Source organism: Nonomuraea basaltis (assembly GCF_005893125.1).
Lineage (GTDB): Bacteria > Actinomycetota > Actinomycetes > Streptosporangiales > Streptosporangiaceae > Nonomuraea > Nonomuraea basaltis.
Genome location: NZ_VCJS01000106.1, coordinates 1 through 43,479 on the forward strand (window position 1 = coordinate 1; position 43,479 = coordinate 43,479).

Below are 43,479 nucleotides of genomic sequence, written 5' to 3' on the forward strand. Positions count from 1 at the left end.
CCATTGGCGCTGGGTCAACTGGGTCCCCGCCGTCTGGTGACCAGGACGACAAGAGCCGTGTAACGAGAGATCGTTACGCACGGTTCTGTGGGAGCCCCGGGGTGCGATTCCCCGGGGCTACCCGACCGGAAACCCGAGGTGTTCGTGCGGCCGTTGTCGATGGACGAGGGCCGGCAGTTCACGGTCGTCCTGGACGGTCGCCCGGACCGCATGGTCGATCAACACGACGCCACCCCGCGCTCGACGATGTCCCGGGAGACGTCCGGTACCACCGAATTGCCGTCGTCGAGCGCGGTCGCCGCTGGAGAAGCGTCGGCTAGTTGTTCGTCAGGAGTCCGTCCGGGATGCCGTCGAGCTGTACCTCGACCCACATGGGGCGCCAGTTCTTGATTTCGTGGTAGCGGCGCAGTTCCACCAGGCCGGCGAGCGCACCCAGCCAGCCGTCGTACGGCGGCTGGGTCTCGTCGAATCCACTGTGGACGAACGTCAGCCGGGTGCGCCCGTCCGAGTCGGCCAGCTCCCAGGACTGGACCATGTCGCCCCATTCGACCGACATCGAACGCCCCGGCTGGATGTCGATGATGTGCGCGGGTTCGGGGTTCGCCTCGAAACCGCCCATCGCCCAACGGCCGCCCGGGTGGAGCTCGGCCTCGACCTTCACACCGGACCACCGGGAGAACTGCTCCGGCTCGGTCAGCGACTCGTAGACCGCGAGCCGGTCGGCGTCGATCAGTATCTCGCCGCGCAGCACCGCACTGGTGAAGTCGCACCGCGCGATGGGTTCCCGCCCTTCGGCGTAGTCAGCCAGGTTGGCCAGGACCAGCGCCCAATAGGTGTGCATCAGACTGCGGTCGCCGGGTTCCGTCAGTAGCTCAGGCCAGCCGGGTACCTCGGTCTGGGCGAGCGTCAGCAGGGTCGACCCGCTGTCCCCGTCCGGTCCTGACTCGGCGGTCAGTCCAATGTCGACGGTGGTAGGAATGCCGTCGAGCTCCCATTCGAAGCGCAGCGAGCTGTCGTCGACGTGCAGCAGGCGCTGGTGCGGCGCTTCGCCGTCCGGGGTGAAGCGCCCCCAGAACAGGTACCGGTCGGGCAGGTCCACCTCGGCGTGTTCGGCGAGCCAGACCTGCAACGCTGCCGGGTCGGTGAGAGCACGGTGCACCGCGCTCGGCGGGGCGGCGATCCGGAGGCTCTTCTTCAACGTGGCCATCGGTCTTCTCCTCGTCGACTTCTGTCGTCTTCGTCGTGGGGTCGGTCGGGGTAGCAGGCGACGGCGAGTTTGAACGCGTCACCTTCTGCCCCGCCGTATTTGGTGAAAAGGTCCTGCAGGGCGGCCTTCAGGTCGGCCATGAACTCGGGCCGCCGGTCCGGTCGCACCCGGATCTCGCCGGAGACGCCAAGCGACGGCAGGTCCGGCTCGTCGTCCGGCTCGCCGACAGCTCGGCGAGGCGCTTGTTGGTGGTCCGCTTCGCGGTGCTGGGCCGCTCGGCGGGCCGCTTGGGTGTGGAGGGCGGCGACGTCGGACTGGACCTCCTCCATGAGGTCGAGGAGGTAGCCGAGGCTCGCCTCGTCGCGTTGCTGCCGTTGGCCGATCCGGCCGACGAGCCGAGGGGAGAGCCAGTAGGCACGCGCGGTGGCCTGGTAGAGGCCCTCGTTGATGCCGCGCACCCGGCGCTCGGCGACCTGGTTGACGAGGCCATGCTCGACGAGCCGCTTGACGTGGTAATAGACGCGCTGCTGGGTCTGGTCCAGCCGGGCAGCGACCTCGGTACACGAGCGCGGCTCAGCCAATTGCCGCAGCACCTCAATGCGCTGTGGTTTAAGCAGCGTCTCGGCCTGCTCGACACGCTCCAGATACAGGAGGTCTCTCATCACAAAAATCATCCTGTACGTACAAATATTTTTTGTCAATGGTTGGCGGTGGTTCGGGATCAGAATCGGCCGGTTCCTGGTGGACCCGCTCGATGGGGTGCCGACCGAGGTGCTCGATTATCTGGCCGAGCAGATGGGATCGCGGATGTGTCGTGTCTGAAGCTGTATGCGCAACGGGAGCCGACGCACCGTGAGCATGCCGGGCAGATCCAGGCGAAACTGGGGCTGAAGGACTTCAGCCAGGCCGAGGCCGGGCTGGAGACGACCTTGGCCGCGCACGCGTGGAACTCTGGGGACGGGCCGATCGCGATCTTCCAGTACGCGGTGCGCTGGCTGCGGGAGAACGACGTGCTGCTACCGGGCATCACGACGCTGACCCGGATGGTGGCCCAGGTCCGGGAGGAGCAGACCGAGCGGATCTATGCACCCTGGCCGCAATGCCGACCTTTGCGCAGGTCGAATCTGTTCGTCCTGGTGACGGCTTTGCTGAACGCGTTGGCTTTCGCGGCGGATGTGGAAGGCCCAATACTGATCGACGTCTCCGTTGGAGATGAGCGCGCGGAGTTTCAGGATGGCCTCGGCGCCGGCCAGTCCCCATCGGGCTCCGGTGATGTCCAGGCGGCCGCCGATCAGGTAGCGGGCGGTTCCCTCCACGACGCCGGTGGCGATCGGGGGTCCCGAGTACGCCTGGATCCGCGGGGGCCGTGGGGAGCCGCGCGAGAACTTGCCGATCAACGCCGTGCTCGCGCGCCTGGGAGCGGTCAGAGCGGGCGCGTTGGACCTCTTCGACACGGTCGGCTTCGGGCAGGAACGCGACTTGGAGGGGTGGCGGTGGGCGGGCCTGCGTGCCCTGGATACCGCCGACTACGACGCGTGGGAGGCCGCGTGCCGTGCGCAGGAAGAGGCCGATGCCCGCGCCGCCGCCGAATGTGACAGGTACGTCAGGCGTGACGACGTCCCGTCGTACTCGATGGCAGAACGGTGATAGCCTGTCTCTTTTGAATCACCATTCACAGCGCTAATTACCATGTCCGGTGATGTGCAGAATGTCTCCAAACTTCGCTCGACTACCCTGTCCCCGCTATCGCCGAGTTCGGATCGGACATACGGAAGGTTCACCCGAAGAACCTCCCGCGCGAATTTAAATGGGGGACGATGGCAACGGCCTTGATCGAATTCGATAAGCCCGAGACAGAGAAAAGCCTCGGCCTTGAGGCTGATCGGGTGTGCCGCCGAAGCGGAGATCATCAAGAGCTGATCGCGCTTCTCCCCTTGATTCCAGGAGGGCTGATCCGGCAGAGTCGGCTAGTGTCTGCGGACTGATTGTCAACCGCGAACCGATTGGGAGAGCACATGGTCGCAGCAGGGTGGCGGATCGGGGGTTTACTGGTGGCGCTCTTGGCCATTGTCGCCCTGGCCGGGTGCACCACAGGCACAACACCTCCGCAAATCCCACGGTCGCAGCCATCATGGCATGTCCTGGCCGATGACAACTCATCTGCCGCAGCCGACAAGCTTTGCCCAAAGGGCAAGGGGCCGAGGGGGCTAGATTGCCGGTCGGTAGCTCCAGGATATGACACCTGTGCGAAGCATCATCAGGTGAAAAACTCAGCCACGTTGTGCCAACAAGCCTTGATCGTCCGAATTGAATGTCGATTTGGAGAGCGAGCCATCTTTCATAGCGAAGAGGACTGTGCCGCGTCGGTCGAATCTTATTTATCGTGCCGGACGGTAAATCCCAGTAGGTCTGACGAAGTATGCGCTGCGGGCGAAAAGGAGTTCTCGCGGTGTCCGGGTTATTTCGATCCGGCCAGCAACTTCAACTGTGTGAAGGCGCGGGACGCCTACTATAAGTGCCGCGACGACACTCGAGGCGACCACGCATTTTGCTCAACATACATCGTGGTTCTCGGTTTGTGTCGTACGATGAGGGTCGACTGCTCCGACCTCCTCGACAAGTATCTTGTGTGCGCAAGCGAAGGTCTTTCCCCCAATGAGTGCGCGTTCGGGCTCAACATGAGAATAAATTGCTTGCGGGATCTCGGGGACGGCATCTTTCAGCAGGTCGCGACATGTGACTCTATCTGGCATAATGCCATTAGAGACTGCAGCGGCATGCAAGGACTTGATGTAGACGGTCCTACGCCTTGTACGGGTGGTGCCAATTGGGATACAGCGAGCTACTCGATCTGCGAAAAACAGGGCAAACCTGCCGAAACGGTCGGTGTGGCTTATCTATTGGACGGAGGCATCGACCAAATACCTGTCTGCTGGGCATCTGGGGATGAGAGGCGCGCAATGTCCGAGGCGGCCATGGACGTCTCCAGCGAACGGGGTGTTCGCGCCGTATACCGCCATGGAGAAACTCGCTATGAACCCCTGTGATCACCAGGGATCGACTTGCTGCCCCGGGGACGCATTCTCCTCCGCCGTACCTGCCGCGCACACCATCGCACTTTTCTGCCGGATGACCATGGGTCAGGTGGTGCGAGAGTCGACGACAACGGTGACGACAACGTCGGCCACCACGAGCGCACGACGGCAGCTTCACGCCACCGCTGACCTCGGCCTAGAGTGTCGGAACCAGGGCAGTCGGTCCGTCTGAAAAGCGGACGCTCGCTGGTCGTTCTATGACGCCTGCACTACCAAGCGAACACAGGTGGGGCATGCCCGAGTTGCCTCGGGCGAGAATGGTATTGACCGGCCGATGGTGCTCCCAGCCGGCGTCATGGCAGGTTCTCTCGCAGGGGGGAGGTCGCGAGCGCGGTGGGCGGCGTCGCGCTCGTCGCGGGTGTGGCGGGGCTGATCACAGCCGGTGAGCTCGCCTTGGCGGTGCTGTTCTACGCCGCCATCGCGTTGTGGCTCATGGCCACCGTGCGGCACGCGTTCGCCCCGTTCAACGCGGAGGCGCTTAAATGAAAGGCCAGGCCGAAGGTCTTCTAGCGAAGCCTTCGGCCGGCGTACGCAAGGCGCTCGGCTGGGCTTCACAGGCTGTGAATGCGCCGTCCGGTGACCTCGTGCGGCACGATGCGGACGTAGAGATGCCGGTCGCCGCCTGCCCACGGGGTGACAGCGGCATCGGGCACCTTGTCCTCCCGCAGGTGGTGGGCGGGGCCCTGGATGAGAACGCTCCAGCCCTCATGCCGAGCCTCGTCGATCAGGTCCACTTCGAACGCGATCTTGATGTCTACGCCTTCCACCCCGGTACTCAGGTCCTCGTCCATGGGACCGCCGTGAGCGGTGCGGAAAACGATGGCGCCGTCGTGCATCGTGTAGTTGACGGGCAGCACGGTGGGCCCGTGAGAGCCGTTGAAGGCCACCCGGCCGATGCCGCCTGGGGCGATCAGGCGCAGGCATTCGTCGGGTTCGAGCGTCCTCAGGGCCGTGGCGGGGCCTGAGCTAGATGGCTGGTCGCGGTGGTGGCTGATACCAGGTCCGAAGTCGCGGTTATTTGTCATGATCATGTCCTTCGCGTCGTAATCACGCGGCTGAACGGCCGCCCCTTGATCACGCTACGTACCGGCTCGCGTGCCCGGCAGGGTCCTTCGGCCCTTGGCCGACCGACCTCCGGCCCTGCCAGTGGCAGGCCCGAGGAGGGTCCCCTGGAGGTGTGACGAAGGAGGTCACCTCGTGATCATCGTAGGAGTGGATGGCTCGCTGCCCTCGCGAGCCGCTGTGGAGTGGGCGGCCAACGACGCCTTCCGCATGCGGGTGCCGCTGCGGATCGTGTATGCCGTGGACCGTACCCCACACCAGGTCGACCGCTATTCCAGCACCGTCTCACCCGATGCGCTGCTGCGCGACGGGCGTAAGGCCCTGCGCGAAGCGGAGGCGCTGGTCCGCGAGCGCCAGCCCGCCGTCGAGGTCACCACGCTCGCTGCCGAGGGTGCGCCCGCCGTGGCGCTGTGCGAGCAGGCCAAGGACGCCACCGAGATCGTGGTCGGCAGCCGCGGGCTCGGCGGCTTCGCCGGGGCGCTGCTCGGCTCGGTCAGCAGCCACGTGGCCGGCCAGGCGCACTGTCCCGTCGTGGTGGTGCTCGGCAAGCACCGCCCGGTGCACGGGGAGGTCGTGGCCGGGGTGGACGACTCGCCGGAGTGCGAGCCCGCGCTGGCCTACGCCTTCGAGCAGGCCAGGCTGCGCGGCAGCGCATTGCGGGTGGTGCACACCTGGCAACTGCCGGTGCATGCCTTCGCCCCGGAAACCGCGTACGCCATGGACGAAGTACGGGCGACACAGCACCAGGTCGTCCGAGACCGGCTGGAAGCCTTCACCCAGCGCTACCCGGAGGTGACGGTCGTCGAGGACGTCCCATCCGCGCATCCGGTGGATGCGCTCACCGAGGCGTCCGAACGCGCGGACCTGCTGGTGGTGGGCTCTCATGGACGCGGCGCGCTGGGTTCGATGCTGCTCGGCTCAGTCAGCAGAGGCGTGCTGCGCCACGCCCACTGCCCGGTGGCGGTGGTCCGTGCCAAGGAATGACCCAAGGACCCGTCATCCGGGACCGGACACCGTCGGGTCAAGATGAGGCCAGGGCGGGAGGTGGTCTGATGAGGCGACCTGGACGCTGGCACCGGTGGCTGTACCGCGGCGGGCGGCCCAACCGCGTGGCCCGCGCCATGAACCGGGCCTGGGCTGTGGTGCATTCGTCGGGACTGGTCGGCCGGCTGGTGACGCTGGAGGTCGCCGGTCGGCGCACCGGCCGCGTCATCTCCTTCCCGCTGGTGGCCGCCGATTATGAGGGAGAGCGCTACCTGGTGGCGATGGTGGGACAGAACGCCAACTGGGTGCTCAACGTACGCGCGGCCGGCGGCCGGGCCGTGCTTCGCCATGGCCGCCGCCGGCACGTTCGTCTCGAGGAGGTCGCGCCCGCGCTGCGTGCGCCCATCCTGCGCCGCTACCTGGCCCTCGCGCCGGGCGGCTGAGTCCGGGCCACGATGGCGGGCGCGGCCATTGCCTGGATCGTCGGTGCATTGCCGACCGTTCCCGGGGAAAGTGCTGCGGTGGCCACGGCCGTGCTCGTTCTGCTCCGGGTGGTCCTGCTGGCGGGCATGGGCCTGTTCCAATGGCAGGTGCTGCGCGGGCACGTGCGCGCGGCGTCTCGGTGGGTGGCCGCGACCGCGGAATCCTGGCTGGTGGCGCTCCGCTGGCCGAGTGCCCGGGCCGGCACCACGACGTCGGCCAGGCTCGTCGGGCCGCCTGCCTCCCCGCTCTAGATGGTGCTGAGCCCTTGGTCGCGGAACTGGGCGCGGACGCGGTTCAGCAGCGTGTCGTCCGGTGGCGCCACGTCGGCGAGCGGGAAGCGCAGGCCGAGCCGCTCGTACTTGCCGGTGGCCATGCGGTGGAAGGGCAGCACGTCGACCCGCTCGACGTTGCCGAGACCGGCGACGAAGCGGGCCAGCCCTGCCACGTTCTCGACGGCGTCCGTCAGTCCTGGGACCAGCACGAACCGCACCCACGTGGGCCGCCCCAGCTCCGCGAGCCGTCGCGCGAAACGCAGCGTCGGCTCCACAGGGCCGCCCGTGACCCGCCGGTAGGTGTTCGGGTCGAAGGACTTGATGTCGAGCAGCACCAGGTCGGTGTCGGCCAGCATGGCGTCGTTGGCGCGGACGCCGAGAAGCCCCGAAGTGTCCAGCGCGGTGTGCAGGCCGCTGTCGTGGCAACGGCTCAGCAACTCGGCGGTGAAGCGGGGCTGGAGCAGCGGCTCGCCGCCGCTGATCGTCACCCCGCCGCCCGCGACGGAGATGAAGCGCCGGAACTTGCCGATCTCGGCCATCACCTCGTCGGCGCTGACCTGGCGACCGTCGCGCATCCGCCAGGTCTCCGGGTTCTGGCAGTAGAGGCAGCGCAGCGGGCAGCCGCAGGTGAACACGACGAATCTGGTGCCGGGGCCGTCCACCCCGATCGACAGATCCCAGGAGCTGATGACGCCGTTCATGGTCAGCCGTTCACAGGGAACCGTGGAAGGTGCGGTTGATCACGTCGCGCTGCTGCTCCGGGGTGAGGCGGACGAAGTTGACCGCGTACCCGGAGACGCGAACGGTCAGCAGCGGGTAGCGGTCGGGGTGTTCCATGGCGTCCAGGAGGACGGCGCGGGTGAGCACGTTGACGTTCATGTGGAAGCCGCTGGCGTCAAAGTAGCCGTCGAGCACCCCGACCAGGTTGCATGCCCGCTCTTCGGGCGTGCGGCCGAGGCCGTCGGGGGTGACGGTGTTGGTCTGGGAGATGCCGTCGAGCGCCTGGTCGTAGGGAAGTTTGGCGACCGACAGGGCGGAGGCGATCACGCCGCGGCGATCGCGGCCGTTCATCGGGTTGGCACCTGGGGCGAATGGCTCGCCGGCGCGGCGGCCGTCCGGGGTGTTGCCGGTGTGCTTGCCGTACACGACATTGGAGGTGATGGTGAGCACCGACTGGGTGTGCTCGGCGTCGCGGTAGGCGGGGTGGCGGCGGATCTTGTCCATGAAAGAGCGCACCAGCTCGACCGCTATGGCGTCGGCGCGGTCGTCGTTGTTGCCGTACGCCGGATAGTCCCCCTCGACCTCGTAGTCCACGGCCAGGCCGGTGGCGTCGCGGATCACCTTGACGCGGGAGTGCCTGATGGCCGACAGGCTGTCGGCAGCGACGGACAGGCCGGCGATGCCGCAGGCCAGGGTGCGCTTGACCGGGTAGTCGTGAAGGGCCATCTCGATGCGTTCGTAGGCGTACTTGTCGTGCATGTAGTGGATGATGTTGAGCGCATTGACGTAGGTCCGCGCGAGCCAGTCCATCATCCGATCGAAGGCGGCCATGACCTCCTCGTAGTCGAGAACGTCGCCGGTCAGCGCGGGGTGAGCCGGGCCGATCTGGATACCGGTGATCTCGTCGCGGCCGCCGTTGATCGCGTACAGCAGGGTCTTGGCGAGGTTGACGCGGGCGCCGAAGAACTGCATCTGCTTGCCCACCGGGGCCGCCGAGACGCAGCAGGCGATGGCGGTGTCGTCGCCGAAGCGGGGCCGCATGAGCTCATCGCTTTCGTACTGGATGGCGCTGGTCTCGATCGACAGGGTGGCGCAGAATCTCTTGAACGGCTCCGGCAGGCCGGGCGACCACAGGACAGTGAGGTTGGGTTCGGGGGCGGGGCCGAGGTTGCGCAGCGTCTGCAGGTAGCGGAAGCTCGTACGGGTGACGAGTGTGCGACCGTCGTCGCCCATGCCGCCGATCGACTCCGTCACCCAGGTGGGGTCGCCGGAGAAGAGCTGGTCGTACTCAGGCGTGCGCAGGAAGCGGACGATGCGCAGCTTGATGACGAAGTCGTCGACGAGCTCCTGCGCCCGTTCCTCGGTGATGCGGCCTTCGGCGAGGTCGCGCTCCAGGTAGATGTCCACGAAGGTAGAGGTGCGGCCGAGGGACATGGCGGCGCCGTTCTGCTCCTTGATGGCGGCCAGGTAGCCGAAGTAAAGCCATTGAACGGCCTCGTGGGCGGTGGCGGCCGAGCGGGAGATGTCGTGGCCATAGGAGGCGGCCATGCGCTTCAGCTCGTCCAGGGCTCTAAGCTGCTCGGACAGCTCCTCGCGGTCGCGGATCACCGCGTCGGTGGCCGGGCAGGCGTCCAGGGAGCGCAAGTCGGCGTGCTTGTGCGCGATCAGGTGGTCCACGCCGTACAGGGCGACGCGGCGGTAGTCGCCGATGATGCGGCCGCGGCCGTAGGCGTCGGGCAAGCCGGTGATGATGCCGGAGCGGCGGGGGGCCAGGATCTCGGGGGTGTAGGCGTCGAATACGCCGTCGTTGTGAGTCTTGCGGTATTTGGTGAAGATCTCCTTCACATGAGGGTCGAGGGGGTGGCCGTAGGCGGCCAGGCCGTTCTCGACTATGCGCAGCCCGCCGGCGGGCATGATGGCCCGCTTCAGCGGCGCGTCGGTCTGCAGGCCGACGATCAGCTCACGGCCGAGGTCGATGTAGCCCGGCCCGTGTGAGGTGATCGACGACGGAGTTGTGGCGTCGACGTCGTAGATCCCGCGCGCGCGCTCCTCGGGGAACAGCGCCGACACCTCCGTCCACACGGCTCGCGTGCGCTTCGTCGGTCCCGCCAGGAAGCTCGCGTCGCCTTCGTAGGGTGTGTAGTTGGCCTGGATGAACGCGCGCACGTCCACCGCCGAGCGCCAGTCCGTCCCCTGGAAGCCGCGCCATGCACCGACCTCGACTTCGGTGACCGTCATCGTTCCTCCTTGTGGTGAATGTCCGATCTCACTCTTGTTGGCGGAGCCCGGGACCACATCGGTCGAAGGTCATCGGCGGGCGGGACCAACGTCCCTGCGGAATCCACACGATGGTCGCCAGGGTGAGCGGTCAGCGTTGCCGCCACCGGCTGACCAGACGAGTGCTTTCATCGGTCGATCCAGTCGTAGCCGTACCAGCCGGCTCTGCCATAGCGGCTCTACACCAGCCGTGGCCATGATGCCGGTGGCGAAGGCCCGCGCCCCGACACGATCCCGTGACGACCAGCTCCAGGCGCATGTCCGTCAGGTGCGGGACAGGACCACCTTGAGTGCGCCGGTCGACTTCGGGTCGGCGAAGGTCTCGTAGGCGGCGGCCATGTCGTGCAGGGCGAAGCGGTGGGTGATGAAGCCGCTGGGGCGCAGTCCGGATCGCTCGCACGCTGGCGCCGCTCACCATGTTCGTGGTGATGGCATTCCTGATCGCTGCCGACGGCGGCAAGCCCAGACCTGGGTCGCGGCCATCTTCACCCCTGTGGTGCTGGCCTACCAGGCCTGGACCTACTGGGTCTCCCGCCGCCGCCTCACCGGAGCCACCTGATGGGATCCGTTTGTCCCGTGAACGTGGGACCTTCGGCCCTGACCTGCGCTGATGGACGGTGATGAGCTGGCTCTATCACCTGGGAGGTGGATGCCATGAACACCCGTACAGCCGAGGAGCACGCGTTCGTCATTCACGCCGCCCTGGAGGCCGCGACCTGGGCCCCGTCCGTGCACAACAGCCAGCCCTGGTCGTTCGCTGTCTCCGGCGAGGAGATCAGCGTGCGCGCCGACGCGGACAGGAAGCTGCGCTTCAGCGACCCCGCCGGCAGGCAGCTGCTGATCAGTTGCGGCGCCGCGCTGTTCAACATTCGCACGGCGCTGCGCTGCCAGGGGTACGAGCCCGTCGTGCGGGTGCTGCCGGATCCGGATCGGCCCGCATTGCTGGCCACTGTGCGGCTGGGGGGGAGCGTGGGTGCTGATGAGCACACCAAGGCGTTGAACGCTGAAATAGCGCGGCGCCGGACCCATCGTGCCGCCTTCACCGATCTGCCCGTCCCGGATCGGCTGATCGAGACGCTGGTCCAGCAAGCGGCCGCCGAAGGGGCGAAGCTGACGCCCGTGCGCGCATCGGAGGCCGTGCGGGTCATCGCCGCGCTGACCGAGGCGGCCCAGAACGTGCAGGCCCAGGACCGGGTGCTCAGCCTCGAGGTCATCCGCTGGGCCCGCCCGCCGGGCGGCGCCCGCCAGGACGGCGTGCCTGCCGACGCCTATCCCGCCGAACCTGCTGAGACCGTTCCGCCGTTCGCACAACGGGACTACTCCTGGCGCCACGACTGGGGTACGACGGCCGACCAGAGCACGTCGACCTCCACTGGCGTCGTGGCCCTGCTGACCACAGCCGGCGACACTCGCGAGGAATGGATGGCCGCCGGACAGGCTCTGCAGCGGATTCTGCTGTACGCGTCCGCGCACGGGGTGAGCGCCGCCTTCCACACGCAGGCATTGGAAATGCAGCATTTGCGGGAGTTCCTGCGCCAGGAGCTCTGCTCGGGCGAGTACCCGCAGATGATCATGCGGCTTGGCATCACCTTCGAGGCCAAGGGCGCGGTCCGTCGCCCACTGTCCGATCTGGTCGACTGAGGTGCCCCGAAACCCGCGACGCACTCTTCGATGGCGCTTCGTGCCGGGAGAGGACCAACGGCGCCCTTGTCCGGGACTTAGGCCTCGGGTGCACAGAGTTCCCTTTCGCGAAGGTGGAAGGGAGAGATCCGACATGTGAAAGGTGGGCGTGATGGCCAGTCACATCACGGTTGGTGTGGACGGGTCCGCACCGGCGACCGCAGCAGTCGAGTGGGCCGCCTTAGACGCGCAGCGGCGTGAGCTGGCCCTGCGCATCGTGCACGTATGCGAGCAGCGGCCGCACAGCGACGGCCTCGAGTACTGCACCGGGGCGCTGGAGGCCGCGGCCGACCGGGCACGGGGGCTCACCGGCGATGTCAAGGTGACGACGGAGCTGCTCAGTGGCAACGTGATCAAGGATTTGATCGCGGAGTCGGAGTCGGCGGACAGCCTGGTGCTGGGCAGCAGAGGGCTCGGTGGATTCGCCGGGATGGTGGTCGGCTCGGTCGGCTTGGCCGTGGCCGGGCACGCGGCCGGACCGGTCGTCATCGTTCGTGCTCCCGCCGTGGTGCGCTACGGCACGGTGGTGGTCGGCTATGACGGCTCGGGGTATTCGGAGGCCGCGATGGCCTGCGCCGTCGAGCAGGCTCGGGCGCGGAAGGCGCGGCTGCACGTCGTGTTCGCCTGGCGGGTGCCGATGTTCTCGCCGTACGCCGTTGCGTACAACAGCCTGATCGAAGCCGCCATGCAGGATGCGATGCGCGCCGCGCGCGAGCGGGTCGAGCCGTGGCGGGTCGGCAACCCCGACGTCGACATCAGCGACGAGCAGCGATGCGCGCATCCTGTCACCGCGCTGATCGAGGCGGCACGGTCGGCGGATCTGGTCGTGGTCGGCTCGCGCGGCATGGGCGGTCTCGCTTCGGCCCTGCTGGGCTCGGTCAGCCACGGGGTGCTGCACCACACGACCTGCCCGGTCGCGATCGTACGACCGCATGCTGAGGAGACGCCATGACCGCGGAGTCGCTGGCCGCCGCGCAGGTGATGAGCCGCATCCTGGTGGCCGTCAAGCCGGATGAGTCGCCGCTGATGGCCTGGGAGTTGATGCGGCGCGCCCACGTCCACCATCTGCCGGTCGTCGACGGGCGGCACGTGCTGGGCATCCTGACCCGCGAGCAGCTGGCGGCGTCCTGGTCGGGCGGGCCTGAGGAGCAGTCCAGCCGCCAGGTCCGGACGTTGCTCGGGCGTGAGCGCAAACCGCTGATCCGGCCGGACACTCCGCTGGCCAGGGTCGCGGCCGTCATGCTCGACGCCGGATGCGATGCCGTGCCGGTGCTGTCGGACGACGGGCTGATCGGGATGGTCACGGTCCGCGACGTGCTGTCGGCCGTCGCCGGACGTACCAGGCCGGCCGAAGGGCCCGGCGAAGTTGTCACCGGCATGTTCCACCTGGAACCGGTACTACCCCAAGAGAATCGATAGGAGGCGTGTGATGGAGGCGTTGGTCGTCTACGAATCCATGTACGGCAACACCAAGCAGATCGCCGAAGCAGTAGCCGAAGGACTGTCCTCCCGGGTGCGAGCCGAGGTGGTGGAGGTCGGCTCCGCACCCGCACAGGTGGGGCCGGCGGTCGGGCTGCTCGTGGTGGGCGGGCCGACGCACGCCTTCTCCATGAGTAGGGTCTCCACCCGTCAGTCCGCCGCCCAGCAGGCCACAGGTCCGCTGGTCTCGCGCGGCGACGGCGTACGCGAATGGCTGGCCACGCTGCGCACCACCGCGGCAGGGCTCGGCTCGGCTGCGTTCGACACCCGCATCGCCAAGCCGCGCATGCCCGGCTCAGCCGCTCGCGGCATCGCCAAGCGGCTGAGCCGCCTCGGCATCAGAGCACTCGCGCCGGCACAGAGCTTCTACGTCGTGGGGACGCAAGGGCCGTTGGTAGACAGTGAACTGGAACGGGCCAGGCAGTGGGGCGAGAGCCTCGCCGCGTTGCTCCCTGTTACGGCTCCTGACGAGAGCGCCTGACGTTCGAACAGATGCCCGGAGGTCTGTCCCCTTGCTTCGCCCTCCGCGTTTAACGATCGGCGAGCCGGAAACCCAACGAAGGAGCTCGCGTTCTCCCTCTTGACCCCGACCGGCGCGGTCACTCCGGAACAGACTGGCTTAGGCTCGCTGTTCAGCCTGCACATGCAGCACCGGCCGCAGGTGCGCCGCGATGATGCTGGTCGCGGCGCTACCTGGAGTGCGGCGTCGTCATAGGCGCCGCCGAGGAGGCGAGACCACGGAGCCTGCGAGGCCGTGCTGGGTTGGGCGCGCTGCTCACCCTCACGCCGATTCCGCCGCTGGGCTGGGCCATCGCGCTCGGCGCCTTCGTTTTGACTCCGCCGCTGTGCGATCTGGCGCGGAGAGCGAGGGCCAGCCGGACGGCCCGATGAAACGAGGACGTGTGGCATGGCGTCGGCTCGGCCGGTTCGACGCCACTCAACGTTGTTTCCATGATGGGCCGAAGGTCCCATCACAAGCAGGACCGTCGCCTCTAAGCGTCGGTCCCACAACGCCGGACGATACGGACATGAGAATCGGAATCAACGGGTTCGGCAGGATCGGCCGGGCCGTCCTGCGTCGCGCATTGCGTACCGACCTGGACATCGTCGCCGTCAACGACATCACCGACACGGCCTCGCTGGCCCACCTGCTCAAGCACGACTCCACCTACGGACCGCTCGACCTGCCCGTCGCCTCCTCCGACTCCGCCTTGGAAGTGAACGGCCGCACGATCACGGTCAGCAAGCACGCCGACCCGGCGGAGATCGACTGGCGTGCCCACGACGTCGAGCTGGTCATCGACGCCACCGGCCGCTTCCGGACTAGGGACGCCCTGGCGAGCCATCTCAAGGCCGGCGCCCGCAAGGTCCTGCTCTCAGCTCCTGGCAAAGACCTGGACGCCACAATCGTCCCAGGTGTCAACGACGCCGCCTACGACCCCATCCGGCACGAGATCGTCTCCCTCGCCTCGTGCACCACCAACTGCGTCGCGCCGATGGTCAAAGTGCTGCACGAGCGTTTCGGCTTCGTCCGCGGCTTCATGACGACCATCCACGCCTACACCGGTGACCAGATGCTGCTGGACGCCCCCCACAAGGACCCGCGCCGCGCCCGCTCGGCGGCGGTGAACATCGTGCCGACGACCACCGGCGCCGCCCGCATGGTCGGCCAGGTGCTACCCGAGCTGAACGGCCGGCTCGACGGCATCGCCATCCGGGTGCCGGTCGAGGACGGCTCGATCACCGACCTGTCCGCGCAGCTCAGCCGCCCGGTCACCGCACAGGAGGTCAATGAGGCCTTCGCCGCAGCCGCTGAGAATGACCTGCACGGCATCCTGCGCTACAGCACCGATCCGCTCGTCTCCCGCGACATCATCGCCGACGCCTCCTCGTGCGTGTTCGACTCGGCCCTCACCCAGGCCAACGGGGACCTGGTCAAAGTGTTCGGCTGGTACGACAACGAGTGGGGCTACGCCAACCGGCTCGTCGAGATGGCCCAGCGGATGGGGTGACCAAAGCAGTAGCCCCACCGCGGCGGGAATGGGCATCTGGCCAGTCGGCGCCGGCACAGGGACTCAGGCCCTTTGCAACTGCTCGGAAGATCTGCTTGCATGCCGAGCACCGATGAAGCGGGTGGTGAGCGGCCCCACTACGGCCAGGACGAACACGTAGGCGGCCACCAGGGGCGCCAGGACGGGAAGCTGCGCCCCAGCCAGACCCACGATGACGATGGAGAACTCTCCGCGGGCGATCAGCGCGGTGCCGGCCCGCAGTCGGCCGCGCCGGCCCACCCCGTCGCGGGAGGCCGCATACCGGCCGGTGAGAACCTTGGTGAGCCCCGTGACAACGGCTAGCGCCAGCGCGGCCGGCAGCACCGGCAGCAGCTCGGCGGGAGCCACCGACAGGCCGATGGCCAGGAAGAACACCGCGGCGAACAGGTCACGCAGCGGTGCGGTGACGGTACGGGCACGCTCGGCGGTCTGCCCGGTGAGGGTCAGGCCGACCAGGAAGGCGCCCACCGCCGCCGAGGCGTGGACGTACTCGGCCAGAGCCGCCACGACCATGGTGAGGCCGAGCACGCGCAACATGAGCTGCTCATCGTCCGGGTGGGCCACGAGCCGGCCGATGTGGTGGCCCCACCGGTAGGAGGCGGCAAGAGCGGCCAGCACCGTACCCACCGCGACCAGCGCGCCCGCCACGGCCTGCCACCAGACGCCGCCGGAGGCCAGCACGGCCAGCACCGGCAGGTAGGCGGCCATCGCGAAGTCCTCCAGCACCAGTACCGACAGCACCGACGGGGTCTCACGGTTGCCCAACCGCCGCAGGTCGCCCAGCAGCCTGGCGATGATCCCCGAGGAGGAGATGTACGTAGCACCGGCCAGCGCCACAACTCCGACGCCGTCCAGGCCCAGCAACCAGCCCGCCACGGCACCCGGGACGGCATTGGCCAGCAGATCCACACCCGCGGAGGGCAGGTGCCGGCGCAAGCTCGCGGTGAACTCGCCGATGGAGAACTCCAGACCCAGCGCCAGCAGCAGCAACACGATCCCGATGGAGGCGGCGGCCCGGACGAACCCTGCCGCGGTCGGGACAGGCAGCACCCCTCCCTCGCCCAGCGCCAGCCCGGCCAGGAGGTAGAGCGGGACCGGCGACAGGGCCGCGCGGCGGGCCAGGGAGCCCAGGGCGCTGAGAACGACCAGGATGAGGCCCAGCTCCAGCAGCAGAGCGATAGAGATGTGCACGCGTTCAACCCCGGATGATCCGCGTCACGCCCGCGATGCCGTCCTGGGTACCGACCACCACCAGAACGTCACCAGACCGCAACACCTGGTCGGGACCGGGCGAAGCGATCACATCCTCACCCCGCACGATCGCCACCACCGACGCGCCGGTGCGGGTCCGCGCTCGCGTGTGCCCCAGCGGACGATCCACATACGGCGAACCGGGCGTCACCCTCACCGGTTCAGTGCTCAACCCGGGCACCTCTCGGGTCAGGTCCGCGAACCGCTCGGCAATCCGCGGCGCACCCAAGATCTGGGCCAGCGCGTCGGCTTCCTCCTCGTTGAGCCGGAACAGCGGCCTGCCCTCATCCAGGTCACCGCCGACATAGCCGACCACCTCGAACTCGCCCGTCCGCCGAGCCACCACGCCGATCCGATCCCCCGCGTGGGTGGTGAACTCATACCGCAGTCCTACACCCGGCAGCAGCACCTCGTTCACGTCCATGCAGCCATCATCACGGTAGGTGAACACCTCTTGTGGGATGTCACCGTCGGCAACTACACCGCCTAAAGGGCGCTTGGGAACAACCGGACGCGCATCGGCAACAGCGCGTTCCGCGGCAGGTACATCCCCTACCAGTGCCGCCGGCGTAGCCGGTCGTCCTTCAGAGGGCGTGGATGCGCCGGCCGGTGATCTGGTGCGGGACAATGCGGATGTACAGCGGTCGGTCGCCGCCCGCCCACGGGGTCACGTGAGCCTCGGCGACCTTGTCCACCTCGTCTTCCGGCACGTGGTGAGCGGGGCCCTGGACGAGGACGCTCCAGCCCTGCCGCATGGCCTCGTCGATCCGGTCCACCTCGAAGCCGATCAAGATTTCGACTCCTTCTCGTCCGGTGCGCAGGTCCTGGTCCATGGGCCCGCCGTAGGCGGTACGGAAGACGATGGCACCGTCGTGGACCTTGTAGTTCACGGGCAGCACGGTGGGCCCGTGGGAGCCGTTGAAGGCCACCCGGCCGATGCCGCCCGGCGCGATCAGGCGCAGGCATTCCTGGGGGTCCAGGACCTGCAGGACCGGGTCGCCAGCGGCGATGCCTGGGCCGGGCGGGTGGTCGAGGCCACTGTCGAGCAGGTCCTGGGGTGTGGCCTCCAGGGCGGCGGCCAGCCGGATCACCGTACCTGTCTCCGGGACGTCCGGGTGATCCTCCAGGTACTGGAGGTATTCGGCCGATAGGTCCGTGCGGGCGGCGACCTGCTCGCGGGTGAGGCCGAGCCGGTCGCGGTGATGGCGAATGCGGCGTCCGAAATCGCCGGTGCCTGTCATGAGCGTGTCCTCCCTGGTCATGGTCCTGAAGCTACCCACTGGCCCATGCGGGAGACAGGGTCCTTCGGCCCATGCCGGACTGACCTCTGGCCCTGCAGCGAGCCTGCGCGGGCGCGGTCCGATGGGTGGGTGAACGAAGGAGGACACAACATGATCATCGTAGGAGTGGACGGCTCGGTGACCGCACGGGCCGCGGTGGAGTGGGCGGCCAACGACGCCTTCCGCATGCGGGTGCCGCTGCGGATCGTGCATGCCGTGGACCGCACCCCGTACCAGGTCGGCAGATACCCCAACCCGTCCCTGCCCGATGTGCTGTTGCGTGAAGGGCGGAGGATCCTGCGCGAGGCCGAGGCGCTCGTGCACGAGCGCCAGCCCACGGTCGAGGTCACGACGCAGGAAGTGGAGGGCGCGCCCGCCACGGTCCTGCGCGAGCAGGCCAAGGACGCCACCGAGATCGTCGTCGGCAGCCGCGGGCTCGGCGGGTTCGCCGGCGCGCTGCTGGGGTCGGTCAGCACGCACGTGGCCGGACACGCACGCTGCCCGGTCGTGGTGGTGCGCCCCGAGCACCGGCCGGTGCACGGGGAGGTCGTGGTCGGGGTCGACGATTCGCCGGAGTGCGAGCCGGCGCTGGCGTACGCCTTCGAGCAGGCCAAGCTGCGCGGCGCCACGCTGCGGGCCGTGCATGCCTGGCAGTTGCCGGTGCATGCCTTCGCGCCGGAGGCCACCTACGACATGGACGAGGTCCGCACGGCGCAGCACCAGGTCGTCCGCGACCGGCTGAACGCTGCCCGCGAGGAGTATCCGCAGGTGACGGTCGTCGAGGACGTTCATGCGGCGCACCCCGTGGATGCGCTGGTCGAGGCGTCCGGGCAGGCGGATCTGCTGGTGGTGGGCTCGCACGGGCGCGGCGCCATGGGGTCAATGGTGCTCGGTTCGGTCAGCCGGGGAGTGCTGCACCACGCTCGCTGCCCGGTGGCGGTGGTCCGCTCATAGGAACCGCCGGCAGATCGAGGACCTTGGACCCCGGCACGCGGGACGTTCGCCGCTGTGAGGCAAGGCCGCCGAGGGGGAGCGTGGGAGCGGAAGTGAGGAGGCATGTCATGTCGATCGAGGTCAAGGACGTCATGGGCCGGGTGGCCATCGCCGTGCTGGAGGATGCGTCCTTCGCCGACATCGTGGCCGCTATGAAGCGGTACGCGGTGGGCGCGGTCACCGTGGTCGACGCCGACCGGCGGCCGGTGGGCGTGGTGTCGGAGGACGATCTGCTGCTCAAGGAGATCGATCCGGTACGGCACAGCGTGTCGATGTTCGAGTCCCGCCGTCAGCGGCGCGAGCACGACAAAGCCGCGGGGGTGAGGGCGGCTCAGCTCATGACCTCCCCGGCGATCACCGTCACGCCGGGCACCTGCGTGCGTGACGCGGCCCGGGTGATGCACGACAAGCGCATCAAGCAGCTGCCTGTGATCGACCCGGTGACCGGGCGGATCATCGGCACGTTGCATCAGCGTGACGTGCTGCGGGTCTTCACCCGTCCGGTCGCGGACCTGGAGGCGGACGTCATGGCCGTGCTCCCGGACCCCGAGGCGATCTCCATCGAGATCGACCAGGGTGTGGTGAAGCTCAGCGGTCGGGTGCAATGGAGATCCCAGGCCCTCGCGATGGTGGAGGCGGTACGGGCCATCGAGGGCGTCGTCGACGTGACCTGTGAGGTGGACTCCGACAAGGACGACCTCCTCATCATTCCCCCGCTGCTGTAGGAGCCGGTGATGGACGCCGCATGGAGGATCGAGGTACACGGGATCGTGCAGGGCGTCGGCTTCCGGCCGTTCGTCCACCGGCTGGCGACCGCCGTCGGGATCCGCGGACACGTCCGAAACGCCGGCGGGCACGTGATCATCTCGGCGAGTGGCTCGCCGGCCTGCCTGGAGGAGTTCGTCTCCGGGTTGACGACCATGCGTCCCGAAGCGGCCCGTATCCGTGACGTGGTCGTCACTCCCGGGACGCTCGATCAGGAGGCCGTCGGGTTCAAGATCGTGGAAAGCCAGGCCGTGCCTGGTCCCGCCCGCGAGATCCCGCCGGACCTGGCCACGTGCGCCGATTGTCTGCGCGAGCTGTTCGACCCGGCGGACCGGCGCTACCGCTACCCCTTCATCAACTGCACCGCCTGCGGCCCTCGCGCGACCATTATCGAGAGCCTGCCCTACGACCGGGCTCGCACCTCCATGCGCGGGTTCGAGATGTGCACGGCGTGCGCCGCCGAATACCACGACCCGGCAGACCGGCGCTTCCACGCCGAGCCGATCGCGTGCGCCTCCTGCGGCCCTCGGATGCGTTTCCTGAGCTTGACCGGGGAGGCGGCGCTGCGGGCGGCGGTGGACGTCATCGCGGGCGGCGGCGTGATCGCCGTCAAGGGGCTCGGCGGCTTCCAGCTCGTCTGCGACGCGATCAACGACGAACCCGTTTCACGGGTGCGCCAGGTCAAGGCCCGCGACGCCAAGCCGCTGGCGGTCATGGTGCGCGACATGGTCGCCGCCGACGCGCTGGCCGGCCTGTCGGAGAACGACCGCCGCCAGCTCGGCGCGCCGTCCGCGCCCATCGTGCTGGCTCCGCGACGGCACGGCGTCCTGACGCCGGGGATCTGCCATGGGATGCCGGACATCGGGTTGTTCCTGCCGTACACGCCGCTGCACCACCTGCTCCTGGACGCGCTCCGCCGCCCTCTGGTGGTGACCAGCGCCAATCAGGCCGACAGCCCCATGCTGATCGACGATGTCTCCGGCCTCGACGTGGACGGTGTCCTCACCCACGATCGGCCCATCGTGGCCCGCTACGACGACTCGGTCGTCCGCTCGTTCGGATCGCGCGCCACGACGATCCGCCGCGCCCGTGGGCTGGCTCCGGCCATGCTGCCGCTACCGGTCGCCGCCCCGCCGTTGCTGGCCGTGGGTGCGCAGCTGAAGAGCACGTTCACGCTGGCCGGCGGCCACGGGGCGGTGCTCGGGCCGCACATCGGCGATCTGTCCGATGCCCAGACTCTGGAGGCGTACGAGGAGGCGCTCGGCCACCTGCGCCGCATCCACGGCATCGAGCCCGTGCACGCAGTGCACGACCTGCATCCCGACTATCTGTCGACCCGGCTGGCGCAGCGCTGGCCGAGTCGCGTCGCCGTGCAGCACCACCACGCACACGTCGCCGCCGTGGCCGCCGAGCACCGGCTGGAGCCGCCGTTCCTCGGCGTCGCCTACGACGGGCTCGGGCTGGGCGACGACGGCACATTCTGGGGTGGCGAGCTGCTGCTGGCCGGCTATACCGGTTACCGGCGGCTTGGCCGCTTCTCCCACGCTCCGATGCCTGGCGGGGCGGCGGCCGTACGCAGGCCCGCCCGCATGGCACTCGGTTACCTGCTCGGCGGCGAGACCAGCACGGGCCCCATCCCCAGCGGTCTCGCCGCCGGCCTGCCCGATGCGGACGTCATCGGCCGCATGATCGCGCAACGCGTGAACTGCCCGATCGCATCCAGCGCGGGCCGCCTGTTCGACGCCGCGGCCGCGCTGCTGGGATTGTGCGATGTCAACGGCTTCGAAGGCGAGGCCGCCATGCGCCTGGAGCAAGCCGCCACGGCCTACCCTGGTGCCGATCCGCTGGCCTGGCGGCTGGAGCGGCGCGACGGCCTGTGGGTGTACGACGGCCTGGCCACGCTGCGCGACCTGCTGGAGGCCAAGAGGGACGGCGAGCCGGTCGGCCGGATCGCCGCCGGGTTCCACGCCACCATCGCGGCCGTCACGGTGCTGCTGTGTGAGCGGGCCGCGGCCGAGCACGATGTCACCCAGGTGTGCCTGTCGGGAGGGGTGTTCCAGAACCGGCTGCTGGCCACCGACGTGCTCGCCCGGCTGTCGGCGGCTGGGTTCGAGCCGTACATCGGCGAGCAGGTCCCGGTCAACGACGGCGGCATCAGCTACGGCCAAGCGGCGATCGCGGCGGCGAGACTGTCACGTACTGATCATGGGCGCGGCTCATTCGCGTGATCACCGCGGCGGCGGAGGCGGAGCTGCTGGTCGTCGGCAGCCACGGGATCGGGGGCTTCCGGGGGATGCTCGTCGGATCCGTCGCCTACGGCGTGGCCGGGCACGCTGCTTGCGACGTCGTGGTGGTCCGCGAGCTGCCCTCGCTGCCACGAGACGAGATCGTCGTCGGATCGACGGCTCGCCGGCATCGGCCCGGGTGCTGGAATTCGCCTTGGCGGAGGCGCGGCTGCGGGGAGCGCGGTTGCGTGCCGTCCAGGCCACGGCATATCCGCATCCGAGCCACTTCGCGCCTGCGGGTCCTGAGGAGTCGCCCGCGCTGAAGCAGATGCTCGGCGAGCAGTATCCGGATGTGGCCGTCGTGGAGGAGACAGTGCACGGCCATCCCGTTGACGTGCTCCGTCAGGCCGCGAGCGGTGCCGACCTGCTGGTGGTGGGGTCGCACGGGCGCAGCATGTTCGCCGGGATGGTCTTGGGCTCGGTCAGTCAGGAGCTGCTCCACCAGTCCCCATGCCCGCTGGCCGTGGTCAGGAGCGCCCGGTGAGCATCGACGCGCATGCGGAGCCGGCTCCGCATGATCAGCTGAGCGACTACCTGGCGCGGATCAGCGGCACACCCTTGCTGACCGCCGCTCAAGAGGTGGAGCTCGCCAAGCGGATGGAGGCCGGTGTCTACGCCGCCCATCTGATCGGGCAAGGGGCGGCGGAGCCCGGACTGGAAGCGGTGGTCGCCGACGGTCGAACCGCCAGACAGCACATGATCGAGGCAAACCTGCGCCTGGTCGTGTCGATCGCCAAGCGCTACGCCCACCGCGGGCTCTCGCTCGCCGACGTGATCCAGGACGGCAACCTGGGCTTGATCGAGGCCGTCGAGCGCTTCGACCACACCCGGGGCAACCGGTTCTCCACGGTCGCCACCTGGTGGATCCGCAAGGCCATCCAGCGAGGCCTGGAGTACACGCACACGGTCCGGCTTCCGATCGGCGTCCAGGACCGGCTTGCCAAGATCGCCCGGGCGGAGACAGCGGCCACGCACCGGCTCGGACGCCGCCCGACGGAACGTGAGCTGGCCGAGGAGTCGGGACTGGCGCCGGCCACAGCCCGGGCCCTGCGCCGGCTGCCGCAGCGATGCGCGAGCCTCGACGTGATCGTGGGAGAGGGACGGCACCAGACGACGCTGGGCGAGCTGGTGGAGGACGTAGAGATCTTGTCCGCCGAGCAACTCGTCGAACGGAAGGCGCTGAAGGACCTGCTCGCCTCACTCGTCTCCGGGCTGGCGCCGCGTCAGGCATTGATCATGGAGTTGCGGTTCGGGCTGGACGGGCACGATGGGCACACGCCCCGGCAGATCGCCGACAAGTTGGGTCTGACGCCGCTTTGGGTGCGCCAGCTGGAGAAGGAATCGCTGGCTCACATGCGTGGGCGCGGCCGCAGGCAAGGGCTGCGGGCGTGGGCGAGCTGACCCGCGATTTCGTGGAAGTGGACTCATGAAACGATCTGGACGCTGGCACCACTGGCTAGGGGTGCCCGTCCGCACATCCCGGTGGACCGGCGCGCGCCGTCGCGCGAGTTCGAGCGGATCGCGCCCCACGTCCCCGTCTTCCGCATCACGGCGCCCTCAGAGAGGCGAAGGTCCCGACGCCTGACGCCTTACGACCCTGTCCCTCCCGAGCCGCCGGGCAAGACGCTGAAGGCCCGAGGGAGAGGAGCTCGAGATGTCCGCAGTGGTCGTAGCGGGACTGCGCAAGCAGTACGGGACGGTCAAGGCCGTCGACGGAGTAAGTTTCACCGTTGAGCGGGGCGAGGTGTTCGCGCTGCTCGGCCCGAACGGGGCGGGCAAGACCACGACCGTGGAGATCCTGGAAGGGCATAGGCGCCGCGACGGGGGAGAGGTGTCGGTGCTCGGCTTCGATCCGGCCACCGGCGGCCGGGCCTACCGCGAGCGTATCGGGATGGTGCTGCAGGAGGCCGGGTTCGAGGAGGAGTTCTCCGTCTTCGAGCTGGTCCACCTCTACGCCGGCTTCTATCCCCGGCCTCGGGACCCGGACGAGGTCATCGAGCAAGTTGGGCTGAAGGACAAGCGTGACGCCCGGGTACGGACGTTATCCGGGGGTCAGCGGCGCCGCCTGGACTTGGCGCTCGGCCTGGTCGGCGGGCCGGAGCTGCTGTTCCTGGACGAGCCCACCACCGGCTTCGACCCCTCGGCCCGGCACCATGCCTGGGAGCTGATCGACGAACTGCGCTCGTCCGGCACCACGATCCTTCTCACCACCCACTACATGGACGAGGCCCAGCACCTGGCAGACCGGGTGGCGGTGTTGCGCGCGGGCCGCCTGGTGGCCGTCGGCGCGCCGGACACCCTCATCGCGGCCGACCGCACCAGCGTGCTGTCCTTCCGGCTGCCCGAAGGGACGGTTCTCGCCGATCTGCCGCTCCTGACCGGTCACGTCGAAGCGCACGGCGCGGCGGTGTCGGTCCAAACCGCCCAGCCCGCCCGTGACATGCATGTCTTGACCGGCTGGGCGCTGGAGCGCGGCGCCGAGCTGACCTCCCTGTCGCTGGCCCGGCCGTCGCTGGAGGACGTCTATCTCGATCTGGTGAACGAGGCGACATCATGATCAGCAGCCTGGTCTGGCACGAGACCCGATCCTTCTTCCGCACGCCGATCGCGGCCGGCTTCACCGTCGCGATGCCGCTGCTGATGGCGGTGATCGTGGGTGCGGCAGTGGGTAACCAGGTCGTCGAGCCCCGCACGGGCGTGCGGGTGATGCAGTTCGTCATCCCGGTCATGGCCGTGTTCGGAGTGGCGCAGGGGTGTTTCGGTGCGCTGGCCATTCACCTGGCCGACCTTCGCGACCGCGGCTGGCTGAAGCGGTTGCGCGGTACGCCGGTGCCCGCCTGGGCGGTGCTGGCCGGGCTGGTGGGCGCGTCGCTGATGATCGCGGCGGCGACGGTCGCCGTGCTGCTGGCGGTGGGTGTGGTCTTCTACGATCTGCAGATGGTGTGGCGGACGCTGCCCGCGCTGCTGGTCACTCTGCTGCTGGGAGCGTTCTGCTTCACCGCGCTCGGCTTCGCCGTGGTCGCGCTGGTGCGCAGCGCGGCGGCGGTGCAGTTGCTTGGCATCGGGCTGCTGCTGGCACTGGCGTTCATCTCCGACATCATCCTGATCGGCGCCCGGCTGCCCGCCTGGCTGGACATAGTGGGCTGGGTCTTCCCGCTGCGGCACCTCGGCAACGCCGTCCGCGACGACCTCAACCCGTTCCTGACCGGGACCGGCTTCTACGGCGATCATCTGGCGGTGCTGGCGGCCTGGGGGATCGGCGGTGCCGCCGTCGCCGTGTGGCGCTTCCGCTGGGAACGACCCCAGGCCCGGACGACAACAGCCCGGACGGCCCGCGGAGGACTTCCGCGACGGCAGGGTCGCCCGGCGCCGTGGCGGCTGCTGGCCGGTCAGGCGGGGCACGCGGTGATCCGGCTACGCCGTGACCTGTCCACGGCGTTCTTCACGGTGATCCTGCCGGTGCTGCTCCTCGCACTCATCTCGCTGATCTTCGGCGAGGCCCGGGTCTCGGGTGTCCGGCTGCCGGTGTTCATGCTCGCCGCGATGATCACATACACGGTGGGCGTCGCGTCCTACGTCAACATCGCCGAAGCCGTCGCCGGTGACCGCGAGCGTGGCGTGCTCAAGCGGCTGACCGGCACGCCGATCCCGCGCTGGGCCTACCACGCGGGCAATCTCACCACTGCGCTCCTGGTCACCTTGGCCACCGCCACCGTGCTGGCGCTGGTGGCCGCGCTCGGCTACGACGTCACGATCGAACCGGCCATGATCCCCGGGCTGCTCGCCGCGATCGTGCTCGGGAGCGCGTGCTTCGCCGTCTTCGGTGCTCTCGTAGTGGCGTTCGTGACCAAGCAGCAGACCGCAAACGCGATCACACTGGGCACGTTCCTGCCGCTGGCCTTCGTCTCCGACGTGTTCGTCATCGGCGGGGAACTGCCCGGGGTGCTGCGCGCGATCGGCGACGTCTTCCCGCTCAAGCACGTCTCCCACGCGCTCCTGGCCGTACTGGACCCGGCGGGACGGCCGTGGCCCTTGATGGATCTCGCCGTGGTCGCGGCCTGGACGCTGGCCGGCGTCGCGGTTCTCGCCCTCAAGAAGGGACGTTAGACCCTATTTTTCGGTGCCGTTCCTGCAGCAGGCTAATACGGTGATGTACAGCACGGCAGGCGGTCTGGTGGCATGAACGGCCGAAAGCTCAAAGAACTGTCCGCAGCGGACTCTCTGCGACGGTTGGCCAGCGTGCCGCTCGGACGCGTCGTGTTCACCCGGCACGCGCTCCCGGCCGTACGACCGGTGAACCACATCGTCTCTGACGGGCAGATCGTCATCCGCTCCAGTTCGGGGACCATCCTGAGTGCCGAACTGGCGGTGTTCGAGGCCGTGGTGGCCTTCGAAGTGGACGAGTTGGACGTCGGGGAACGCCTCGGCTGGAGTGTGGTCGTCACCGGCGTCGCCCAGCTCGTGAAGGACCCTGAGGAGGCGGCTCATTTCAAGTCCATTCTCCAGCCATGGGTGGCGGGGGAGATGGAACAGGTGATCCGCATCCGCCCCGAGATCATCACCGGCTTCGAGCTGGTTCCCGCCGCCGTCCCCGGATGATGCGGCGCCGGGGTCAGGGACGGTCCCACGTGAAAGGCAGCTCCAGGACGTCGTCCTTCCGCCAGCCGAGAGCCCCCTGGACGTCGATGACCCCGTCGAGGCGTTCGGCCGTGTGGACGGCGGCGGCCGCCTCGCTGCGCCGGTCCGTGTATCCGGACAGTGTGACGATGCCGTCGCGGACCTCGACGATGATCCCGTCGCGATCGTTCCACCTGGCATGCGGCGGGATCCCCTCGACGACGCGGCGCCTGATCTCGTCGTCGTCGCGCAGGTACATCCTGAGCAGGTCCCGCCGGCTGACGATGCCCTGCAGCCTGTCCTCGGCGTCGACGACGACCAGCCGTTTGACGCCGCTCTCGTCCATGACCCGGGCGGCCCTGACGGTGGAGGCGGACGCGGAGATCGTCACCGCGGGCGTGGTCATCAAGTCCGCAGCGGTATGCCCCGCCGTCTTCCTCTCGCCTTCCTCGCCTTCCTCGCCTTGCCCGGTGAGGTCACCCGCGCGGTCATGACCTCTCTCACCGTGATCCGCATCATGGCCCTCCTTCCGGTTCTCCCTTTCATCACATCGCCATCTCGGGTGGATTCGTAGGGACGGAAGCCCTTGAGCACCCGGACTTTTGGAAGGCAGAAAGTCCCAGAAAAGTGCGAGCCTGCACTGGCGATGGAGGGTATGCGGTGTTCTGTCTCGGTGCGAGACTGATCGATATGGAGAGCGAGCACCGTCCGTTGATGCCGCAGATGCGGCTTGATGAGTTGCTGGCCGAGCTGCAGGTGCGGCTCAACGCTGTGATGGCCACCCGAGATCGGGTACACGCGCTGCTCGAAGCCGTCGTGTCGGTGGGCAGCGACCTGGACCTGGAGACGGTGCTGCGCCGGATTGTGGAGACCGCGACCAAGCTGGTGGACGCCAGCTACGGCGCGCTGGGTGTGGTCGGGGACGAGAACACGCTCATGCAATTCATCCCGGTCGGGCTGAGCGAGGAGGAGATCGCCCGAATCGAACACTGGCCGCACGGCCTGGGGCTGCTCGGGTTGCTGATCAAGGACGCCCGGCCGCTGCGGCTGGGCCGCATCTCCGACCACCCGGAGTCGTACGGCTTCCCGCCGGGCCACCCGCCGATGGGCACCTTCCTCGGCGTGCCGGTGCGGGTGCGCGACGAGGTATTCGGCAACCTCTACCTGACCGAGAAGCGCGGCGGCGGCGAGTTCGACGAGGAGGACGAGGCCATCGTCATCGCGCTGGCCACCGCGGCCGGCGTCGCCGTGGAGAACGCCCGCCTGTACGAGGAGTCGCGCCGGCGCGAGACCTGGCTGCAGGCCTCCTCCGAGGTCACCACCAGCCTGCTGTCCGGCGCCGAGCCCCGGCAGGTGCTGACCCTGGTGGCGGCACGCGCCCGCCAGATGAGTGACGCGGACCTGGTCCAGATGCTGCTGCCAGAGCCGTCAGGGCAGTCGCTGCGCGTGGAGGTCGCCGAGGGCGAGGGCGCCGGGGACCTGCTGGGCGCCGCCTTCGAGGTGTCGGCCACGCTCGCGGGCGACGTGTTCGTCCAGGGGGAGCCGATGTCCGAGGCGGACATGCAAAGTGCTCCCTACCCGGACTCGCCGCTGCGGCGGCTGGGCTACGGGCCGGGGTTGATGGTGCCGTTGGGAGCCGTGCCGAATGTGCGCGGGGTGCTCGTGCTGGCCAAGCGGAGCGGGCGGCTGCCGTTCAGCGGGGCGGACCAGCAGATGCTCCATGCGTTCGCCGGTCAGGCGGCGATCGCGCTGGAGCTGGCCGACGCGCGCCGGGACGCCGAACGGCTCGGCCTGCTGGAGGACCGGGACCGGATCGCCAAGGACCTGCACGACGTGGTCATCCAACGGTTGTTCGCCACCGCGATGACGTTGATGAGCACGATCCGGCTGGTGGAGCGGCCGGAGGCGGCCAAACGGCTGCAACATGGGATCGATGAGTTGGATGGGACGATCCGGCAGATCCGCTCCTCCATCTTCGCCTTGCAAGGCTCCCACGATCAGGGCGAGCCCAGCCTGCGAGGACAGATCGTGGACCTGGTGGAGGGTGCCGGCAGCCATCTGGGCTTCATGCCGGGCCTGCGGATGGAAGGGCAGATCGACACCCTGGTGCCCGAGTCCGTCGCCGAGCACCTACAGGCCGTGCTGCGCGAGGCCCTGTCCAACGTGGTACGCCACTCCCACGCCACCCGCGCCGAAGTCTCCGTCGAGGTTTCCAGCGACGATCTCACCCTCAAGGTCTCGGACAACGGCATCGGCCTGGGGGAGAGCGGGCGTCGCAGCGGCCTGCGCAACATCGAGGAACGGGCCGGCCGCTTGGGCGGCACCGCGGAGCTGGCGAGCCCTGAAGGGGAAGGCACACGGCTGCGCTGGCACGTTCCTCTGTAAGGTCCGGCATTCGGCGATGGGACGACGAAGCAGAACCGTCTGGCCCACGAGAACGGGACCAAGGTCCCTAGGGCGCGGGGACGGATCCGGACATCATCGGCACTATGACGACGATGCAGCACATCGATGCCTACTGGCGTGCCGCGAACTACCTTTCCGTGGGGCAGATCTACCTGCTGGACAATCCGCTGCTGACCGAGCCGCTCCGGCCGGAACATGTCAAGCCGCGCCTGCTCGGCCACTGGGGGACGACGCCCGGGCTGAACTTCTGCTTCGCCCACCTCAACCGGATCATCGCCGAACGCCACCAGGAAATGATCTACATTGTCGGCCCCGGCCATGGCGGCCCCGCTGCGGTGGCGCACGCCTGGCTGGAGGGCTCCTATTCCGAGAAGTACCCCGAGGTCTCGCAGGACGCTGCGGGCATGCGCAGGCTGTTCCGGCAGTTCTCCTTCCCCGGCGGCATCCCGAGCCACGTGGCGCCGGAGACCCCCGGTTCCATCCACGAAGGCGGTGAACTCGGTTATTCGCTCGCGCATGCCTTCGGCGCGGCCTTCGACAACCCTCGCCTGGTCGTGGCCTGTGTCGTCGGGGACGGCGAGGCGGAGACCGGACCGCTGGCCGCCAGCTGGCACTCCAACAAGTTCCTGGACCGCCGTCGCGACGGCGTGGTGCTACCGATCCTGCACCTGAACGGGTACAAGATCGCCAACCCGGCCGTGCTGGCTCGCATTCCCGAGGAAGAGCTGGTCAAGCTTATGGAGGGGTACGGCTACCGCCCCCACGTGGTCGGCCCCGACCACGAGCAGATGGCGCGGACGCTGGATGAGGTGTTCGACCAGATCGCCGCCTTCAAAGACGGCCGCGCGACCAGGCTTCCCATGATCATTCTTCGGACGCCGAAGGGATGGACCGGCCCCCGTGAAGTCGACGGCAAGCCGGTCGAGGGTACGTGGCGCGCTCACCAGGTGCCTCTGTCGGGCGTCCGCGACAACCCCGAGCACCTGGCGATGCTGGAGGAGTGGATGCGCTCCTACCGGCCGGAGGAGCTGTTCGACACCAACGGCCGCCCGGTGCCCGCCTTGTCGCAGACGGTGCCGGAGGGGTCACTGCGCATGAGCGCCAGCCCGCACGCCAACGGCGGCGAGCTGCTACGCCCGCTGGCGCTGCCGAACTTCCGCGACTACGCGGTGGAAGTCAAGGCACCTGCGGAGCAATTCACTGAGCCCACCCGGGTGATGGGCGCCTTCCTGCGCGACGTGATCGCCGCCAATCCGGACGGCTTCCGGCTGATGGGACCGGACGAGACGGCCTCCAACCGGCTGCAAGCCGTGTTCGAGGCCACGGACCGGGCCTGGAATGCGGAGCTCCTGCCAACGGACGAGCATCTGGGCGCCGGTGGCCGGGTGATGGAGGTGCTGAGCGAGCACCTGTGCCAGGGCTGGCTGGAGGGCTATCTGCTGACCGGCCGGCACGGGCTGTTCAACTGCTACGAGGCGTTCATCCACATCATCGACGCGATGTTCAACCAGCACGCCAAATGGCTGGAGTCGTCGCAGAAGATCCCGTGGCGGCGGCCGGTGGCCTCTCTCAACTACCTACTGTCGTCGCACGTGTGGCGGCAGGACCACAACGGCTTCAGCCACCAGGACCCCGGCTTCCTCGACATCGTGGCCAACAAGAAGGCGTCCGTGGTGCGCGTCTATCTGCCGCCGGACGCCAACACGCTGCTGTCGGTCACCGACCACTGCCTGCGCTCCCGGGACTACGTCAACGTGATCGTGGCCGGCAAGCAGCCGGTGCTGGACCTGTTCACGATGGAGGAGGCCGTCGCGCACAACACGCGCGGGCTCGGCATCCTGCCGTGGGCCTCCACCGACGAGGGCGTCGAGCCGGACGTGGTGCTGGCCTGCGCCGGGGACGTCCCAACGCTGGAGACGCTGGCCGCGGCCGGCATCCTGCGCGAGCATCTGCCCGAGCTGAAGGTGCGCGTCATCAACGTCGTGGACCTGATGCGGCTGCAGCCGCCGTCGGAGCACCCGCATGGCATGCCGGACGCCGAGTTCGACACTCTCTTCACCACCGACAGACCGATCATCTTCAACTTCCACGGTTACCCCTGGCTGATCCATCGCCTCACCTACCGCCGGCGCAGCCACGCCAACCTGCACGTGCGCGGCTACAAGGAGGAGGGCACGACCACGACGCCGTTCGACATGGCCATGCTCAACGACATCGACCGCTACCACCTGGTCATGGACGTCATCGACCGCGTGCCCGGCCTCGGCTCCAAGGCGGCGCACCTGCGGCAGCGGATGAGCGGCACCCGCCTACGCGCCCGCGCGTACACCCGCGAGCACGGCGAGGACGCGCCCGAGATCAGCAACTGGACCTGGTCGTGATCGAACTCGCCTGGTGCAGGCGCTTGGTGTCATACCGGTGAACATCGCAGTGGGCAGGCGATCGGCTGGGAGGCTTCGATGAGTGGCACTCGACACCACAAGGTGATGCCGGCCCTGATTGATGAGGATCGGGCCAGCGCAGGCGACTTGTTCAATCTCGCGGTCGACATCGGCCCCATACCCATGCAGGTCGGCGCCTGCCTGATCCTGGACACCGGGCCGGGCTTCGACCTGACGCGGGCGCGGCAGTCGATCGCCGAGCGGGTCGGCACGGTGCCGCGGCTTCGTCAACAGCTCGTCCATGCTCCGCTCGGCTGTGGTCGGCCGTTGTGGATCGACGATGCGGCGTTCGACTTGAACCACCACCTGCACACCATGGTGTGCCCGCCACCGGGTGACGAAGACGCGCTGCTCGACCTCGCTGCCACGGCGATCGGCCGGCCTCTGGACGCGTCGAAGCCCTTGTGGTCGATCACGCTGGTGACAGGCCTGGCCGATGATCGGATCGGCATGATCGTCTGCTTCCACCACGTGCTCGCCGACGGCATCGGCGGGCTGGCGGTGCTCGGCCGCCTCGTCGACGGGATGCCGGCGCCGGCACCGCGAGCATTCCCCGTCCCCGCACCATCCCGTCGCCGGATCGCCGCCGACGCGTGGAGAACCCGGCTGCGCGCGCTCGCCGGCCTGCCTCACGCCTGGCCTGCCGCCAGGCGCGCCGCCGCTGAATTGGGAGTCCCACAGCGGTTGGCACGCTGTTCGCTGAACGCGTCCGCAGGCGTGCATCAGCGGCTGGTGACCGTCAGCGCGAGGCTGGCCGACGTCCGCCGGTTCGCGCACGCCCACGGCGGCACCGTCAACGACGCCGTGCTCGCCGCGATCACCGGCGCGGTACGTGCGCTCCTGGCCCGCCGCGGAGAAAACATCCCCGATCTGGTGGTCTCCGTGCCGGTGTCGGCACGGGCATCTGCCACCACTGCCCGGCTCGGCAACCAGGTCGGCGTCATGCCCCTCCGCCTGCCCACCCGAGGCGGTCTTGGGCAACGGCTCGAACGCACCGCGACGATCACCCGAGCCAGGAAGTCCACGACCCCAGGAGCCTCGTCCCAACTGCTCGCCAGGATCGGCGGGATTCTGGCCCACGTGCACATTCTGGGCTGGCTGCTGAAGCACCAGCACCTGATTCATACCGTCGTCACCAACATGCGAGGGCCCGAGGAGCCGTTGTTCTTCAACGGCGCCAGGGTGCGCACGATCATCCCGATCTCGCTCGTCCGGGGGAACGTGACCGTCGCCTTCAGCGTGCTGTCCTACGCTGGCAGCCTGGCCACGACCATCGTGGCTGACGCGGAGCGCGTACCTGACCTGCCGTGCCTCACCCACGCGCTACAAGAAGAATTCGCCGCGATGAGCTGACGCCTCGACCTCGCCCCCCTTGAGGACCGTCCAGGGCACGATCGTGCCGACAGGATCGAGGACCAAGGTCCCGGCGCATCGGTGGCTTAAGCCTCGGTCCCCCAACCGCCGGGATTGATGTGCTGGTGGTGATCGTACGAGAGGGGATCACCATGTCCGTCACCCCGTTACCGCGGCGCCGCAAGCTGGGGCCGTGGATGGCGACCGCGCTGGTCGTCGGCAACATGATCGGCTCGGGAGTGTTCCTCCTGCCCGCATCGCTGGCCGCCTTCGGCAGCGCGAGCCTGCTGGCGTGGGCGCTCACCGCCACCGGGGCGCTGCTGCTGGCACTGGTCTTCGCCCGGCTCGGCCGCGCCTACCCCAAGACCGGCGGCCCGTACGCCTACGCCCGGCGCGCCTTCGGTGACTTCATAGGCTTCCAGACCGCATGGGGTTACTGGATCGCGGTGTGGGTGGGCAACGCCGCCATCGCGGTGGCGTTCGTCAGCTACCTCGGCTACTTCTGGCCCGCGCTCACCGACACCGCCCTGCTCGCCGCGACCGTGGCGCTGGCGGCGATCTGGCTGCTGACCGCCGTCAACGTTCGAGGCGTACGCCTGGGCGGCTGGATCCAGGTTGTCACCACGATCGCCAAACTCCTGCCCTTGGTCGGACTGGCCGTGGCCGCGCCGTTCTTCATCGACGCCGCCGACTTCACCCCATTCAATCCGAGCGGCCAGGGCACGTTCGGGGCCGTCACGGCCGCCGCCGCGCTGACGCTGTGGGCGTTCATCGGCATCGAGTCGGCCACTGTGCCCGCCGAGGACGTCGACGATCCGGAGCGGACCATCCCGCGCGCGACCGTGATCGGCACGATCGTCACCGCGGTCGTCTACATCTTGGGCACCGTCGCGGTGTTCGCCGCCGTGCCCCGCGCGTTGCTGATCGAGTCGACGGCGCCGTTCGCGGACGCGGCCGCTTCGATGTTCGGCGGCTGGGCGGGCACCGTGGTCGCGATCGGCGCGATCGTCAGCGCGTTCGGCGCGCTCAACGGCTGGATCCTGCTGCAGGGCCAGGTACCGATGGCCGCCGCCCGCGACGGGCTGTTCCCGCAGGTGTTCGCCAAGACCTCCCGCTGGGGCACGCCGGTCGTGGGGCTGGTCGTCTCCAGCGTCCTGGTCACCGGGCTGATGCTGCTGAACTACAACGCCGGCCTGGTCGAGCAGTTCAACTTCGTGATCCTCCTGGCCACGCTCACCACCTTGATCCCGTATGCGTACGCGGCGGCGGCGCAGCTCCTGCTGGCCCTCACCGACCGGGAGCGCTTCTCCGGCAGGCGGCTGACGGTTGACGGCACGATCGCCGTCGTGGCGTTCGCCTACGCGCTGTGGACCATCGCCGGATCGGGCTACGAGGTCGTCTACAAGGGCACGCTGCTGATGCTTGCCGGCATCCCGGTCTACGTGTGGCTGAAGTACCGCGACAGCGACGACACCGTCCGCATCGACAGGAAGGCGGCATGAGCGTGTTCCATGTTGACAGCGAGGTGGGCACGCTGCGGCAGGTCATCCTGCACCGCCCCGGGCTGGAGCTGATGCGGCTCACGCCGTCCAACTGCGATGACCTGCTCTTCGACGACGTGCTCTGGGTCAAGCGGGCCCGCCAGGAGCACGACGCCTTCGCCGACGCCCTGCGCGAGCGCGGCGTCACCGTCCACCTCTTCGACGAGCTGCTGGCCGAGACGCTCAAGCTGGACGAGGCCCGCGCGTGGGTGCTGGACCGGGTGGTCACCGAACCCGCCTTCGGCCCCACGCTCGCCCCGCCGCTCCGGCAGGTGCTGGAGTCCATGCCGGTAGACGTCCTGACCCGCCATCTCATCGGCGGGTTGACCAAGCGCGAGCTCGGCCTGGCAACGGACAGCCTGCGTCTGGCCGGGCTCGGCGAGGACGACTTCATCCTGCCGCCGCTGCCCAACCACCTATTCACCCGCGACGCCTCCGCCTGGATCTACGGCGGCGTGTCCCTGCACCCGATGGCCAAACCGGCCCGCCGCCGCGAGACCACGCACGTGGCGGCCGTGTACGCCTTCCACCCGATGTTCGCCGGGCGGGCGCCGGTGTGGTTCCCGGCGGAGGCCGAACAACCCGCCAGCATCGAGGGTGGCGACATCCACGTCGTCGGCGACGGCGCGGTGCTGGTGGGGATGAGTGAGCGCACCACGCCGCAGGCGATCGAGCTGCTGGCCCGTCGCCTGTTCGAGGCCGGCGCCGCCGAGCGCGTCATCGTCGCCGCCCTGCCGAAGAAGCGGGCCTTCATGCACCTGGACACCGTCATGACCATGGTCGACCGGGGCATCTTCGTGGCCTACCCCGAACTGCCGCCGTTGCGGTCGTTCACCCTCACATCCGGCCTGCGCGTACGCGAGAACGACGACCTGTTCACGGCCCTCGGCGCGTCCCGCGTGCTGTGCGCGGAGCAGGACGTGTGGGCGGCCGAGCGCGAGCAGTGGGACGACGGCACCAACGTGCTGGCCATCGCCCCCGGCGTGGTCGTCGCCTACGAACGCAACGTCACCACCAACACCATGCTCCGCAAGCACGGCATCGAGGTCATCACCATCGCGGGCGCCGAACTCGGCCGTGGCCGCGGCGGTCCCCGCTGCATGAGCTGCCCCGTCGAAAGGAGCGCGTCGTGAAAGACCTGCTGCGCATCGCCGACCTGACCCCGGACGACCTCGCCCACCTGCTCGACCGCGCCGACCATTTCAAGCTGCGTCCCGCCGACTCCCGAGAGCTGCTGCGCGGCCGGACCGTGCTGCTGTACTTCGCCAAGCCGTCCACCCGCACCCGCCTGTCCGCCGAGACCGCGGTGGTACGCCTCGGCGGGACGCCGCTCACCGTCGGCCCCACCGAGCTGCAGCTCGGTCGTGGCGAGACCATCGCCGACACCGCCCACGTCGTCAGCTCGTACACGGCGGCGGTGGTCATCCGCACCTTCGACGACGAGGAGGTGAGAAGCTTCGCCCGTGCGGCCCACGTACCGGTGATCAACGCGCTCACCGACGGCCATCATCCGCTGCAGGCGCTCGCCGACCTGATGACGCTGCGCGAGGTCGTCGGCGACCTGCGGGGACGGAAGATCGCCTATGTCGGCGCGGCGACCAACGTCACGCACAGCCTCATGGAGGCCGCCGCCCTGGCCGGGCTGTCCATCGCCGTCACCACACCGGCCGCGTACGCGCCCGACCCGGCCGTCGAAGCGGTGACCAGGAAGCTATCCACCGGAGGGGAACTGCTGCTCACCGACGATCCGCGCGAAGCGGTCAAGGGGGCAGACGCCGTCTACACCGACGTATGGCTGTCCATGGGCGACCGGCCCGAGGAGAAGGCCGCGCGCGTGGCCGCACTGACCCCGTACCGGGTCACCGCCGACCTGATGGCCGCCGCCAAGCCAGGCGCTATCTTCCTGCACTGCTTGCCCGCCCACCGCGGCGAGGAGATCACCGCCGAGGTGATCGACGGCCCCGCGTCTCAGGTGTTCCGCCAAGCCGCCAACCGGCTCCCCACCGCCCAGGCCGTGCTCGAGGCACTGCTCAACCGCGACCTGGCAGGCGCGCTGTGAGAATCGTCATCGCGATCGGCGGGAACGCGCTGCTGCACCGCGGCGAGCGGGCCGACGCCGCGACGCAGCTGCGCAACGTCACCTCCGCCGCCGAGCAGATCGCCTGGGTCGCCGAGCGTCACCAGGTGCTCATCGTGCACGGCAACGGCCCCCAAGTGGGGATGCTGGCCGAGGAGAGCGAGCGCGACCCCACGCTGGAACGCGGCTACCCGCTGGACACGCTGGTGGCCGAGACTCAGGGCATGATCGGTTACTGGCTGGCGCAGAACATCGGCCGCCGCCTGCCGGACACACCGGTCGGCGCGCTGGTCACCCAGGTCGTCGTGTCCGCCGCCGATCCTGCCTTCGACCGCCCGGACAAACCCATCGGGCCTTATTACCCGACGGAGGAGGCCGAGCGGCTGTCCGATGAGCGTGGCTGGGAGTTCACCAAGGAAGAGCACGGCATGCGGCGTGTCGTCCCCTCACCGCGCCCGATCCGGGTCATCGAGCTGCCCATCATCAAGCGCCTGCTGGATCAGGGGTGTGTGGTGATCGCCGGCGGTGGAGGCGGCGTGCCGGTCGCAAGTGATCGTTCGGGCGTGGAAGGGGTGGTGGACAAGGACCTGGTCGCCGCGCTACTCGCCGAGCAGATCCGGGCCGACCTGCTGGTCATCCTGACCGACGTACCCTACGTATACGCCCACTACGGCACCCCGCGCGAGCGACCCCTCGTGCTGACCTCCCCGGAGGAACTGGACGCCATGGCGTTCACGGCGGGCTCCATGCGGCCGAAGATCGACGCGGTCTGCGCATTCGCCCGGGCCACCGGACGACCGGCGACCATCGGCGCTCTGAACGAGCTCGTGGCCGTGATCACCGGCGCGCGCGGCACCCACATCCGTGAAGGGAGAGCGCTCGGGCGGAGGCAACGGTGAAGGACAGGCCGTTCGTCTCATCGATTTTCCTGGGCGGCCCTGGTCTTGAGGTTCTTGAGCATCTTCCGCTCCAGCAGGAAGTGTCCGGGAACGAAGAACAGCGACCAGATGAGCATGAAGACGTTGCGTGACTTCGGCAGGCACCATCGAGTGATCAGGCGGGTGGCGCCCGGCCCTACCGGTGTCAGCATGAGGCACCAGGTCATCGCCGTGGCGGTGTCTCCGGCGACGAGCAGCGCGTTTGGTTCAATGCGCCGTACCGGGGGTCCCATGCCGGGGATCATCGGGATCCGGTCGCCGACCTGGAGGTTCTGCAGTTCGGGGATGATCCGGTCCGCGCTCGGCTTGCCGTCGTTGTCGAGCCAGTCGTAACTGTACCAGCCCGCGCGGCCCCAGCCGATCTGTACGAGCCAGGGCCACACCTGGCGGGGTGCGGCCTCGATCGTGATCGCCCTGGTGACGGCGGTGCTGCCGGGGACCAACTCGTCACCCGGCATGACGGCGGCCACCTCCGCCTCCGTGGCGCCCCATCGGCGCGCCCACGGCTCGAAGACGACCCCGTACAGCAGGAGGATCATCGCTGCGATCGCAAGCCCCGCCGCCAGCCCGGCCCAGAGACCAAACCAGATCATGAGGGCTGCCAGGATCGCCGCGCAGATGATCACGATTCCTCCGACGATGCCCAGAATCATCCATTTGGTGCGCATATTCCATACCTCCCGAATCCAGTGGATCCGTGGCTCTGTCCCCACGATCGGCCTCTGGGCACGGGACGGGCAGAGTCGCACGGCTGACGTCGCAGAGCCATTGGTCCCTTGCCGGGATGAGGCGATTCGGCTGGCGGCACAGTCGCGTGGGTACCGGTTGGCCTCGGTATACGTCGGCCCGATCGACCGGTCGTGTCCGGAGTCCCACGAGGCCGGCAACCAGGCAGAAGACCGCCGTTCTATTGCGGCGCGAGCCCGTCGGTGCAGGAAGGCGTCCCTGTGCGCGGGAGCCGCTGGTCAGGCTTGCTGGACCAACAGGTCGGTCACGGGGCGGCGCGGGGCGCGGGGCACGACGGGGCCGTAGCCGAGCCGCATGATCATTTGCGGATGACCGCGGCGATGGTGCGGGTCGCTGCGGCGCCGCATGTCGCGCAGGTCGAGCGGTTGGTTGAGGAACGACGCCGAGACCGCGTGCTTGGCCGCCACCAGCAGGACGCGCTGCAGGGCCTGCCCGGCGCGCAGCCAGTCCATCGGCTCGTCCCCGGCGGTGGTGAGCACGGCGAGCTGAGGGCGTGGCTCGAAACGCGCGCTGCCCGCACGACGGCCGAAGTCCCGGATCGGATCCACATCGCCGGTGGCGAACGGTCCCTGGACGTGAGCGGGCACGCCCTGGCCGGCGGTCCAGGCCGCCAGCTCGGCCAGGTACTCGTTGTCGCGGGCGAGCTCGTCCTGGGCGATGGCGGCGTAGTCGAGCATGTCGGCGGCGCTGCGCCGGTCCAGGAAGAGCAGCCGGGCGCGCTCCAGCGAGGCGGCGGCGCGCATACCGGCCAGCACCGGCGCTGGGATGAGACGATCGCCGAAGGGCTGCCTATTGGTGCGCCGGCACGGGATGAGCTCATACAGCTCCCGCAGCTCGGCCGACGACTGCCCCCACGCGTCGAACCGGACGGTCGCCAGCAGGTCCGGCGCCTTCTCGGGTTCGGGCAGCAAACGCGCGACCGGCATACGCCCGGCCACGCGGGCCGCGATGCGCAGGTTGAACAACGCGGCTCCGCAGCTGACGTGCAGAGATCGCCCACGCGGGTCGCTTACACGCAGCCAGCGGTCCCAGTCGGCCAGCAGCTCGATCACATCGTCGCCGCGCACCTGGAAATGCCACGGCTGGGTGTTGAGCACCGAAGGCGCTTCCCCAGCCGCCACGAGCAGCCGCCTGACCCCGAGGTCGATGGTGTGTGCAGTAGTCATGACGCACCTCCCAGAGCCGAGACTGGCCCGTGAGGTCCCGCCCCGTCAGGGGCGGAGGTCCCGCCGAAGGTCCCGCACCGGGCGAAGAAGGCCGAAGCCGCCGCGGCCAGGGCGTCCGCCTCGTCCCCAACCGATGGCGGCCACGCCACGGCCAAACTGCTTGAACGTCCCGGCGTGATCGAGGCGGAGGTCGACGTACAGGAGCGCAGGCGAAGGTGGTTCACGACGCGCGCGAGGAGATCGCCGAGTTGTGGAACTGGCTGATCGAGAGCGGCGGAAATCAGGAGAGCTGAGGGCCGTGTCCGCTCCGGCGGCATATAAGGCCAGCAAACCGGCCTTATGCTGCGAACCTCGCATAGCCGACGCCCCTCCCGCAGCCCTGCTCCTGCTCGCCACGCTGTCACGATGTCCGTCAGATGCTCAGGGCCGAAAGACCTCTGCCTCCCGGCTCGCAGCATCCCTGCCCGGCATCGCGAATCACGCCAGGGACTGTCGTGCTCAGCTGGGCGGGCCTCGGTCAGAGGTGCCAGATGCCGGTGTGGCGAGGGGCGCTCAATTGGACGATAGTGTCCGACGAACGCGGGCAGGAGGACCCGATGATGGTCTTCGGCCGGCGCTCGTATTTCATGGTCGTCCGCCGGGACTTTCGGCTCTATCGGTGGTGTCGCCGACCGTCTAGGTTCGGTCTAACTCCCCAGGAGGTGGCCGATGAGGCTGACCGGACAAGAATGGTGGACGCTGATCCACGGAATGGTGCTGGGCGGGCTTTTCCTGCTGGCGTTCGCCGGCGGCCTGGCCGAGCTGTACGGCCTCAAGCGGGGAATGGTGACCGCACAAGGAGTCGCGGCCCGGATGCGGCGCTTGAAGATCGGCACCACCGCGATGGCAGTGGCGGCCTGGGGGACCGTGATCACCGGGACCTGGATCGTCTATCCGTGGTACCGGGCGGCCGTCCCGAGTAGCCCGAGATCCACGCTGCTGGCGGATGAGAGTACGGCGGGCTGGCACGAGTTCGGGATGGAGTGGAAGGAGCACATCGCCTGGATCAGCCCGATCCTGGCGACCGTGGTGGTGTTCGTCGTCTTCTATTACGGCACGAACCTGATCCGTCACGAGCGGGTGCGTCGCACTTCGATGACATTGTTCGTCCTGGCCTTCGCCTTCGCGGCGGTCGCCGGGTTGTTCGGAGCCCTGATCACCAAGGTCGCGCCGGTTACGTGAAGGGACGCGGACAGATGACGACACAGACAGACCACGAGCAGAAGATCGACTACACGGACAAACCCGAAGGGCCGATCTCCGCGGCGCTCATCGCCGCGGGCATCGGCGCGGCCGCGCTGGGCCTGTTCACCACGCTGGCTGAGGCCAGCAGCACGGTCAAGGGCTGGCTGCAGTGGAGCGACGCCGTCGGACCGCTGTCGGGCAAGACGACCCTGGCCGTCGTCGTATGGCTGATCGCCTGGCTGGTGCTGCACCTGACCATGCGCAACAGCGAATACGAGACCCGCCGTGCGCTGACCATCGGCCTGATCCTGGTCGGCCTAGGCGTGCTGGGCACCTTCCCGACGTTCTTCCAGCTCTTCGCCTGACGCGCACGTGACCTGGGCGATCATCTCGGCGGCAGTAGGCTGGTCCATTCGGCGAGGAATTCACCGGCAGTGAGGCGGTCGTGTTCCGGGTGGTCGAGCAGGGCCCGGACGGAGCGGCGCGCCGGCAGCAACCAGGACCAGGCTGCGGCGACGGGTCAGGAGATCGTGTACGCGGTCGGCGCCGACAAGTGTGGCAACCCACGTGCCCGGCTGATAGAGAAACGGCTGCGGGTCCGCGAGCGGAGCGCGGGGCTGACCGTTGCTCGGAGTGGACGGGTGGTTGCGTGGCCCGAGCCCGCCGGGACGCGGCCGGCAGCAGTTCGCCACTACGGTCACCGCAGCACTCGGGACCCGCCCATGGCCGACCACGAGCTGATCAACGCCGAACTCGGCGTCCTGGCCGCATGCCTGCCTGCTCACGCGGTTGAGGAATTGGCCGACGGCATGCACGAAGGCTATGACCACCACCTTCGCCGCCATGGCCGGCGCCCATGTCGATCAAAGTCTTTACGGAGCCGCGCTCCTGACCGTCGTCGGCCCGCTCGCCACGGTGGTGCTGGCCAAACACGCCTACCGCCGGACCCTCAGGGCGCGGTGGGACTGATCCTGCTGGACGGCCTGATGGTGACCGCCGTGGCGCTGACCGCGGTCGGGCCGGCATGACCGATGGCCGTGGCCCTACCAGCGAGCTCGATCCGGATTCTGACCGTCGTCCGCGCCCTCGCCGCAATACTGGCGGTATAGGCGGCCGATGCGCGGGTGCAGGTTGTCAGGCCTGAGTAGGGGATCCCGCCGCGTTGTGGCGAAGTACCGGGAAGGGCCGACAAGCTGGTGTCGCACAGCTTCTTCGTCACGGGTCACACCGGGCCGTCCCGTGGCATCCACTGAGTTGGAGGCGGGAGGCCGGTGAGTGTCTCCGGCCCCCGCCTCTATCCGCCCAGCGGTTTCTGGCGCTACTTCTTCGGGCGGGCGACGCGGGGTGTCGCCAAGAGGCTGCGCCGCCTCGGCATCAGGGCGGTCGCGCCGGCGGAGAGCTTCTACGTCACCGAAACGCAGGGGCCGCTGGTGGAGGGCGAGCTGGAGCGGGCCAGGCAATGGGGCGAACGCCTCGCCGCCACGTTCCCGGTCCCGGCGTCCTAGCCGCCGGTCGTGCGATGACCGACCGGCCGGGCGGAGGTGGCACCTGTCGCGAGCGGCCAAGAGCCAGGAGGCGTCGTCATGAGGAAAGACCGAAAGGAAGGATAGAGCCGATGCGTTGGGATGAGCTTTCGAAGCGGCAGCAGGGCCTGCTGCTCGTGGCGGCGTCAGCCGAGGTCGCACTGACGACGGCAGCGGTGGTGGACCTGTGGTTCCGGCCCCGGGAGGCGGTGCGGGGGCGTAAAGGACTGTGGTGGCTGGGCATTTTCGTTCAGCCGATCGGGCCCGTTGCCTATTTGCTGTGCGGGCGGCGGTCTCGGCACGAGCGTAAAGGCGCTTGCAGACGCGGCTGTCAGTCGTAGTCCCATGCGGAGTCACGGCCGCCGTGCGAGCCATCGGCGACTGTGCAGGCCCGTACCGAACGGTGCCGTTCCTGATGTTGCCGTCGGCCATGTGGGGGGCGTGCTGCTGTCCTGGTGCCGGCTGCCGTGCGCTGGGTTCACGTTGCCAACAGGCGTGGCTTGGGCTGTCTCAGACCGTCGAGGTCAGGGTCGCCTCGGTCCGAGGCGGATGAAGGTTCCCGAGGGCCTTGACGAAGACCAGGTTCGCTGCTGTCAACGTGCGGACCTGCTCTTCCAGACTGTCGACGCGCTTCTTCAACGACAGCAATTCGGAGTCGAGCGCCGCTGACTCCATGATCATACGTCCGCCGATCATGACCGGTTCACCTCCGTAGAACGGTACAAGCACATCGTGGCCGGTCGCAGCTGCTCCGCGACAGCGGCGAACGTCACTTGCCGGTAGGACCAAAGGCACTGGCTGGGCCGGCCCGCCCGGCGCATGGTCGATGGAGAGGAGGTGGCAAAGATGGTGCCGGCCGTGGTCGCGGGACCGTTCTGCCGGCGCTGTTTCCACACCATCGTGATCGCGCTGCGGCGCTCGCCTCAATGCCGCGCCTTGGAAGGGCTGTCATGACCGTCGTCCTCGCTCCACCGCACTTGACCGAAGAGGCCAGGCACGACTGGCAGCTGCTGCAGGCCCGTACGCGCGACCGCCAGGTCTTCGACCCTGGGCATGCCGACCTGCTGCCGGGGGCGGCACGCCAGTGGGTGCTGCACGCCATCAAGCCGGGTACGCCGCTGTTGAGGTCGGTGGTGCTCAAGACCCACGGTGCAATCCGGCTCGGCCAGTGGCGCAGGCTCGATGCCGTGCAGGTAGCACATCGGGTGATCGCCAGCATCCCGGTTGGTGAAGAGCACTTCGACGTGACGCTGAACGTCGCGCCCGACGGCAGACTCACGAGAGTGAGCGTGTCTCGCTGGGGCAACCCCGACAAGGGCGCATACCGCAACCACCTGTTCGGCGTGGAGTGCGAACGCGAGGTTACCGTTGATGGATTCACGATCCCGGCTTGGGTGCGGGGTGGCTGGTGGCCGGGCACCGAACGAAGGGCCGAGGGGGAATTCATCCGGTTCAGCGTCGACGACGCCCTGTTCCGATAGATTCCCCCTCTTGGGCGGCGCCGTTTCTAATAGGGCAGGGTGCGGCCGGACGGGGTCCGGCGGTCGATGTCGGGTCGGGGG

The 43,479-nt window shown here is 68.7% G+C and carries 43 protein-coding genes and 3 pseudogenes; 33 read left to right on the plus strand and 13 right to left on the minus strand.

Annotated features, from left to right (window positions below):
- Positions 1–316: 316 nt before the first annotated feature.
- Positions 317–1,207 (minus strand): SRPBCC family protein, encoded by an 891-nt coding sequence (locus EJK15_RS38175; RefSeq protein WP_138715347.1) that lies wholly within the window; start codon positions 1,205–1,207, stop codon positions 317–319.
- Positions 1,195–1,869 (minus strand): winged helix-turn-helix domain-containing protein, encoded by a 675-nt coding sequence (locus EJK15_RS38180; RefSeq protein ID WP_138715348.1) that lies wholly within the window; start codon positions 1,867–1,869, stop codon positions 1,195–1,197. Before EJK15_RS38180 ends, EJK15_RS38175 begins: the two co-directional genes overlap by 13 nt.
- 147 nt (positions 1,870–2,016) lie before the next feature.
- Between EJK15_RS38180 and EJK15_RS77825 the strand changes: the two are divergent.
- Positions 2,017–2,205 (plus strand): annotated as a pseudogene (locus EJK15_RS77825) (DUF4158 domain-containing protein); the annotation flags it as partial.
- 156 nt (positions 2,206–2,361) lie between these two features.
- Here EJK15_RS77825 and EJK15_RS77830 read toward each other — a convergent pair.
- Positions 2,362–2,550, minus strand: a pseudogene (locus EJK15_RS77830) (ISKra4 family transposase); the annotation flags it as partial.
- Between the two features lie 43 nt (positions 2,551–2,593).
- Between EJK15_RS77830 and EJK15_RS38195 the strand changes: the two are divergent.
- Both EJK15_RS38195 and EJK15_RS71175 read left to right on the plus strand, forming a co-directional pair.
- Positions 2,594–2,854 (plus strand): hypothetical protein, encoded by a 261-nt coding sequence (locus tag EJK15_RS38195; RefSeq protein ID WP_138715349.1) that lies wholly within the window; start codon positions 2,594–2,596, stop codon positions 2,852–2,854.
- Between the two features lie 1,781 nt (positions 2,855–4,635).
- Positions 4,636–4,788 carry a hypothetical protein gene (locus EJK15_RS71175; protein ID WP_171074763.1) on the plus strand — a complete coding sequence of 51 codons (153 nt, stop codon included), beginning with the start codon at positions 4,636–4,638 and terminating at the stop codon, positions 4,786–4,788.
- 65 nt (positions 4,789–4,853) lie between these two features.
- Here EJK15_RS71175 and EJK15_RS38200 read toward each other — a convergent pair whose 3' ends face one another.
- Complete coding sequence (locus EJK15_RS38200; RefSeq protein WP_240777472.1) at positions 4,854–5,327, minus strand: pyridoxamine 5'-phosphate oxidase family protein; 474 nt, start codon at positions 5,325–5,327, stop codon at positions 4,854–4,856.
- Between the two features lie 172 nt (positions 5,328–5,499).
- Between EJK15_RS38200 and EJK15_RS38205 the strand changes: the two genes are divergently transcribed.
- The 3 genes from EJK15_RS38205 (at position 5,500) to EJK15_RS38215 (ending at position 7,082) form a co-directional block, all read left to right on the plus strand.
- Positions 5,500–6,348: a universal stress protein gene (locus EJK15_RS38205; protein WP_138715351.1), complete on the plus strand. Its 849-nt coding sequence runs from the start codon at positions 5,500–5,502 to the stop codon at positions 6,346–6,348.
- A gap of 68 nt (positions 6,349–6,416) precedes the next feature.
- Complete coding sequence (locus EJK15_RS38210; RefSeq protein ID WP_138715352.1) at positions 6,417–6,791, plus strand: nitroreductase/quinone reductase family protein; 375 nt, start codon at positions 6,417–6,419, stop codon at positions 6,789–6,791.
- A gap of 78 nt (positions 6,792–6,869) precedes the next feature.
- Positions 6,870–7,082: a hypothetical protein gene (locus EJK15_RS38215; RefSeq protein WP_138715353.1), complete on the plus strand. Its 213-nt coding sequence runs from the start codon at positions 6,870–6,872 to the stop codon at positions 7,080–7,082.
- Here EJK15_RS38215 and pflA read toward each other — a convergent pair.
- Together pflA and pflB are read right to left on the minus strand one after the other, a co-directional pair.
- Entirely contained in the window at positions 7,079–7,804 is a 726-nt protein-coding gene (pflA, locus tag EJK15_RS38220) for a pyruvate formate-lyase-activating protein (RefSeq protein ID WP_138715354.1), read from the minus strand. The two genes, EJK15_RS38215 and pflA, sit on opposite strands and share 4 nt — an antisense overlap.
- Positions 7,805–7,814: 10 nt before the next feature.
- Complete coding sequence (gene pflB, locus EJK15_RS38225) at positions 7,815–10,061, minus strand: formate C-acetyltransferase (protein ID WP_138715355.1); 2,247 nt, start codon at positions 10,059–10,061, stop codon at positions 7,815–7,817.
- Between the two features lie 693 nt (positions 10,062–10,754).
- Between pflB and EJK15_RS38235 the strand changes: the two genes are divergently transcribed.
- The 5 genes from EJK15_RS38235 (at position 10,755) to gap (ending at position 15,271) form a co-directional block, all read left to right on the plus strand.
- The gene (locus tag EJK15_RS38235; protein WP_138715357.1) at positions 10,755–11,741 is read left to right on the plus strand and encodes an Acg family FMN-binding oxidoreductase; all 987 of its coding nucleotides are present in this window, start codon (positions 10,755–10,757) and stop codon (positions 11,739–11,741) included.
- Between the two features lie 151 nt (positions 11,742–11,892).
- On the plus strand, positions 11,893–12,732 hold the full coding sequence (locus EJK15_RS38240) for a universal stress protein (protein ID WP_138715358.1): 840 nt from the start codon (positions 11,893–11,895) through the stop codon (positions 12,730–12,732).
- Positions 12,729–13,199, plus strand: coding sequence for a CBS domain-containing protein (locus tag EJK15_RS38245; protein ID WP_138715359.1), 471 nt, complete (start codon positions 12,729–12,731; stop codon positions 13,197–13,199). Before EJK15_RS38240 ends, EJK15_RS38245 begins: the two co-directional genes overlap by 4 nt.
- 10 nt (positions 13,200–13,209) lie before the next feature.
- On the plus strand, positions 13,210–13,740 hold the full coding sequence (locus EJK15_RS38250; protein ID WP_138715360.1) for a flavodoxin family protein: 531 nt from the start codon (positions 13,210–13,212) through the stop codon (positions 13,738–13,740).
- A gap of 547 nt (positions 13,741–14,287) precedes the next feature.
- On the plus strand, positions 14,288–15,271 hold the full coding sequence (gap, locus tag EJK15_RS38255) for a type I glyceraldehyde-3-phosphate dehydrogenase (RefSeq protein WP_138715361.1): 984 nt from the start codon (positions 14,288–14,290) through the stop codon (positions 15,269–15,271).
- Positions 15,272–15,334: 63 nt separating this feature from the next.
- On the opposite strand, the gene EJK15_RS38260 is transcribed toward gap, so the two are convergent.
- From EJK15_RS38260 to EJK15_RS38270, 3 genes are all read right to left on the minus strand, one after another.
- Positions 15,335–16,501: a cation:proton antiporter gene (locus tag EJK15_RS38260; protein ID WP_138715362.1), complete on the minus strand. Its 1,167-nt coding sequence runs from the start codon at positions 16,499–16,501 to the stop codon at positions 15,335–15,337.
- A 4-nt stretch (positions 16,502–16,505) separates the two neighbouring features.
- Positions 16,506–16,985 carry a cation:proton antiporter regulatory subunit gene (locus EJK15_RS38265; protein WP_138715363.1) on the minus strand — a complete coding sequence of 160 codons (480 nt, stop codon included), beginning with the start codon at positions 16,983–16,985 and terminating at the stop codon, positions 16,506–16,508.
- A gap of 160 nt (positions 16,986–17,145) precedes the next feature.
- Positions 17,146–17,823, minus strand: coding sequence for a helix-turn-helix domain-containing protein (locus EJK15_RS38270; protein WP_240777473.1), 678 nt, complete (start codon positions 17,821–17,823; stop codon positions 17,146–17,148).
- 129 nt (positions 17,824–17,952) lie between these two features.
- Between EJK15_RS38270 and EJK15_RS38275 the strand changes: the two genes are divergently transcribed.
- The 9 genes and pseudogenes from EJK15_RS38275 (at position 17,953) to EJK15_RS38315 (ending at position 26,483) form a co-directional block, all read left to right on the plus strand.
- On the plus strand, positions 17,953–18,795 hold the full coding sequence (locus EJK15_RS38275) for a universal stress protein (RefSeq protein ID WP_138715364.1): 843 nt from the start codon (positions 17,953–17,955) through the stop codon (positions 18,793–18,795).
- Between the two features lie 107 nt (positions 18,796–18,902).
- Positions 18,903–19,559, plus strand: a complete 657-nt coding sequence (locus tag EJK15_RS38280; RefSeq protein WP_138715365.1) for a CBS domain-containing protein — start codon at positions 18,903–18,905, stop codon at positions 19,557–19,559.
- Between the two features lie 9 nt (positions 19,560–19,568).
- Complete coding sequence (gene hypF / locus EJK15_RS38285) at positions 19,569–21,827, plus strand: carbamoyltransferase HypF (RefSeq protein ID WP_138715366.1); 2,259 nt, start codon at positions 19,569–19,571, stop codon at positions 21,825–21,827.
- Positions 21,824–21,898: pseudogene (locus EJK15_RS75095) on the plus strand (hypothetical protein); the annotation flags it as partial. The gene hypF and the pseudogene EJK15_RS75095, both read left to right, overlap by 4 nt.
- Positions 21,899–22,023: 125 nt before the next feature.
- Positions 22,024–22,368 (plus strand): universal stress protein, encoded by a 345-nt coding sequence (locus tag EJK15_RS38290; protein ID WP_240777474.1) that lies wholly within the window; start codon positions 22,024–22,026, stop codon positions 22,366–22,368.
- Positions 22,365–23,285 (plus strand): sigma-70 family RNA polymerase sigma factor, encoded by a 921-nt coding sequence (locus EJK15_RS38295; protein ID WP_206061358.1) that lies wholly within the window; start codon positions 22,365–22,367, stop codon positions 23,283–23,285. Before EJK15_RS38290 ends, EJK15_RS38295 begins: the two co-directional genes overlap by 4 nt.
- A gap of 253 nt (positions 23,286–23,538) precedes the next feature.
- Positions 23,539–24,441, plus strand: coding sequence for an ABC transporter ATP-binding protein (locus EJK15_RS38305; RefSeq protein ID WP_138715368.1), 903 nt, complete (start codon positions 23,539–23,541; stop codon positions 24,439–24,441).
- Complete coding sequence (locus tag EJK15_RS38310) at positions 24,438–25,991, plus strand: ABC transporter permease (RefSeq protein ID WP_138715369.1); 1,554 nt, start codon at positions 24,438–24,440, stop codon at positions 25,989–25,991. Before EJK15_RS38305 ends, EJK15_RS38310 begins: the two co-directional genes overlap by 4 nt.
- 72 nt (positions 25,992–26,063) lie before the next feature.
- Complete coding sequence (locus EJK15_RS38315) at positions 26,064–26,483, plus strand: pyridoxamine 5'-phosphate oxidase family protein (RefSeq protein WP_138715370.1); 420 nt, start codon at positions 26,064–26,066, stop codon at positions 26,481–26,483.
- Between the two features lie 13 nt (positions 26,484–26,496).
- Here the strand turns inward: EJK15_RS38315 and EJK15_RS38320 are convergent, their stop codons facing one another.
- Complete coding sequence (locus tag EJK15_RS38320) at positions 26,497–26,907, minus strand: CBS domain-containing protein (protein WP_138715387.1); 411 nt, start codon at positions 26,905–26,907, stop codon at positions 26,497–26,499.
- A gap of 308 nt (positions 26,908–27,215) precedes the next feature.
- On the opposite strand from EJK15_RS38320, the gene EJK15_RS38325 reads away from it, so the two are divergent.
- The 7 genes from EJK15_RS38325 (at position 27,216) to EJK15_RS38355 (ending at position 37,218) form a co-directional block, all read left to right on the plus strand.
- Positions 27,216–28,886: a sensor histidine kinase gene (locus EJK15_RS38325; RefSeq protein WP_206061359.1), complete on the plus strand. Its 1,671-nt coding sequence runs from the start codon at positions 27,216–27,218 to the stop codon at positions 28,884–28,886.
- A gap of 104 nt (positions 28,887–28,990) precedes the next feature.
- A complete protein-coding gene (locus tag EJK15_RS38330; protein ID WP_138715372.1) occupies positions 28,991–31,288 on the plus strand; it encodes a phosphoketolase family protein in 2,298 nt (765 codons plus the stop codon).
- Positions 31,289–31,366: 78 nt separating this feature from the next.
- Positions 31,367–32,701, plus strand: a complete 1,335-nt coding sequence (locus EJK15_RS38335; RefSeq protein WP_138715373.1) for a wax ester/triacylglycerol synthase domain-containing protein — start codon at positions 31,367–31,369, stop codon at positions 32,699–32,701.
- 152 nt (positions 32,702–32,853) lie between these two features.
- Entirely contained in the window at positions 32,854–34,203 is a 1,350-nt protein-coding gene (locus EJK15_RS38340; RefSeq protein WP_138715374.1) for an amino acid permease, read from the plus strand.
- Positions 34,200–35,375 carry an arginine deiminase gene (locus EJK15_RS38345; protein WP_138715375.1) on the plus strand — a complete coding sequence of 392 codons (1,176 nt, stop codon included), beginning with the start codon at positions 34,200–34,202 and terminating at the stop codon, positions 35,373–35,375. The genes EJK15_RS38340 and EJK15_RS38345 overlap by 4 nt, the downstream gene beginning before the upstream one ends.
- Positions 35,372–36,301 (plus strand): ornithine carbamoyltransferase, encoded by a 930-nt coding sequence (gene argF / locus EJK15_RS38350; protein WP_138715376.1) that lies wholly within the window; start codon positions 35,372–35,374, stop codon positions 36,299–36,301. Before EJK15_RS38345 ends, argF begins: the two co-directional genes overlap by 4 nt.
- Positions 36,298–37,218 (plus strand): carbamate kinase, encoded by a 921-nt coding sequence (locus tag EJK15_RS38355; protein WP_138715377.1) that lies wholly within the window; start codon positions 36,298–36,300, stop codon positions 37,216–37,218. Before argF ends, EJK15_RS38355 begins: the two co-directional genes overlap by 4 nt.
- Before the next feature lie 17 nt (positions 37,219–37,235).
- On the opposite strand, the gene EJK15_RS38360 is transcribed toward EJK15_RS38355, so the two are convergent.
- Together EJK15_RS38360 and EJK15_RS38365 are read right to left on the minus strand one after the other, a co-directional pair.
- Positions 37,236–37,925 carry a hypothetical protein gene (locus EJK15_RS38360; RefSeq protein WP_138715378.1) on the minus strand — a complete coding sequence of 230 codons (690 nt, stop codon included), beginning with the start codon at positions 37,923–37,925 and terminating at the stop codon, positions 37,236–37,238.
- A gap of 297 nt (positions 37,926–38,222) precedes the next feature.
- Positions 38,223–39,170, minus strand: coding sequence for an Acg family FMN-binding oxidoreductase (locus EJK15_RS38365; protein ID WP_138715379.1), 948 nt, complete (start codon positions 39,168–39,170; stop codon positions 38,223–38,225).
- A 708-nt stretch (positions 39,171–39,878) separates the two neighbouring features.
- On the opposite strand from EJK15_RS38365, the gene EJK15_RS38370 reads away from it, so the two are divergent.
- The 5 genes from EJK15_RS38370 (at position 39,879) to EJK15_RS38385 (ending at position 42,258) form a co-directional block, all read left to right on the plus strand.
- A complete protein-coding gene (locus EJK15_RS38370) occupies positions 39,879–40,391 on the plus strand; it encodes a hypothetical protein (RefSeq protein WP_138715380.1) in 513 nt (170 codons plus the stop codon).
- A 14-nt stretch (positions 40,392–40,405) separates the two neighbouring features.
- A complete protein-coding gene (locus EJK15_RS38375; RefSeq protein ID WP_138715381.1) occupies positions 40,406–40,759 on the plus strand; it encodes a hypothetical protein in 354 nt (117 codons plus the stop codon).
- Positions 40,760–41,216: 457 nt separating this feature from the next.
- Entirely contained in the window at positions 41,217–41,363 is a 147-nt protein-coding gene (locus tag EJK15_RS71180) for a hypothetical protein (RefSeq protein WP_171074764.1), read from the plus strand.
- A 302-nt stretch (positions 41,364–41,665) separates the two neighbouring features.
- Positions 41,666–41,899: a hypothetical protein gene (locus EJK15_RS38380; protein WP_138715382.1), complete on the plus strand. Its 234-nt coding sequence runs from the start codon at positions 41,666–41,668 to the stop codon at positions 41,897–41,899.
- Positions 41,900–42,009: 110 nt separating this feature from the next.
- Positions 42,010–42,258: a PLD nuclease N-terminal domain-containing protein gene (locus EJK15_RS38385; RefSeq protein WP_138715383.1), complete on the plus strand. Its 249-nt coding sequence runs from the start codon at positions 42,010–42,012 to the stop codon at positions 42,256–42,258.
- 169 nt (positions 42,259–42,427) lie between these two features.
- Here the strand turns inward: EJK15_RS38385 and EJK15_RS38390 are convergent, their stop codons facing one another.
- On the minus strand, positions 42,428–42,613 hold the full coding sequence (locus EJK15_RS38390; protein ID WP_138715384.1) for a hypothetical protein: 186 nt from the start codon (positions 42,611–42,613) through the stop codon (positions 42,428–42,430).
- A 254-nt stretch (positions 42,614–42,867) separates the two neighbouring features.
- On the opposite strand from EJK15_RS38390, the gene EJK15_RS38395 reads away from it, so the two are divergent.
- Entirely contained in the window at positions 42,868–43,398 is a 531-nt protein-coding gene (locus EJK15_RS38395; protein ID WP_138715385.1) for a DUF6544 family protein, read from the plus strand.
- Positions 43,399–43,479 lie beyond the last annotated feature (81 nt).

Bases quoted from the DNA above. Each gene is read 5' to 3' on its own strand.
- EJK15_RS38325 (WP_206061359.1), top strand. From the start codon at position 27,216: ATGCCGCAGATGCGGCTTGATGAGTTGCTGGCCGAGCTGCAGGTGCGG.
- EJK15_RS38305 (WP_138715368.1), top strand. From the start codon at position 23,539: ATGTCCGCAGTGGTCGTAGCGGGACTGCGCAAGCAGTACGGGACGGTC.
- EJK15_RS38270 (WP_240777473.1), bottom strand. From the start codon at position 17,823: ATGACCAGGGAGGACACGCTCATGACAGGCACCGGCGATTTCGGACGC.
- EJK15_RS38360 (WP_138715378.1), bottom strand. From the start codon at position 37,925: ATGCGCACCAAATGGATGATTCTGGGCATCGTCGGAGGAATCGTGATC.
- EJK15_RS38340 (WP_138715374.1), top strand. From the start codon at position 32,854: ATGTCCGTCACCCCGTTACCGCGGCGCCGCAAGCTGGGGCCGTGGATG.
- gap (WP_138715361.1), top strand. From the start codon at position 14,288: ATGAGAATCGGAATCAACGGGTTCGGCAGGATCGGCCGGGCCGTCCTG.
- pflA (WP_138715354.1), bottom strand. From the start codon at position 7,804: ATGAACGGCGTCATCAGCTCCTGGGATCTGTCGATCGGGGTGGACGGC.
- EJK15_RS38210 (WP_138715352.1), top strand. From the start codon at position 6,417: ATGAGGCGACCTGGACGCTGGCACCGGTGGCTGTACCGCGGCGGGCGG.
- EJK15_RS38240 (WP_138715358.1), top strand. From the start codon at position 11,893: ATGGCCAGTCACATCACGGTTGGTGTGGACGGGTCCGCACCGGCGACC.
- hypF (WP_138715366.1), top strand. From the start codon at position 19,569: ATGGACGCCGCATGGAGGATCGAGGTACACGGGATCGTGCAGGGCGTC.
- EJK15_RS38315 (WP_138715370.1), top strand. From the start codon at position 26,064: ATGAACGGCCGAAAGCTCAAAGAACTGTCCGCAGCGGACTCTCTGCGA.
- pflB (WP_138715355.1), bottom strand. From the start codon at position 10,061: ATGACGGTCACCGAAGTCGAGGTCGGTGCATGGCGCGGCTTCCAGGGG.
- EJK15_RS38390 (WP_138715384.1), bottom strand. From the start codon at position 42,613: ATGATCGGCGGACGTATGATCATGGAGTCAGCGGCGCTCGACTCCGAA.
- EJK15_RS38280 (WP_138715365.1), top strand. From the start codon at position 18,903: ATGTCGATCGAGGTCAAGGACGTCATGGGCCGGGTGGCCATCGCCGTG.
- EJK15_RS38345 (WP_138715375.1), top strand. From the start codon at position 34,200: ATGAGCGTGTTCCATGTTGACAGCGAGGTGGGCACGCTGCGGCAGGTC.
- EJK15_RS38245 (WP_138715359.1), top strand. From the start codon at position 12,729: ATGACCGCGGAGTCGCTGGCCGCCGCGCAGGTGATGAGCCGCATCCTG.
- EJK15_RS38320 (WP_138715387.1), bottom strand. From the start codon at position 26,907: ATGACCACGCCCGCGGTGACGATCTCCGCGTCCGCCTCCACCGTCAGG.
- EJK15_RS38385 (WP_138715383.1), top strand. From the start codon at position 42,010: ATGCGTTGGGATGAGCTTTCGAAGCGGCAGCAGGGCCTGCTGCTCGTG.
- EJK15_RS38200 (WP_240777472.1), bottom strand. From the start codon at position 5,327: ATGACAAATAACCGCGACTTCGGACCTGGTATCAGCCACCACCGCGAC.
- EJK15_RS38375 (WP_138715381.1), top strand. From the start codon at position 40,406: ATGACGACACAGACAGACCACGAGCAGAAGATCGACTACACGGACAAA.
- EJK15_RS38335 (WP_138715373.1), top strand. From the start codon at position 31,367: ATGAGTGGCACTCGACACCACAAGGTGATGCCGGCCCTGATTGATGAG.
- EJK15_RS38180 (WP_138715348.1), bottom strand. From the start codon at position 1,869: ATGAGAGACCTCCTGTATCTGGAGCGTGTCGAGCAGGCCGAGACGCTG.
- EJK15_RS38365 (WP_138715379.1), bottom strand. From the start codon at position 39,170: ATGACTACTGCACACACCATCGACCTCGGGGTCAGGCGGCTGCTCGTG.
- EJK15_RS38370 (WP_138715380.1), top strand. From the start codon at position 39,879: ATGAGGCTGACCGGACAAGAATGGTGGACGCTGATCCACGGAATGGTG.
- EJK15_RS38175 (WP_138715347.1), bottom strand. From the start codon at position 1,207: ATGGCCACGTTGAAGAAGAGCCTCCGGATCGCCGCCCCGCCGAGCGCG.
- EJK15_RS71180 (WP_171074764.1), top strand. From the start codon at position 41,217: ATGACCACCACCTTCGCCGCCATGGCCGGCGCCCATGTCGATCAAAGT.
- EJK15_RS38265 (WP_138715363.1), bottom strand. From the start codon at position 16,985: ATGGACGTGAACGAGGTGCTGCTGCCGGGTGTAGGACTGCGGTATGAG.
- EJK15_RS38310 (WP_138715369.1), top strand. From the start codon at position 24,438: ATGATCAGCAGCCTGGTCTGGCACGAGACCCGATCCTTCTTCCGCACG.
- EJK15_RS38330 (WP_138715372.1), top strand. From the start codon at position 28,991: ATGACGACGATGCAGCACATCGATGCCTACTGGCGTGCCGCGAACTAC.
- EJK15_RS38250 (WP_138715360.1), top strand. From the start codon at position 13,210: ATGGAGGCGTTGGTCGTCTACGAATCCATGTACGGCAACACCAAGCAG.
- EJK15_RS38235 (WP_138715357.1), top strand. From the start codon at position 10,755: ATGAACACCCGTACAGCCGAGGAGCACGCGTTCGTCATTCACGCCGCC.
- EJK15_RS38395 (WP_138715385.1), top strand. From the start codon at position 42,868: ATGACCGTCGTCCTCGCTCCACCGCACTTGACCGAAGAGGCCAGGCAC.
- EJK15_RS38275 (WP_138715364.1), top strand. From the start codon at position 17,953: ATGATCATCGTAGGAGTGGACGGCTCGGTGACCGCACGGGCCGCGGTG.